General features: G+C 64.8%; 62 protein-coding genes (1 of these 62 cut by a window edge). 29 read left to right on the top strand and 33 right to left on the bottom strand.

Going from position 1 to position 54,163, the window contains the following annotated elements:
* Positions 1 to 1,308: the 5' end (the start) of a formate dehydrogenase subunit alpha gene (fdhF, locus tag ACN0S5_RS03995; RefSeq protein WP_417206182.1), read on the bottom strand. Its footprint begins 1,476 nt before the window's first position; the window shows 1,308 of its 2,784 coding nt (coding positions 1-1,308); it begins with the start codon at positions 1,306 to 1,308; its stop codon lies beyond the left edge, outside the window.
* A 353-nt stretch (positions 1,309 to 1,661) separates the two neighbouring features.
* Here fdhF and ACN0S5_RS03990 point away from each other — a divergent pair, with 353 nt between their 5' ends.
* From ACN0S5_RS03990 to ACN0S5_RS03980, 3 genes are all read left to right on the top strand, one after another.
* On the top strand, positions 1,662 to 2,141 hold the full coding sequence (locus tag ACN0S5_RS03990) for a VOC family protein (RefSeq protein WP_417206180.1): 480 nt from the start codon (positions 1,662 to 1,664) through the stop codon (positions 2,139 to 2,141).
* A 61-nt stretch (positions 2,142 to 2,202) separates the two neighbouring features.
* Positions 2,203 to 3,063 carry a branched-chain amino acid aminotransferase gene (locus tag ACN0S5_RS03985; RefSeq protein ID WP_417206178.1) on the top strand — a complete coding sequence of 287 codons (861 nt, stop codon included), beginning with the start codon at positions 2,203 to 2,205 and terminating at the stop codon, positions 3,061 to 3,063.
* 53 nt (positions 3,064 to 3,116) lie between these two features.
* Positions 3,117 to 3,572 carry a universal stress protein gene (locus ACN0S5_RS03980; RefSeq protein ID WP_417206176.1) on the top strand — a complete coding sequence of 152 codons (456 nt, stop codon included), beginning with the start codon at positions 3,117 to 3,119 and terminating at the stop codon, positions 3,570 to 3,572.
* 146 nt (positions 3,573 to 3,718) lie between these two features.
* On the opposite strand, the gene ACN0S5_RS03975 is transcribed toward ACN0S5_RS03980, so the two are convergent.
* A complete protein-coding gene (locus tag ACN0S5_RS03975) occupies positions 3,719 to 4,033 on the bottom strand; it encodes a hypothetical protein (RefSeq protein WP_417206174.1) in 315 nt (104 codons plus the stop codon).
* Positions 4,034 to 4,200: 167 nt separating this feature from the next.
* Between ACN0S5_RS03975 and ACN0S5_RS03970 the strand changes: the two genes are divergently transcribed.
* From ACN0S5_RS03970 to ACN0S5_RS03915, 12 genes are all read left to right on the top strand, one after another.
* Positions 4,201 to 4,764 (top strand): NifU family protein, encoded by a 564-nt coding sequence (locus tag ACN0S5_RS03970; protein WP_417206172.1) that lies wholly within the window; start codon positions 4,201 to 4,203, stop codon positions 4,762 to 4,764.
* Positions 4,765 to 4,767: 3 nt separating this feature from the next.
* On the top strand, positions 4,768 to 5,229 hold the full coding sequence (locus tag ACN0S5_RS03965; protein ID WP_417206170.1) for a GFA family protein: 462 nt from the start codon (positions 4,768 to 4,770) through the stop codon (positions 5,227 to 5,229).
* The gene (tsaB, locus tag ACN0S5_RS03960; protein ID WP_417206168.1) at positions 5,220 to 5,873 is read left to right on the top strand and encodes a tRNA (adenosine(37)-N6)-threonylcarbamoyltransferase complex dimerization subunit type 1 TsaB; all 654 of its coding nucleotides are present in this window, start codon (positions 5,220 to 5,222) and stop codon (positions 5,871 to 5,873) included. The genes ACN0S5_RS03965 and tsaB overlap by 10 nt, the downstream gene beginning before the upstream one ends.
* Positions 5,863 to 6,276: a GNAT family N-acetyltransferase gene (locus tag ACN0S5_RS03955; protein ID WP_417206166.1), complete on the top strand. Its 414-nt coding sequence runs from the start codon at positions 5,863 to 5,865 to the stop codon at positions 6,274 to 6,276. The genes tsaB and ACN0S5_RS03955 overlap by 11 nt, the downstream gene beginning before the upstream one ends.
* Positions 6,277 to 6,401: 125 nt before the next feature.
* Positions 6,402 to 7,406 (top strand): BMP family lipoprotein, encoded by a 1,005-nt coding sequence (locus ACN0S5_RS03950; protein WP_417206164.1) that lies wholly within the window; start codon positions 6,402 to 6,404, stop codon positions 7,404 to 7,406.
* A 106-nt stretch (positions 7,407 to 7,512) separates the two neighbouring features.
* Positions 7,513 to 9,123, top strand: coding sequence for an ABC transporter ATP-binding protein (locus tag ACN0S5_RS03945; protein WP_417206162.1), 1,611 nt, complete (start codon positions 7,513 to 7,515; stop codon positions 9,121 to 9,123).
* The gene (locus tag ACN0S5_RS03940; RefSeq protein WP_417206160.1) at positions 9,116 to 9,970 is read left to right on the top strand and encodes a type VI secretion system-associated protein TagO; all 855 of its coding nucleotides are present in this window, start codon (positions 9,116 to 9,118) and stop codon (positions 9,968 to 9,970) included. The genes ACN0S5_RS03945 and ACN0S5_RS03940 overlap by 8 nt, the downstream gene beginning before the upstream one ends.
* Before the next feature lie 39 nt (positions 9,971 to 10,009).
* Entirely contained in the window at positions 10,010 to 11,104 is a 1,095-nt protein-coding gene (locus ACN0S5_RS03935; RefSeq protein ID WP_417206158.1) for an ABC transporter permease, read from the top strand.
* Positions 11,104 to 12,069, top strand: coding sequence for an ABC transporter permease (locus ACN0S5_RS03930; protein ID WP_417206156.1), 966 nt, complete (start codon positions 11,104 to 11,106; stop codon positions 12,067 to 12,069). The genes ACN0S5_RS03935 and ACN0S5_RS03930 overlap by 1 nt, the downstream gene beginning before the upstream one ends.
* Positions 12,070 to 12,168: 99 nt before the next feature.
* Positions 12,169 to 13,083, top strand: coding sequence for a sulfite exporter TauE/SafE family protein (locus tag ACN0S5_RS03925; protein ID WP_417206154.1), 915 nt, complete (start codon positions 12,169 to 12,171; stop codon positions 13,081 to 13,083).
* Entirely contained in the window at positions 13,080 to 13,835 is a 756-nt protein-coding gene (locus ACN0S5_RS03920; RefSeq protein WP_417206152.1) for a TIGR02186 family protein, read from the top strand. Before ACN0S5_RS03925 ends, ACN0S5_RS03920 begins: the two co-directional genes overlap by 4 nt.
* A complete protein-coding gene (locus ACN0S5_RS03915) occupies positions 13,832 to 14,278 on the top strand; it encodes an acyl-CoA thioesterase (RefSeq protein ID WP_417206150.1) in 447 nt (148 codons plus the stop codon). The genes ACN0S5_RS03920 and ACN0S5_RS03915 overlap by 4 nt, the downstream gene beginning before the upstream one ends.
* Positions 14,279 to 14,545: 267 nt before the next feature.
* On the opposite strand, the gene uvrC is transcribed toward ACN0S5_RS03915, so the two are convergent.
* The 5 genes from uvrC to ACN0S5_RS03890 all read right to left on the bottom strand — a co-directional run bounded on the left by uvrC (position 14,546) and on the right by ACN0S5_RS03890 (position 19,477).
* Positions 14,546 to 16,387: an excinuclease ABC subunit UvrC gene (gene uvrC / locus ACN0S5_RS03910; protein ID WP_417206148.1), complete on the bottom strand. Its 1,842-nt coding sequence runs from the start codon at positions 16,385 to 16,387 to the stop codon at positions 14,546 to 14,548.
* 349 nt (positions 16,388 to 16,736) lie between these two features.
* On the bottom strand, positions 16,737 to 17,528 hold the full coding sequence (locus ACN0S5_RS03905; RefSeq protein WP_417206146.1) for an SDR family oxidoreductase: 792 nt from the start codon (positions 17,526 to 17,528) through the stop codon (positions 16,737 to 16,739).
* 11 nt (positions 17,529 to 17,539) lie between these two features.
* On the bottom strand, positions 17,540 to 18,487 hold the full coding sequence (locus ACN0S5_RS03900) for a calcium/sodium antiporter (RefSeq protein ID WP_417206145.1): 948 nt from the start codon (positions 18,485 to 18,487) through the stop codon (positions 17,540 to 17,542).
* Between the two features lies 1 nt (position 18,488).
* Positions 18,489 to 18,683, bottom strand: coding sequence for a hypothetical protein (locus tag ACN0S5_RS03895; protein ID WP_417206143.1), 195 nt, complete (start codon positions 18,681 to 18,683; stop codon positions 18,489 to 18,491).
* Complete coding sequence (locus tag ACN0S5_RS03890; RefSeq protein WP_417206141.1) at positions 18,680 to 19,477, bottom strand: S49 family peptidase; 798 nt, start codon at positions 19,475 to 19,477, stop codon at positions 18,680 to 18,682. The genes ACN0S5_RS03895 and ACN0S5_RS03890 overlap by 4 nt, the downstream gene beginning before the upstream one ends.
* A gap of 157 nt (positions 19,478 to 19,634) precedes the next feature.
* Between ACN0S5_RS03890 and ACN0S5_RS03885 the strand changes: the two genes are divergently transcribed.
* The gene (locus tag ACN0S5_RS03885) at positions 19,635 to 21,134 is read left to right on the top strand and encodes a peptidoglycan-binding protein (protein ID WP_417206139.1); all 1,500 of its coding nucleotides are present in this window, start codon (positions 19,635 to 19,637) and stop codon (positions 21,132 to 21,134) included.
* Positions 21,135 to 21,271: 137 nt separating this feature from the next.
* Here the strand turns inward: ACN0S5_RS03885 and ACN0S5_RS03880 are convergent, their stop codons facing one another.
* The 3 genes from ACN0S5_RS03880 to parA all read right to left on the bottom strand — a co-directional run bounded on the left by ACN0S5_RS03880 (position 21,272) and on the right by parA (position 25,060).
* Complete coding sequence (locus ACN0S5_RS03880) at positions 21,272 to 23,473, bottom strand: primosomal protein N' (RefSeq protein ID WP_417206137.1); 2,202 nt, start codon at positions 23,471 to 23,473, stop codon at positions 21,272 to 21,274.
* 80 nt (positions 23,474 to 23,553) lie between these two features.
* Entirely contained in the window at positions 23,554 to 24,396 is an 843-nt protein-coding gene (locus ACN0S5_RS03875) for a DUF6206 family protein (RefSeq protein ID WP_417206135.1), read from the bottom strand.
* 22 nt (positions 24,397 to 24,418) lie between these two features.
* On the bottom strand, positions 24,419 to 25,060 hold the full coding sequence (parA, locus tag ACN0S5_RS03870) for a ParA family partition ATPase (protein ID WP_417206133.1): 642 nt from the start codon (positions 25,058 to 25,060) through the stop codon (positions 24,419 to 24,421).
* 147 nt (positions 25,061 to 25,207) lie between these two features.
* Between parA and ACN0S5_RS03865 the strand changes: the two genes are divergently transcribed.
* The gene (locus ACN0S5_RS03865; RefSeq protein ID WP_417206132.1) at positions 25,208 to 25,906 is read left to right on the top strand and encodes a hypothetical protein; all 699 of its coding nucleotides are present in this window, start codon (positions 25,208 to 25,210) and stop codon (positions 25,904 to 25,906) included.
* An 85-nt stretch (positions 25,907 to 25,991) separates the two neighbouring features.
* On the opposite strand, the gene ACN0S5_RS03860 is transcribed toward ACN0S5_RS03865, so the two are convergent.
* Together ACN0S5_RS03860 and ACN0S5_RS03855 are read right to left on the bottom strand one after the other, a co-directional pair.
* Positions 25,992 to 26,408 (bottom strand): DUF4864 domain-containing protein, encoded by a 417-nt coding sequence (locus tag ACN0S5_RS03860; RefSeq protein ID WP_417206130.1) that lies wholly within the window; start codon positions 26,406 to 26,408, stop codon positions 25,992 to 25,994.
* A gap of 74 nt (positions 26,409 to 26,482) precedes the next feature.
* The gene (locus ACN0S5_RS03855; RefSeq protein ID WP_417206128.1) at positions 26,483 to 28,060 is read right to left on the bottom strand and encodes a lysine--tRNA ligase; all 1,578 of its coding nucleotides are present in this window, start codon (positions 28,058 to 28,060) and stop codon (positions 26,483 to 26,485) included.
* 101 nt (positions 28,061 to 28,161) lie between these two features.
* Here ACN0S5_RS03855 and ACN0S5_RS03850 point away from each other — a divergent pair, with 101 nt between their 5' ends.
* A complete protein-coding gene (locus ACN0S5_RS03850) occupies positions 28,162 to 28,584 on the top strand; it encodes a tellurite resistance TerB family protein (protein ID WP_417206126.1) in 423 nt (140 codons plus the stop codon).
* A gap of 181 nt (positions 28,585 to 28,765) precedes the next feature.
* Positions 28,766 to 29,194 carry a L,D-transpeptidase gene (locus tag ACN0S5_RS03845; protein ID WP_417206124.1) on the top strand — a complete coding sequence of 143 codons (429 nt, stop codon included), beginning with the start codon at positions 28,766 to 28,768 and terminating at the stop codon, positions 29,192 to 29,194.
* Between the two features lie 99 nt (positions 29,195 to 29,293).
* Here the strand turns inward: ACN0S5_RS03845 and dacB are convergent, their stop codons facing one another.
* Both dacB and ACN0S5_RS03835 read right to left on the bottom strand, forming a co-directional pair.
* The gene (gene dacB, locus ACN0S5_RS03840) at positions 29,294 to 30,805 is read right to left on the bottom strand and encodes a D-alanyl-D-alanine carboxypeptidase/D-alanyl-D-alanine-endopeptidase (protein WP_417206122.1); all 1,512 of its coding nucleotides are present in this window, start codon (positions 30,803 to 30,805) and stop codon (positions 29,294 to 29,296) included.
* A 58-nt stretch (positions 30,806 to 30,863) separates the two neighbouring features.
* Positions 30,864 to 31,457 carry a nicotinate-nucleotide adenylyltransferase gene (locus ACN0S5_RS03835; RefSeq protein WP_417206661.1) on the bottom strand — a complete coding sequence of 198 codons (594 nt, stop codon included), beginning with the start codon at positions 31,455 to 31,457 and terminating at the stop codon, positions 30,864 to 30,866.
* A 209-nt stretch (positions 31,458 to 31,666) separates the two neighbouring features.
* On the opposite strand from ACN0S5_RS03835, the gene ettA reads away from it, so the two are divergent.
* A complete protein-coding gene (gene ettA / locus ACN0S5_RS03830; RefSeq protein WP_417206120.1) occupies positions 31,667 to 33,322 on the top strand; it encodes an energy-dependent translational throttle protein EttA in 1,656 nt (551 codons plus the stop codon).
* A gap of 266 nt (positions 33,323 to 33,588) precedes the next feature.
* Here ettA and ACN0S5_RS03825 read toward each other — a convergent pair whose 3' ends face one another.
* From ACN0S5_RS03825 to ACN0S5_RS03815, 3 genes are all read right to left on the bottom strand, one after another.
* Positions 33,589 to 33,978 carry an REP-associated tyrosine transposase gene (locus tag ACN0S5_RS03825; protein ID WP_417206118.1) on the bottom strand — a complete coding sequence of 130 codons (390 nt, stop codon included), beginning with the start codon at positions 33,976 to 33,978 and terminating at the stop codon, positions 33,589 to 33,591.
* Positions 33,979 to 34,060: 82 nt separating this feature from the next.
* Positions 34,061 to 34,534, bottom strand: coding sequence for a DUF2938 family protein (locus ACN0S5_RS03820; protein WP_417206117.1), 474 nt, complete (start codon positions 34,532 to 34,534; stop codon positions 34,061 to 34,063).
* 253 nt (positions 34,535 to 34,787) lie between these two features.
* On the bottom strand, positions 34,788 to 35,447 hold the full coding sequence (locus tag ACN0S5_RS03815) for a hypothetical protein (RefSeq protein ID WP_417206115.1): 660 nt from the start codon (positions 35,445 to 35,447) through the stop codon (positions 34,788 to 34,790).
* Between the two features lie 407 nt (positions 35,448 to 35,854).
* Here ACN0S5_RS03815 and ACN0S5_RS03810 point away from each other — a divergent pair, with 407 nt between their 5' ends.
* The 3 genes from ACN0S5_RS03810 (at position 35,855) to ACN0S5_RS03800 (ending at position 37,385) form a co-directional block, all read left to right on the top strand.
* Positions 35,855 to 36,247, top strand: coding sequence for a DUF1036 domain-containing protein (locus tag ACN0S5_RS03810; protein ID WP_417206114.1), 393 nt, complete (start codon positions 35,855 to 35,857; stop codon positions 36,245 to 36,247).
* 193 nt (positions 36,248 to 36,440) lie between these two features.
* The gene (locus tag ACN0S5_RS03805; protein WP_417206112.1) at positions 36,441 to 36,917 is read left to right on the top strand and encodes a hypothetical protein; all 477 of its coding nucleotides are present in this window, start codon (positions 36,441 to 36,443) and stop codon (positions 36,915 to 36,917) included.
* A 261-nt stretch (positions 36,918 to 37,178) separates the two neighbouring features.
* Entirely contained in the window at positions 37,179 to 37,385 is a 207-nt protein-coding gene (locus ACN0S5_RS03800; RefSeq protein ID WP_417206111.1) for a cold-shock protein, read from the top strand.
* 2 nt (positions 37,386 to 37,387) lie between these two features.
* On the opposite strand, the gene ACN0S5_RS03795 is transcribed toward ACN0S5_RS03800, so the two are convergent.
* The 3 genes from ACN0S5_RS03795 to ACN0S5_RS03785 all read right to left on the bottom strand — a co-directional run bounded on the left by ACN0S5_RS03795 (position 37,388) and on the right by ACN0S5_RS03785 (position 39,155).
* Complete coding sequence (locus ACN0S5_RS03795) at positions 37,388 to 37,792, bottom strand: acyl-CoA thioesterase (RefSeq protein WP_417206109.1); 405 nt, start codon at positions 37,790 to 37,792, stop codon at positions 37,388 to 37,390.
* A 107-nt stretch (positions 37,793 to 37,899) separates the two neighbouring features.
* Positions 37,900 to 38,355, bottom strand: coding sequence for a hypothetical protein (locus ACN0S5_RS03790; RefSeq protein ID WP_417206107.1), 456 nt, complete (start codon positions 38,353 to 38,355; stop codon positions 37,900 to 37,902).
* A 44-nt stretch (positions 38,356 to 38,399) separates the two neighbouring features.
* Entirely contained in the window at positions 38,400 to 39,155 is a 756-nt protein-coding gene (locus ACN0S5_RS03785) for a hypothetical protein (protein ID WP_417206105.1), read from the bottom strand.
* 179 nt (positions 39,156 to 39,334) lie between these two features.
* On the opposite strand from ACN0S5_RS03785, the gene ACN0S5_RS03780 reads away from it, so the two are divergent.
* Positions 39,335 to 39,769: an RbsD/FucU family protein gene (locus ACN0S5_RS03780; RefSeq protein WP_417206103.1), complete on the top strand. Its 435-nt coding sequence runs from the start codon at positions 39,335 to 39,337 to the stop codon at positions 39,767 to 39,769.
* Positions 39,770 to 39,997: 228 nt separating this feature from the next.
* Here the strand turns inward: ACN0S5_RS03780 and ACN0S5_RS03775 are convergent, their stop codons facing one another.
* The 13 genes from ACN0S5_RS03775 to ACN0S5_RS03715 form a co-directional block, all read right to left on the bottom strand.
* Entirely contained in the window at positions 39,998 to 41,089 is a 1,092-nt protein-coding gene (locus tag ACN0S5_RS03775) for an NAD(P)/FAD-dependent oxidoreductase (RefSeq protein WP_417206101.1), read from the bottom strand.
* 2 nt (positions 41,090 to 41,091) lie between these two features.
* Positions 41,092 to 41,703, bottom strand: a complete 612-nt coding sequence (gene ureG, locus ACN0S5_RS03770; protein WP_089277363.1) for an urease accessory protein UreG — start codon at positions 41,701 to 41,703, stop codon at positions 41,092 to 41,094.
* On the bottom strand, positions 41,700 to 42,335 hold the full coding sequence (locus ACN0S5_RS03765) for an urease accessory protein UreF (protein WP_417206659.1): 636 nt from the start codon (positions 42,333 to 42,335) through the stop codon (positions 41,700 to 41,702). Before ACN0S5_RS03765 ends, ureG begins: the two co-directional genes overlap by 4 nt.
* Positions 42,331 to 42,801 carry an urease accessory protein UreE gene (ureE, locus tag ACN0S5_RS03760; protein WP_417206099.1) on the bottom strand — a complete coding sequence of 157 codons (471 nt, stop codon included), beginning with the start codon at positions 42,799 to 42,801 and terminating at the stop codon, positions 42,331 to 42,333. Before ureE ends, ACN0S5_RS03765 begins: the two co-directional genes overlap by 5 nt.
* Positions 42,798 to 43,385 (bottom strand): hypothetical protein, encoded by a 588-nt coding sequence (locus ACN0S5_RS03755; protein ID WP_417206097.1) that lies wholly within the window; start codon positions 43,383 to 43,385, stop codon positions 42,798 to 42,800. Before ACN0S5_RS03755 ends, ureE begins: the two co-directional genes overlap by 4 nt.
* 94 nt (positions 43,386 to 43,479) lie before the next feature.
* On the bottom strand, positions 43,480 to 45,189 hold the full coding sequence (ureC, locus tag ACN0S5_RS03750) for an urease subunit alpha (RefSeq protein ID WP_417206095.1): 1,710 nt from the start codon (positions 45,187 to 45,189) through the stop codon (positions 43,480 to 43,482).
* A 48-nt stretch (positions 45,190 to 45,237) separates the two neighbouring features.
* A complete protein-coding gene (locus tag ACN0S5_RS03745) occupies positions 45,238 to 45,633 on the bottom strand; it encodes a carboxymuconolactone decarboxylase family protein (RefSeq protein WP_417206093.1) in 396 nt (131 codons plus the stop codon).
* The gene (locus ACN0S5_RS03740; RefSeq protein ID WP_417206091.1) at positions 45,633 to 45,884 is read right to left on the bottom strand and encodes an antifreeze protein; all 252 of its coding nucleotides are present in this window, start codon (positions 45,882 to 45,884) and stop codon (positions 45,633 to 45,635) included. Before ACN0S5_RS03740 ends, ACN0S5_RS03745 begins: the two co-directional genes overlap by 1 nt.
* A 59-nt stretch (positions 45,885 to 45,943) precedes the next feature.
* Positions 45,944 to 46,762 carry a cyclase family protein gene (locus ACN0S5_RS03735; RefSeq protein WP_417206089.1) on the bottom strand — a complete coding sequence of 273 codons (819 nt, stop codon included), beginning with the start codon at positions 46,760 to 46,762 and terminating at the stop codon, positions 45,944 to 45,946.
* Between the two features lie 51 nt (positions 46,763 to 46,813).
* Positions 46,814 to 47,122, bottom strand: coding sequence for an urease subunit beta (locus tag ACN0S5_RS03730; RefSeq protein ID WP_417206087.1), 309 nt, complete (start codon positions 47,120 to 47,122; stop codon positions 46,814 to 46,816).
* Complete coding sequence (locus ACN0S5_RS03725) at positions 47,119 to 47,283, bottom strand: peptidase M23 (RefSeq protein ID WP_417206085.1); 165 nt, start codon at positions 47,281 to 47,283, stop codon at positions 47,119 to 47,121. The genes ACN0S5_RS03730 and ACN0S5_RS03725 overlap by 4 nt, the downstream gene beginning before the upstream one ends.
* A 44-nt stretch (positions 47,284 to 47,327) precedes the next feature.
* Positions 47,328 to 47,630 (bottom strand): urease subunit gamma, encoded by a 303-nt coding sequence (locus tag ACN0S5_RS03720; RefSeq protein ID WP_323766627.1) that lies wholly within the window; start codon positions 47,628 to 47,630, stop codon positions 47,328 to 47,330.
* Between the two features lie 4 nt (positions 47,631 to 47,634).
* Positions 47,635 to 48,477, bottom strand: a complete 843-nt coding sequence (locus ACN0S5_RS03715) for an urease accessory protein UreD (RefSeq protein WP_417206083.1) — start codon at positions 48,475 to 48,477, stop codon at positions 47,635 to 47,637.
* Positions 48,478 to 48,858: 381 nt separating this feature from the next.
* Between ACN0S5_RS03715 and urtA the strand changes: the two genes are divergently transcribed.
* The 5 genes from urtA to ACN0S5_RS03690 all read left to right on the top strand — a co-directional run.
* On the top strand, positions 48,859 to 50,139 hold the full coding sequence (urtA, locus tag ACN0S5_RS03710; protein WP_417206081.1) for an urea ABC transporter substrate-binding protein: 1,281 nt from the start codon (positions 48,859 to 48,861) through the stop codon (positions 50,137 to 50,139).
* Between the two features lie 107 nt (positions 50,140 to 50,246).
* A complete protein-coding gene (urtB, locus tag ACN0S5_RS03705; protein ID WP_417206079.1) occupies positions 50,247 to 52,190 on the top strand; it encodes an urea ABC transporter permease subunit UrtB in 1,944 nt (647 codons plus the stop codon).
* 4 nt (positions 52,191 to 52,194) lie between these two features.
* Complete coding sequence (locus tag ACN0S5_RS03700) at positions 52,195 to 52,419, top strand: hypothetical protein (RefSeq protein ID WP_417206077.1); 225 nt, start codon at positions 52,195 to 52,197, stop codon at positions 52,417 to 52,419.
* Positions 52,416 to 53,582, top strand: coding sequence for an urea ABC transporter permease subunit UrtC (urtC, locus tag ACN0S5_RS03695; RefSeq protein ID WP_417206075.1), 1,167 nt, complete (start codon positions 52,416 to 52,418; stop codon positions 53,580 to 53,582). The genes ACN0S5_RS03700 and urtC overlap by 4 nt, the downstream gene beginning before the upstream one ends.
* A partial coding sequence (locus ACN0S5_RS03690) for an ABC transporter ATP-binding protein (protein WP_417206074.1) occupies positions 53,579 to 54,163 on the top strand: 585 nt, incomplete at its 3' end. The genes urtC and ACN0S5_RS03690, both read left to right, overlap by 4 nt.

Genomic DNA, 54,163 nt, shown 5'->3' with positions numbered 1-54,163 from the left:
GTCCATGATGATCAACTCGCCGCCGCGCTTGGCGAACTGTTTGAAATAAGTCGCCGCGACGGGGTGGTTTTCGGTCGGGTTGGCACCGATCACAATCGCCAGATCGGCGTTCTCGATCTCGTTGAAGCTGGCCGTGACCGCACCGGAGCCGACGTTTTCCATCAGCGCCGCCACGGACGAGGCATGACACAGCCGCGTGCAGTGGTCGACGTTATTGTGGCCAAAGCCCTGCCGGATGAACTTCTGGAACAGATAGGCCTCTTCGTTGGTGCATTTGGCCGACCCGAACCCCGCGACAGAGGTGCCGCCGTAATAGCTGCGCAGGTCCGCCAGACCGTGCGCCGCCTTTTCCATCGCCTCTTCCCATGTCGCCTCGCGGAAATGCGTCCAAGGGTTGTTGGGGTCGACGTTCAGCCCCTTTTCCGGCGCGTCATCGCGGCGGATCAGCGGTTTGGTCAGCCGGTGTGGGTGGTGGATGTAGTCAAAGCCAAAGCGCCCCTTGACGCACAGCCGCCCCTCGTTCGCCGGGCCATTGATGCCCTCGACGTATTTGACCTTGCCGTCCTTGACCTTGACCGAGACCTGACAGCCGACGCCGCAGAACGGGCAGACCGATTTCACCTCTTCGTCGAAATCCCTGCTGTCGCCGACCTGCGCCTCGTTGAGCACGCTCGACGGCATCAGCGCGCCGGTCGGGCAGGCCTGCACGCATTCGCCACAGGCCACGCAGGACGACGCGCCCATCGGGTCTTCAAGGTCGAACACCGGGTAGGCGTCGTGACCGCGCCCGGCCATGCCGATCACGTCGTTCACCTGCACCTCACGGCAGGCCCGCACGCACAGACCGCACTGGATGCAGGCATCCAGATTGACCTTCATCGCGATGTGGCTGTCGTCCAGCAGCGGGATGCGCTCTGCCTCCAGCGTCGGGAACCGCGACTCTGAAACGCCGTTCTCTTCGGCCATGTCCCACAGGTGCGAGGACTTGTCATGCGCCGCGTCCCGCTCTGGCTGATCGGCCAGCAGCAGTTCCATCACCATCTTGCGGGCGGTTTTGGCGCGCGCCGTGGCGGTCTGGACCACCATCCCCTCGGCCGGTTCGCGGATACAGGAGGCCGCCAGCACGCGCTCGCCCTCGATCTCGACCATGCAGGCGCGGCAGTTGCCGTCGGGGCGATACCCCGGCTGCGGCTTGTGGCACAAATGCGGAATCTTGAGACCGCGGCCGTTGGCCACCTCCCAGATTGTCATGCCTTGTTCCGCTTCGACCTCCTGGCCGTCTAGCGTGAATCGGATCGTTTCGGACATGCGCTTCTCCCGTCTTCTGCGCCTGTTTAAAGCATGGGGCGTGTCGGTTTCGCTGGTCAATCCCGACAGGATCGCATGTTTTTGCGGCCAAGCGGTTTCCGATGCGACACGGGTTGCTCTAAAACAGGCCGGTCTGTCCTATGCTGTTGCCGCCATCGTGAGGCCCGCCCCGCCGGAATGGCAACATCGACAAAAGGCGCGACCAGCGGCGCGCGCCGCGTTTGCGGCCGCGACACCCCCTGTCCGACGCCGCAGCCGGCGGGATCTGCGCGTCTTTGCACCAATGCCCTTCGGGACTTGGGACTTATCAGAGGGCGGCAGATGCGCCATCTAGGTGACCAAAGGAGAGTACCATGCCCGCACATCCCGAAACCCGTATCGGTCACGTTCACCTGAAAGTCACCGACCTCGACCGCTCCATTGCCTTTTACCGCGATGTGATCGGGCTGGAGGTCACGCAAACCTATGGGGCGCAGGCGGCCTTTCTGTCCGCTGGCGGCTATCACCACCACATCGGCCTGAACACATGGCACAGCAAAGACGGCCCGCGCCCCAATCCGCGCGCGCCGGGCCTGTATCACACCGCCTTTGTCTACCCGGACCGTGCGGCCCTTGCGCAGGCGCTGAAGACCGCCCTCGACGCCGGGATCGAGATCGAGGGCGCCGCCGATCATGGCGTGTCAGAGGCGATCTATTTCTCGGACCCCGACGGCAACGGCATCGAGATCTACCGCGACCGCGCGCCCGAGGACTGGCCCCGCGATGCCAGCGGCACCCTCGACATGGTCAACGCGCCGCTGGACCTGAACGCGCTTTTGGCGGAGGTCGGGTAACGGCACTGGACCTTCGCCGCCGCCGCGCCTAGCCTGCCGCCGTTCACCAGAGAGGCATGGCATGGCGACCGGAACCAATATCCGCACCTATTTCAACGGCACATGGCAAGAAGGCGACGCGATGATCATGCGCGCCGGGGATCACGGCGCATGGCTGGGGTCCTCGGTGTTTGACGGCGCGCGCTATGTGCAAGGCGTCACCCCCGATCTGGACGCCCATTGCGCCCGCGTGAACCGCTCGGCAGAGGCGCTGATGCTGCGCCCCACCGTTCAGACCGATGAGATGGTGCAGATCGTTCAGGAGGGGCTGAAGGCCTACGCCGCCGATGCCGCCGTCTATATCCGCCCGATGTACTGGGGCATTCATGGTGACATCACCGCCATCGTGCCGCAACCGGACGAGACCGGCTTTGCCCTGTGTCTTGAGGAAATCCCGATGGCCCCGGACACCGCCAGCGCCACGCTGGGCCATACGCGGTTCCGCCGTCCGGTGCTGGAAAGCTCGGTCGTCAATGCCAAGGCCGGGTGCCTGTATCCCAACAACGCCCGGATGCTGGCCGATGTGCGGTCGCGCGGGTTTGCCAATGCGCTGGTCGCCGATGCGCTTGGCAATGTCGCCGAAACCGCCACCGCCAACATCTTTATGGTGCGCGACGGCGTGGTCTTTACCCCCATCCCAAACGGCACCTTCCTGTCGGGCATCACCCGCGCGCGCCACATCGCCAACCTGCGCGCCGATGGCGTCGAGGTGCAGGAGACGGTGCTGAGCTTTGCGGATTTCAACGCCGCCGATGAGGTCTTTATGTCCGGCAACATGAACAAGGTCACACCGGTGACCGGGTTCGAGGACAAATCCTATCAGGTTGGCCCCGTCACCCGCCGGGTCCGCGAAATGTACTGGGACTGGGCGCACAGCGGCTGACCGCTGGACAGCCTCAGCCCGCTCTGCCACGATCCCCGCTCAGGAGAGTCCTCATGCGCAAGTTTCTTGTCGTCCTCGACGACAGCCGAGAGTGCCTGAACGCCATGCGATTTGCCGCCATGCGCGCGGCCAAATCAGGCGGCGGTGTCGCGATCCTGTCCGTCATTCCGCCGGATGAGTTCAATCACTGGATCGGCGTCGGCGACATCATGCGCGAAGAGGCCCGCGAACGCATTCACGCGCATTTTGAGGTCTTCGCCAAATGGATGCGCGACAAGCAGGGTGTCGACCCGGAACTGGTGATCCGCGAAGGCGATCCGGCGACAGAGATCCTCGCACAGGTTCAGGACGACTCGGAAATCGGCCTGCTGGTGCTGGGTGCGGCGGTTGACAAGAAAGGCCCCGGCCCGCTGGTCAGCCATATGACCCGCAACGCCGGGTCGCTGCCGGTCCCTGTCACGATCGTGCCGGGCGACCTGTCCAAAGAACGGCTTGAGGCGATCACCTGACCGCCTTCACGGCGCGTCGGGCACAAGCCGCTGCCACCCCTTGCCGCGACGGACCATCGTTGCGCGATTGATCCAGACCACCAGCACCGCCGGCAGAACAAAAAACACTGTGTCCCATGGCTGGCCATCGGGCCAGAGCGGGTTGTTCAGCTGAAAGTGGAACAGCACCGGCCACAGCAGCCTACCGCCACGCGCCACAGCCTTAGCCGCTCAAGGAACCGCAACAGGCCGGACAGGCCCGTACGGGCGACGACCAGAACGCCCGCAGCCACGGCCGGCGCATAGACGGTCATCTTGAACAGCGGGTTTCGCGCGCTGACCGGGCCAAAGATGCCCGCGACGGTCTCGGGGAACAGGATCAGCAGCAGCATCGCACCCCAGGCCAACCCGAAGGCCAGCACAAGGAATGGCAGCAGGTCCGCTGCGGCCACGTCGGGGCTGTCTGTGTGTGATCGGTGCATGGCCTTGTCCCGAAAGGCTGGTTCGCACCGGTCTGGCCAAAACGCCCGCCGCTGTCCTTGCGCAAGGTCAAACCGGGGCATCGGGCCGCAGTTTAGAACCATTCCAATCCTTGACGCCTGCCGCCCCGAGGCGCATATAGGGAGCAACCAGAAAAGGGTGATCCAAGATGTTCATTCAGACAGAATCCACGCCCAACCCCGCCACCCTGAAGTTCCTGCCCGGTCAGACCGTGCTGGACATGGGCACCGCGGACTTCCCCGCCCCCGAGGCCGCCAGCGCCTCGCCGCTGGCGCAGCGCCTGTTTGCGGTGGACGGCGTCACCGGCGTCTTCTTCGGCAATGACTTTGTCACCGTGACCAAAGGCGACGCCTCGGATTGGGACCACCTGAAACCCGCGATCCTTGGCGCGATCATGGAACACTTCCAGTCCGGCCAGCCGGTCATGATGGACGGTGCCGCGCAGGCGGGCGGCCATGCCGCGCATGACGGCGAGGATTCAGAGGTCGTCGGCCAGATCAAGGAACTGCTGGACAGCCGCGTGCGCCCCGCCGTGGCACAGGACGGCGGCGACATCACCTTTCACGGCTTTGACCGTGGCGTGGTCTACCTGCACATGCAGGGGGCCTGCGCGGGCTGCCCCTCATCGACGCTGACGCTGAAAATGGGGATCGAGAACCTGCTGCGCCACTACATCCCCGAAGTGACAGAGGTCCGCCCCGTCGCGGTCTGAACGGTGCCAGACCCCAACTCGGCCCCCAACTCGAACCGGATCACAGGGCGCTGCTATTGCGGCGCCCTTTCGCTGATGGCGGATGCCGCGCCCCTGACCGTCGCCTATTGCCATTGCAGCGATTGCCGCCGCTGGACCGGCGCACCGCTGCCCGCCTTTGCGGCCTTTGCAGAGGATGCGCTGCGGGCAGAGCCCCCGCTAAGCCGCCCGTTCGAACCCGTGCCGGGCGTACAGCGCTGGACCTGCGCCGCCTGCGGATCGCCTGTGGCGGCGCGGTTCGACTATCTCCCCGGTCAGGTCTATGTCCCGCTCGGCGTGCTGGATCAGGCCGCGGCCCTGCCCCCGCAACTGCATTGCCACACAGAGTCGCAGATGCCCTGGCTGCATCTGGAGGACGGCCTGCGCCGCAGCCGCGCCTCGGGCCGCGATACCCTGAACGCAGAGGCGACACACCCATGCCCGTGATCCTTGGCTTCGACACCTCCGCCGCCCATGTCGGCGCGGCGCTGATTGACGGCACCAGCGTGATCGCCGCCGCCCATGAGGACATGGCGCGCGGTCAGGCCGAACGCCTGATCCCGCTGCTGACAGAGGTGCTGACCGAGGCGGGCCTTGGCTGGGGCGATCTGGACGCCATCGGCGTGGGCGTCGGCCCCGGCAATTTCACCGGCGTCCGCCTGTCCGTGGCCGCCGCCCGCGGGCTGGCCCTGTCGCTGGGCATCCCGGCGGTGGGGGTGTCCCTGCTGGAGGCCGCCGCGCTGGATATCCCCGGCCCGGTGCTGTCCTGCCTCAGCGCCCCGCGCGATCAGGCCTATGTGCAATCGCAGGGCATGACCCCCGGCGTGCCCGCGCAACTGATTGCCCTATCGGCGATCCCGGCCAACTGGGCGCACCCCGGCCTGACCTGCACCGGCTCCGCCGCAGACGCGGTCGCCGCGCACCTGTCCGCCACCCACGCCCCGCCCCGCCATGCGCCCGCCGCCGCGGTGGCCCGCATCGCGGCAACGCGCTGGCAGGACGCGCCGCCGCGCCCCGCCCCGCTGTACCTCAAGCCTGCCGATGCCGCCCCGTCACGCGACGCGCCGCCGGTGATTCTGGATGACGCCTGAGACCCTCGCCGCGCTCACCCGGCGGGCCTATCGCCACCTGACCCCGTGGAGCGCGGAACAGTTCGAACAAACTCTTTCTGGCCGGTTCAGCCTGCTGGCAAGCACCGAGCACGCCTTTGTGCTGGGCCAGATCATCGCCGATGAGGCCGAAATCCTCGCGCTCGCCGCCGATCCCGACCGGCAGCGCACCGGAGAGGCCACGCGCGCCCTGACCGACTTTCACGCGCAGGCCACAGCGCGCGGTGCAACGCGCGTCTTCCTTGAGGTCGCCGCCGCCAATGCCCCCGCCCGCGCCTTCTACACCCGCCAAGGCTATGCCGAGGTCGGCCTGCGCCGGGGCTATTATCCCCGCCCCGACGGCACCCGTGATGATGCGGTGATCATGTCCCGCGCGCTGCCCTGACGTAACGGCCTCCCCCTTGGCACTCCTGTAGAAATCGGTTGACCCCCCCTGCCCCCTGCGGCTTTCATTGCCGCATCATAAACAGACCGGGCGGAAAACCTGCCCGTCACACCAGGGAGCCCTTCATGACCTTCTTTGCCAAGACCCTCGGCACCGTCGCCGCTCTGGCCCTCAGCGCCGGTGCGGCGCTGGCCGACGCTGCGCTGATCTATGACCTCGGCGGCAAGTTCGACAAATCCTTCAACGAGGCCGGGTTCAACGGAGCCGAACGGTACAAAGCCGAAACCGGCGGCAACTACCGCGACATCGAATTGCAGGCCGAAGCCCAGCGTGAGCAGGCCCTGCGCCGCTTTGCCGAGGCCGGGTTCAACCCGATCGTGACCACCGGCTTTTCCATGTCCTCGCCGATCGCCGCCGTGGCCCCCGACTATCCGGACACCAAGTTCGTGACCATCGACGGCTATGTCGATCCCGCCGCGCACCCGAACGTCCTGTCGATCCTGTTTGCAGAACATGAGGGCAGCTACCTTGTCGGCATGATGGCCGCGATGGCGTCCGAGTCGGACACCGTCGGCTTTGTCGGCGGCATGGACATCCCGCTGATCCGCAAATTCGCCTGCGGCTATGCGCAGGGCGTGCTGGCGGTGAAACCCGACGCCAAGGTAATCGCAAACATGACCGGCACCACACCCGCCGCGTGGAACGACCCGGTCAAGGGCTCGGAACTGGCCAAGGCGCAGATTTCGCAGGGCGCGGACGTGATCTATGCCGCCGCTGGCGGCACCGGTCTGGGCGTGCTGCAAACCGCTGCCGATGAGGGCATCCTGTCCATCGGCGTGGACAGCAACCAGAACTACCTGCACCCCGGATCGGTCCTGACCTCGATGCTCAAGCGTGTCGATGTCGCCGTGTTCGACGCCATGTCGGCGGGTGCCGATCTGGAAACCGGCGTGATCGCGCTGGGTCTGGCCAACAACGGCGTGGGCTATGCGCTGGACGACAACAACGCCGAACTGGTCAGCCCCGAGATGAAGGCCGCCGTGGATGCCGCGCGTGAGCAGATCATCGCCGGCGACATCTCGGTCCACGACTATTCGGCCGACGACAGCTGCCCGGTTCTGAACTTCTGATCCCGCGACAGCCCGGACGCGCCCCATTCCGCGCCCGGATCGCCGTTTCCAAGGGGGCCGCCACCCGTGCGGCCCCTCCGCCTTCGCCCGCGAAAGCCAATCCGACATGACCGATACCCCCGCCATCGAACTCAAGGGCATATCCAAGTCCTTTGGCCCCGTGCAGGCCAACAAGGATATCTCGATTCGCGTGATGCCCGGCACGATTCACGGCATCATCGGTGAGAACGGCGCGGGCAAATCCACCCTGATGTCGATCCTCTACGGCTTTTACAAAGCCGACTCCGGTGAGATCTTCATCAACGGCAAAAAGACCCAGATCCCCGACAGTCAGGCCGCCATCAAGGCCGGCATCGGCATGGTCTTCCAGCATTTCAAACTGGTTCAGAATTTCTCTGTTCTTGAAAACGTCATCCTTGGCGTCGAGGACGGTGCCCTGTTGCAACCCTCGCTGGCCAAGGCGCGCGGCGTGCTCAAACATCTGGCCGAGGAATATGAGCTTCAGGTCGATCCCGATGCGCTGATCGAGGATCTCTCCGTCGGCCACCAGCAGCGGGTCGAGATCCTCAAGGCGCTCTACCGCGAGGCGGAAATCCTCATTCTGGATGAACCGACCGGCGTGCTGACCCCCGCCGAGGCCGACCACCTGTTCCGCATCCTCGAAGGGCTGAAACGTGAGGGCAAGACGATCATCCTGATCACGCACAAGCTGCGCGAGATCATGGAGATCACCGACACCGTCTCCGTCATGCGGCGGGGAGAGATGACCGCAACGGTCAAGACGTCAGAGACCAACCCGGAACAGCTGGCAGAGCTGATGGTGGGCCGCAAGGTGCTGCTGCGCGTCGACAAGACCCCGGCCAAACCCGGCAAACCCGTGCTGGAGATCGAGAACCTGCGCCACGTCGACGAGGCCGGTGTCGAGCGCCTGAAAGGGATCTCGCTCACCGTGCGCGCGGGGGAAATCCTTGGGCTTGCGGGTGTCTCCGGCAATGGCCAGACACATCTGCTGCATGTGCTGGGCGGCTATGCCGACGCCACCGGCATCGTGCGCGTGAACGGTCAGGACATCGACCTGACCGGCGATTACTCCGACGGCAAAAGCCGCCGCGCGCGCGGCATCGCCCATGTCCCCGAGGACCGCCACCACGAGGCGCTGATCCTGCCGTTCTCCGCTTGGGAAAACCTGGTCTTTGGCTATCACAATGACGCGGCCTATCAATCCGGTCTGCTGATGAACAACGCCGCGATCAAGGAAGAGGCGGCGCAAAAGATGATGCGGTTCGACGTCCGCCCGCCGAATGCAAATCTCGCCGCGCGCAACTTTTCGGGAGGCAACCAGCAGAAAATCGTCCTCGCCCGCGAGATCGAGCGCAATCCAGAGGTTTTGCTGATCGGCCAGCCCACCCGAGGCGTCGACATCGGTGCGATCGAGTTTATCCACCAGCAGATCGTCGCCCTGCGCGACAAGGGCAAGGCCATCCTGCTGGTCTCGGTCGAACTGGATGAAATCCTGTCCCTGTCAGACCGGATCGCGGTGATGTTCGACGGTCAGATCATGGGCGAACGGCTGCCGTCCGAGACCAACCAGACCGAACTGGGCCTGCTGATGGCGGGTGTGACAGAGATGCCCGACAAGGACAAACCGCTGATCGAGGTGGTGAACGCCCAACTCGAAGCGAAGAAAAAGCGCGAGGAGGCGGCAAAGAATGGCTGACCTGCTGCGCGCCTGTCTCTTGCCTGCGGTTCTGGCCGCGGCCCCCGCCTTCGCGTCCGATGGCGTGTACCTGGCCTGCTCATTCGAAACCCTCCCCGATGTGATCACCCACTACCCCTCCGACCCCTTGCAGGACGCGACTCTCAGGTTCGGCGGGCGGGCCCCGGTCACCCTTCATGTCGGGCAGGGTCGGCACCGCTTTGAAACCGCTTCAGTCCAAGGCTACGGCCTGACCTTCGCCCCCCAGACCGGCATTCTACAGGTCAGTCAGGATGGTCAGGTGATCTCTGAAGAGCAGGGGACCTGCCTGACCGTAAACGGCCCCGTTAACACCGATCCCCTGCGGCTTGCCGCGCCCACGCCCACGCCCGCGCCCGCGCCCGAACCGGTGCAGGCCGATCCCGGCAAATGGCAAGTCTCCACGTCGGTGTCAAACTTCGACGACACCGCCACGGTCGTGCTGTCCCTGCCTGCCGAAAACGCGCTGTACGACCGGTTCGGTCAGACAAAGTCCGCCGCCCTGTTCCTGCGCTGCAAGGAAAACACCACGGTCCTCTACGTCAACGCGGGCGGCTTCTTTCTGTCGGACATTCAGGGGCGGGACCGCGTCGACATGCGCGTGGATACGCAAAAGCCCTTTGTGAAATCCATGAAGGTCTCGACGGACAACACGGCGCTTGGCCTGTGGAACGGTGGCGCCTCTATCCCGGTGATCAAGCAGTTGCTGGGCGGTGAGACATTGTTCCTGCGGCTGACGCCCCACAGCGAAAGCCCGCTGGAGATGGAATTCGACATACGCGGCCTTGACGAGGCCCTGCGCCCGTTGAGGGACGCATGTCATTGGTAAGGAAGAACAGAATGCCCAGAACCAACGCGGGGATCCAATATGGATAAGATGCCAGCCTGGGCCGACGCGGTCCTTGTCCCCCTGATCTCGGTCCTGCTGGCCGCCGTCATTTCGGCGCTGGTGATCCTTGCCATCGGCGAAAACCCGGTCACGGCCTTTCAGTTGATGGTCGACGGCGCGCTGATGAAATCCTCGGGCTGGGGCTATACCCTCTATTACGCCACCAATTTCACCTTCACCGGACTGGCCGTCGCGGTCGCCTTTCAGGCCAAGATGTTCAACATCGGCGGCGAAGGGCAGGCCCTGATCGGGGGATTGGGCGTGGCGCTGGCCTGTCTCTATGTGCCGTGGCCGCACTGGACCATTGCGCTGATCGGGGCCACCGCCTCTTCGGCGATCTTCGGTGCCGCCTGGGCGCTGATCCCCGGCTACCTGCAAGCCAAGCGCGGCAGCCATATCGTGATCACCACGATCATGTTCAACTTCATCGCCTCGGCGGTGCTGAACTACGTGCTGGTCAACGTGCTGAAACCCAAAGGCGCGATGGAACCGGCCTCGGGCACCTTCCCGGAACAGACCTTTCTGCCGACCTTTCAGGACATGTTCTCGACCTCGGAAACGGTCCTGTTCCGAGGCTCACCGGCAAACGTCACCTTTTTCGTCGCCGTACTTGCCTGCCTGCTGGTCTGGCTGCTGATCTGGCGCACCCGTTTGGGCTATGAAATCCGCGCCTTCGGCAACTCGGAGACAGCCGCCAAATACGCCGGTATCTCACCCGTGCGCATCACCGTCATCACCATGCTGATCTCGGGCGGTCTGGCGGGCATGATGGCGCTGAACACCACCATGGGAGAGGCAGAGCGGCTGGTGCTGAACGCCTCCGAAGGGGCGGGATTCCTTGGCATCGCCGTGGCGCTGATGGGCCGCTCACACCCGGTCGGGGTCTTTCTGGCCGCGCTGCTGTTCGGCTTTCTCTATCAGGGCGGGGCAGAACTTGCCTTCTGGACCTCGATCCCGCGGGAACTGGTGACGGTCATTCAGGCGCTGGTGATCCTGTTCACAGGTGCGCTCGACAATATGATCCGTATGCCGCTGGAAAAAATCTTTCTCTCCTTCCGCAAGGGAGACGCCTGATGGATTTCAATACGGTCATTCAGGTGCTCGACAGCACCGTGCGCCTGTCCACCCCGCTGCTGCTGGCCTGCCTTGCCGGGCTGTTTTCGGAACGCTCCGGCATTGTCGACATCGGGCTAGAGGGCAAGATGCTGATCGCCGGTTTCTTTTCCGCCGCCGTCGCCTTTATGACCGGGTCGGTCTGGCTGGGCCTGCTGGCGGGCATCGCCTCGTCGATGGCGCTGTCGGCGGTACACGGGCTGGCCTCGATCACCTTTCGCGGCAACCAGATCATCTCGGGCGTGGCGCTGAACTTTCTGGCCTCCGGGCTGACCGTGCTGATCGCCCAGACGTGGTTTTCCCAAGGCGGCCGCACGCCCTCGCTGGTGGGGGCCGCGCGGTTCAATGAACTGACCCTGCCCTTTGCCGACAGCCTGCGCCCGGTGCCGGTGATCGGCCCGATCTACGCCGACCTGATCTCGGGGCATTCGATCCTTGTCTATGTCGCCTTCCTGATGGTGCCGCTGACATGGTGGATCATGTTCCGCACCCGGTTCGGCCTGCGCCTGCGCGCGGTGGGTGAGGCCCCCGAGGCGGTGGACACCGCCGGTGTCTCTGTCACCGGTCTGCGCTTTGCCTCCATCGCCATCGCCGGCGTGCTCTGCGGTCTGGCCGGGGCCTACCTTGCCACCGGCCTGCAAGCGGGCTTTGTCCGGGAAATGACGGCGGGGCGGGGCTATATCGCGCTGGCGGCGCTGATCTTCGCCAAATGGCGGCCGTGGTACGCGCTGGGGGCCTGCCTGCTCTTTGGCTTCTTGCAGGCGGTGGCGCTGCGCTTTCAGAACATCGACCTTGGCGCATTTGTCGTCCCGGTGCAGGTCATGGACGCGCTGCCCTACATCCTGACCGTGGTCATTCTCGCCGGATTCGTGGGCAAGGCGATCCCGCCACGCGCCGGGGGCGAACCCTATGTGAAAGAGCGCTGAGACACCCGGCAACCCGCCGCGCGCCCGCAGGCTCAAACAGGTCGAGAATGCCGCATTGCAGCACTTGCAAAGCCACCGTGCATGGGGCTAGCTTGGCCCATGCAGGTCTACCTCCCGATCGCCGAAGTCTCTGTCAACGTCTTTCTCCTTCTGGGGCTTGGCGGGCTTGTCGGCGTGCTGTCGGGAATGTTCGGTGTCGGTGGCGGGTTTCTGTTGACGCCGCTGCTGTTCTTTATCGGCGTTCCCCCTGCCGTGGCCGTCGCCACCGGCGCAAACCAGATTGTCGCCGCATCGGTGTCCGGCCTGATGGCGCATCTCAAACGCAAGACGGTGGACCTTCGAATGGGCACGGTCCTGCTGATCGGCGGCCTTGTCGGCGCGGCGATCGGCGTCGTGCTGTTCAACTATCTCAAATCGCTGGGTCAGGTCGATCTGCTGATCAACCTGTGTTACGTCGTCTTCCTCGGCATCATCGGCGCGCTGATGTTTGTCGAAAGCCTGAACGCCCTGCGCAAATCCCGCCGCGGCGCACCGCCACCGCGCAAGAAACACATCTGGGTGCACGCGCTGCCGTTCAAAATGCGCTTTCGCACCTCCGGTCTGTATATCTCCGTGATCCCGCCGCTGCTGGTCGGCCTTGCCGTCGGCGTGCTGGCGGCGGTCATGGGTGTGGGCGGCGGCTTTATCATGGTGCCCGCGATGATCTACCTGCTGAACATGCCGACCAAGGTGGTCATCGGCACCTCGCTGTTTCAGATCATCTTCGTCACCGCCTTCACCACCCTGCTGCACGCCACCACCAACCACACCGTCGACGTGATGCTGGCGGTGCTGCTGCTGGTGGGCGGCGTCGTGGGCGCACAGGTCGGCACCACCATCGGCATGCGCCTGCGGGCCGAACAATTGCGCATCCTGCTGGCCGGCCTCGTGCTGCTGGTCTGCGGCAAGCTGGCGCTGGACCTGCTGCTGACCCCGTCGGAACTCTATGTCATCGCCGAAAGTGCGGGATCATGATGCGCTGGCTGCTCCTGCTCCTTGTCGCCGCCCTGCCCCTCCGGGCAGAAGAGGTGGTGCTTGGCCTGAGCAAGGACATCGTCCAGATCTCCACCGATTTCGACGGCTCCGACATCCTGATCTTCGGCGCGGTCAAGCGCGAAGCGCCCATCTCCGGCGAACCGCTACAGGTGATCGTCGCCGTGGCCGGCCCGCACAAACCGCTCACCGTCTGGCGTCAGGCCCGCCGCTTCGGCATCTGGGTCAACGCCCACGCGGTCGAGGTCGACGCCGCGCCCAGCTTCTACGCCGTCGCCACCTCCGCCCCGTGGAACGCGGTGATCTCCGACACCGAGGACCTGCGCCACAGAATATCGATCCCGCGCGCGATCCGCTCTGTCGGGGCTCCGATGGACGTCCCTGACGCGCAAAGCTTTACCGAGGCGGTGATCCGCATCCGCACCCGCGAAGGCACCTATCAACTGCTCGAAAACACCGTGACCCTGCGGGAGGAAACCCTCTTCAACACCGCCGTCTCGATGCCCGCCAACCTGACCGAAGGCACCTACCCCACCCGCATCTTCCTCACCCGCGGCGGCGAGGTGATCACCTCCTATGAGACCGAAATCGAGGTGCGCAAGGTCGGCCTCGAACGCTGGCTGTTCGGCCTCTCCCGGCAACAGCCCCTGATCTACGGCCTGATGTCCCTGTTCATCGCCATCGCCGCGGGCTGGGGCGCATCCGCCGCCTTCCGCATCCTGAGGTCGCAATGAGCCCCGCCGCCCAAACCCGCCCCGCCCCCGGCACCCGCGCCGACTACCGCGCCTTCCGCACCCTGCCGACGCGCTGGATGGACAACGACGAATACGGCCACATGAACAACGCCACCTACCTGTCGCTTTTCGACACCGCGATCAGCCTGTGGCAGATGGAAAACGGCATCCCGATCCGGGGGCCGGACGCGATGCGCCTTCTGGTGGTCGAAACCGGCTGCCGCTACCACGCAGAGGCCGAATTCCCCGACACGATCCACGCGGGCCTGCGCCTTGGCCACATCGGCACCTCCTCCATGCGCACAGAGATCGGCCTCTTCCGCAACGATGAGGACAGGGCCTGCACAGAGGGCTTCTTCACCCAGGTCCTCACCGGGGCCCAGGGCCGCCCCGCGCCGCTGCCCCTGCCGCTCCGCGAGACGCTGCAAGCCCTCCTGCCCTGAGCCCGCCAAAGGTCAGCACCCCATCAGGCCATTGCGCCCCACTCCTGATTTCTTCTGTCCGGCAAATATCCCGGGGTGAATGCCGCAGGCAGAGGGGCAGCGCCCCTCACCGCTTGCGGGCTCTGCCCGCAAGCTAAACCTGTCGCGCCACAGGCGCGCCAATTGGACTATGCCAAAGGCGCGCCAATTAGATTACGCCAAAGGCGCGCCAATCGGACTACGTCACAGGCGCGCCACGCGACCTAAGCCTCAGCCGCGCCCACCACATCACCCCTTCTCGTGGAAATACGCATAAACCCGTTCCGCCAGCGCCGCGCTGACCCCCTCCACCGCTTTCAGATCGGCAAGGTTGGCGCGGCTCACCGCCTTGGCCGATCCGAAATGCGCCATCAATGCCCGCCTGCGCGCGGCCCCCACGCCGGGCACCTCGTCCAGCGGATTGGCCATCTGCGACTTGGCGCGCTTGGCCCGGTGGGTGCCGATCGCAAAGCGGTGCGCCTCATCCCGCAACCTTTGCACGAAATACAGCACCGGATCGTTGTGCCGCAGCGCAAAGGGCCGCTGTCCAACGCGGTGGAACTCTTCCTTGCCCGCGTCGCGGTCGATGCCCTTGGCCACCCCCACAAACGGCAGGTCATCGACCCCGTGTTCGGCCATGATTTCCGCCACCGCCGACACCTGCCCCGCGCCACCGTCGATCAGCATCAGATCCGGCCACAGCCCCTTGTCGCGGTCGGGGTCGTCCTTTTGCAGCCGCGTCAGGCGGCGGTGCAGAACCTCCTTCATCATGCCAAAGTCATCCCCCGGCACCAGATCCTCACCCTTGATGTTGAACTTGCGGTACTGGTTTTTCATGAACCCGTCCGGCCCGGCCACGATCATCCCGCCGACGGCATTGGTGCCCTGAATATGGCTGTTGTCGTAGACCTCGACCCGCGCGGGAGGGGCATCGAGGGCAAACGCCTCCGCCAGCCCCTTCAACAGCTTGGCCTGCGCCGCACTTTCCGACATCTTGCGGCCAAGGCTTTCCTTGGCGTTGCGCAGCGCCCCGTCGATCAGCTCCGCTTTTTCGCCCCGCTGCGGCACGGTGATCTCGACCTTGCGGCCCGCCTTGTCGGACAGGGCCTCGCACATCAGGTCCGCGTCCTCGATCCCGTGGGACAGCAGCAGCAGGCGCGCCGGTTCCTTCTGGTCGTAGAACTGGCCCAGAAAGGCCTCCATCACCTCGGCATGGCTCACGTCTTCGCCCACGCGGGGATAGAAATCCTGATTGCCCCAGTTCTGGTTCGCCCGGATGAAAAACACCTGCACACAGGCCTGTCCGCCCTCCATGTGCAGCGCGATCACATCCGCCTCGGCGGTGGTCTGCGGGTTGATCCCCTGCGCCGTCTGCACCTGCGTCAGCGCGCGGATACGGTCGCGCAGGGCGGCGGCGCGCTCGAATTCCATTGCCTCGGACGCTTCGGCCATCTGGCTTTTCAACTGCGCCTGTATCTGCGTCGACCGACCGGACAGGAACCGCTGCGCGTCCTTGACGCTGGCGCCGTAGTCCTCCGGGCTGATCTTGCCCACGCAGGGCGCGCTACAGCGTTTGATCTGATGTTGCAGACAGGGCCGCGTGCGCGTCTCGAACATCGAGTCCGAACAGTTGCGCAGCAAAAACGCCTTCTGCAACTGGTTTAGCACCCGGTTGACCGCACCGGCGCTGGCGAAGGGACCGTAATAGTCGCCCTTTTCCTTTTTCGCGCCGCGATGTTTCTTGATCATCGGATAGGTGTGGTCGGTCACAAGGATGTTCGGAAACGACTTGTCGTCGCGCAAGAGCACGTTGAATTTCGGCTTCAACTGCTTGATCAGGTTCTGCTCCAGCAGCAGCGCCTCGGTCTCTGTCCGAGTGGTCAGGAACATCATCGACGCGGTGCCTGCGATCATCCGCTCGATGCGCCGCGAATGCCCCGTGGGCCGCGCATAGCTGGACACCCGCGCCTTCAGATTGCGGGCCTTGCCGACGTACAGAACGCGGCTCTGGTCATCCAGCATCCGGTAAACGCCGGGCGAACTGTCCAGCGTTTTCAGATAGCCCTGAATGATGTCGTGCCCGCTTGCCACGGTGGAATTCCTCCCTTGCCAAACCCCGGTGCGCGCTGGCGCGTCCCCGGCTTTCCATGCGCGATCTATGCGCGATTCCTTGTCTGTGCTGCAATGCGGCTGAGCCCGGTTCAAGTGTTATTGCATCCACCGAAACTGTGGATAAGTCTGCGGGCAAAATCCCGGCATGTCGAAATTTCCCTTGTTTCGAGGCCACTTCGCGGCGATGCACAAAATTTAAGCAATAAATTAAGGCATTGATATCGCGTGATAAAAAACCGACAGCCTTACAAGCTATTGAGACTCTTCACCTTTTCGTAACGCTTTTGTTAAGACTTTATGACCAGTGCAAAACTTACCCGACGGCAGGTCATTCCACGTCCGTCACATCCGGTGTTTGCCAGCCCAGATGCTGCCCGCCGTCGATGCAGAACAACTGCCCGGTCACGGTCTTCGCCTTCAGGAAGAACGTCAGCGCGTCGGTGATATCCTCAGGGTTGACACCCCGCCGCAGCACCGTGGCCGCGCGCTGGCGGGCAAAGGACTCGGCGTCCTGCCGCCCGCCTTGCAGGGTCGGCCCCGGACCGATCGCGTTCACCCGAACGTTGGGGGCCAGTGCCTGCGCGGCGGTCTGCGTCAGCGTCCAGAGCGCGGATTTCGCCAGCGTGTAGCTCATGAACTCGGGCGTCAGCTTGCGCACCCTTTGGTCAATCATGTTGACCACCAGCCCCTGCGCCACCGGCTCTGCCTGCGCGTCCGCGACCGGTTCGGGCACCTGCGCCGCGAACTGTTGCGTCAGCACAAAGGGCGCGCGCAGGTTGCTCTCAAAGTGCCGGTCCCAACTGTCGCGCGTGGCGCTGGTGATGTCGTCGTGTTCAAAGATAGAAGCATTGTTGACCAGCACCGTCAGCGGCCCGCCCAGCGCCTGCGCCGCGCGCCCCACCAGCGCCTGCGCCTGATCCTCGACCAGCAGATCCGCCTGCAAGGCCACCGCCTGCCCGCCCCGCGCCGTGATGCCCGAGACGACCTCCTGTGCCGCCTCGCGCGAGCCTGCGTAATGCACCGCCACCGCGTAGCCCTGCGCCGCCAGCGCCTCTGCCATGGCGCGGCCCAGCCGCCGCCCCGCCCCGGTCACAAGGGCACGTCCCGCCACTCCGCTCATGCGATCCTCCGTCACGTCAGTACGATGACGACATAGCTCACATACAGCGCTGACAACAGGATGCCCCATCGCCGGCCAAGGTCACGGCCAAAGAACACAAACGGCACCAGCAACAGCGAGGCCACCAGCATGACCCAGAGGTCAAACTGCAAGAACCCCGGACCGACCTCGATCGGCGCGATCAGCGAGGCGACCCCGATGATGGCCAGCAGGTTGAACAGGTTCGACCCGATCACGTTGCCGATGGCCACATCCGCCTGTTTGCGGATCGCCGCCATGACCGTCGTCGCCAGTTCCGGCAGCGAGGTGCCCAGCGCCACCAGCGTCAGGCCGATCACCGCGTCGGGCACCCCGAACATGCGGGCGATTTCCTCGGCGCTGTCGACCAGCAGGTCGGCGCCCAGCGGCAGGCCGATCAGACCCAGCGCCAGAAACAACCCGATCTTCCACCACGGCATGTCCGGGTCCGCGCCTTCGGGCGCTTCCAGGTCTTCGTCAACCTCGCCGCGGGCGCGATGGCGCAGCGCCCCGCGCACCTGACTGGCCAGAATGACGGCCAGCAAGGCCAGCAGGCCAATGCCCGCCGTCATGTCGAACACCCCCCGAAAGGCCAGCGCGACAAAGACCAGCGTCGCGCCGATCATCTGGAGATAGCTGGAGCGGGTGTCGCACTGGCTGGTGTGCATGACCGTAATCAGCCCCGGCACCCCCAGCACCAACAGCACGTTGGCGGTGTTTGACCCCACCACGTTGCCCAGCGCGATGCCCGGCGCGTTGTCCAGCGCCGCCTGAATGGAAATCAGCAGTTCCGGTGCCGAAGTGCCGAAGGCAACAATGGTCAGGCTGACGATCAGCGCCGGGATTCCCATCCGCAAAGAGACGTTCACCGCCCCTTTGACCAGCGCATCCCCGGCCAGCAACAGGATCACAAGGCCAAGCGCCGCATAGCCGTAAACCATCTCAGGTCTTCCCCTTTCGGCAGTCGCAGGGCCCCTTGCCGATCCTGTACCGGCCACAGTGCGGACATTTCTTGGACCCCAGCCGCGCGCGGTCGCGCAACTTGCCCAACTGGTGCGCCCCCGGCACGCGCAATTTGCCAAAGAACCCCAGCACGGCGATGAACGCCAGAAACAGGGCGACGATCTTGACGATCAAGACAGACCAAACCGCGCGTATTCCGCGCGTTCCTCGATCTCGCCCAGCGTGCCCTGCACCGCCTGCGCGCCCAGACGCGGGATCAGCGGCTTGCGCTGCTCAAAGCGTTTGAACCGCACCTTGTCGCCAAAGCGGGCCTTCATCACCGGAACCAGATGGCCGATGCCATCCGCCAGCCCCTCATCCACCGCCGCCTGCCCGATCCAGACCTCACCGGTGAACAGATCGGGGTTATCGGTCAGCTTGTCGCCGCGCCGGTCCTTGATCTGGGCAATGAACGTGCCGTGCAACTGGTCCAGCAGCCGGTTCAGGCGGGCGACGTCCTCCGGGTTTTCCGGTTTGAACGGGTCCAGCATGCTCTTGGATTTGCCCGCCGTATGCACCCGGCGTTCAATTCCCTGCCGTTCCATGAACAGATGCGCGCCAAAGCCCGCCGAAATCACCCCGATGGAGCCAAGGATCGAACTGGGATCGGCAATAATTTCATCCGCCGCACTTGCGATCCAGTAGCCGCCAGAGGCCGCCACATCCTCGACAAAGGCGATGACCGGCACCTCGTGCTCATCCGCCAGCCGCCGGATGCGCGCGCCGATCAAAGAGCTTTGCACCGGCGATCCGCCCGGAGAGTTGATTTCCAGCGCCACGGCGTCCGGTTTGGATTTAAAGGCCTTTTCCAGCATCGTCGCGATCGAACGGTCGCTGATGCTCGACCGGCCCGGCACGCCGATGGCACCTTGCAGGCGCACAACCGACACCCGTGGCACGGATTTCAGAAAGGGGATCCATCGTCTCATGGCTGGCGATGTAGAGACGGCCATGGGGACAAACAAGGCGACCCCTGAAAAGACGCGGTGTTGTGGCGCATTGGTCGCGCGATTCAGCAGGCATACCGCCACGACCACGGGAAATAACCTTGCGGCAACAGGCAACGTCGGGGACACTGGGGCCGCCATGCCCGGTCACACCATCTGCCTGTTCAAACGCCTTCTGCGCGGCCTTCTGGCGCTGACGCTGGCCGTTGTGCTGGCTCTCACGCTCTCCCCCGCCATGGCCGCAAGCATCACAGCGGGCGGCGACGCCATCATGCAATGCGACGCCACGCTGGAGGGCGAGATCGTCGCGGGCGACGCGGACAAGCTGCGGGCTTTCGCCAAAACAAACGGCTGGGAACGCGCTTTCGCCGGCAGTGGAGACACCGAAAACATAAAGACGCTCTGCCTGAACAGCCGGGGTGGAAACTTTCTCGAAGGCATCGAAATCGGTTTTGTCCTTGGTGGTATCGGTATGCGGACAGCGGTGGGTCCGGACCGGACCTGTGAAAGCGCCTGTGCGCTGGCCTTCATGTACGGCACCTTCCGGGCTTTTGAGGACATCATAAAGCCCGAACGCCGCCTGCATCCGCGTGGCAAACTTGGGTTCCACGCCCCCGGACTGGTCGTGCCGCAAGGGGACTACACCGAAACCGCCGTGAATGATGCCTATCGGGTCGCCATCCAAAGCATTGAGAAACTTGCGCAAATGCGTGGCATGGGCGGCTCCATGTTTCCTCAGGACCTGTTCCTGACCATTCTGGGAACGCCGCCCGAAGACATGCGCTATGTCCGGACCGTTCAGGATGCCGCCGCATGGAACATCGAGGTTTTCCCGGTTGCTGAGCCTCAGACGAACAGACAAACCGCGATCAGAAATGCCTGCGTCAACGCACAGTCGATGACAGCAGGTACCGGATCCAACCTCACCCTCTCCGCCGACACGAAACTTGTCGAAAGCGTAGAAAGGGACGGGCGCATCATCAAGGTGACAACTGTCCCGACCTTTTACATCGAAGGGGCATTCGAATGCCGCCTGTCCCTCGACCCCAACAGCGCGCAGCGCAGCCATCTTGGAAAGGCCGAATACCTTGGCGCTGACGACCTGACTGCCGCCGCCCTCTATCGTTCCCATCTCTTTCCTTCGGACACCCCCATAAAAGACCTTCCGACCCAGCCCCGCCTCAGCGACGCCCAGCTTTTCGAGGCGCTCGCCGGAACCAGACCGATGCCCGGTTCGGTGACGACCACCGCTGAAGACCCGCCCGCCGCACGCACATCCATCGGCCCGACGCCGCTCATACCGGCCACCGAGGCGGATGAGGCCCGCCTCGCCCTCGACCGCGCGGCGCGGCGGGAAATCCAGCGCCGACTGACGCTGCTCGACTTCGACACCGGCGGCATCGACGGCGATCTGGGGGCAAATTCCCGCGCGGCGCTGCGGCAATGGCAACAGGCCAGCGGTCTGCCCGTCTCAGGCTTTCTGAACGCCGCCCAGCACGCCCGCCTGATCGCGGACAGCCGCGAGGTTTACGACAGGTGGCAAGCGGCGGAACGGGCCAAACCCAAAAAACGCCGGGTCAAGGTGTGCCAACGCGGCCCTCTGGGGGTGCTGATCAATTGCCGCATGGAATGGCGGTAAACGCCTGTGGCGGCGGCGCGTTTCCCGCGCGCATGTCTGCGCGGAAAAGGTAAATCGAAGGTAAAACCGTCTCTGCAAGCCTTTGAAGACGCGACGTCACCCACCCTGTCCACGCGTGGACAGGTCTGGCGCCCGCCTCAGAAAAAGCTCTGCGGATCAATGTCGATGGCCATGCGCAGATCGCCCGTCAGCTTGACCTGTCCGGCCCAGTCCGCCAGCGCCCCTTGCAGGGCCACCCCCTTGGGGGCCTTCACCAGCAGCCGCACCCGATGCCGCCCCCTCACCCGCGCGATGGGCGCGGGCGCAGGCCCCCAGACCACCGCATCGACCCGCCGCAGGGCGGCATCGTTGCGGGCCAGATAATTGCCCAGATCAAAGACGCGGGCCACATCCCCGCCGGACAGGATGATCCCCGCCAGCCGCCCATAGGGCGGCATCCCCGCCAGCCGCCGCTCATCGGCCTCGGCCTTCCAGAACGCCTCTTCATCGCCCGCCAGAATGGCCCGGATCACCGGATGCTCAGGCTGAAAGGTCTGCAACAGCGCCTGCCCCGGCTTTTCCGCCCGCCCGGCACGCCCCGCCACCTGCCGCATCAGTTGAAAGGTCCGCTCCGCCGCGCGCAGGTCGGACCCTTGCAGGCCAAGGTCCGCGTCGATCACGCCCACCAGCGTCAGATGCGGAAAGTTATGCCCCTTCGCCACCAGCTGCGTGCCGATGATGATATCCGCCCCACCCGCGGCAATCGTCTCGATCTGCGCCTTCAACTCGCGCGCCGTCCCGAACAGGTCCGACGAAAGCACCGCAATCCTAGCGTCCGGAAACTTCGCCGTTGCCTCTTCGGCCAGCCGTTCCACCCCCGGCCCCACGGCGGCCAGCTTGCCCTCAACCTGACAGGACGGGCAGACCTCCGGCACCGGTTTGCTTTCACCACACTGATGACAGATCAGCCGTTTGAGAAAGCGATGCTCCACCATGCGCGCGTCACAATGATCACAGGCGATCTGTTCGCCACAGGCCCGGCAGAGCGTCACCGGCGCATACCCGCGCCGGTTCAGGAACAGCAACGCCTGCTCCCCCTTTTCCATCCGCGCCCGGACCGCTGCCTGCAAGGTCGGCGAAATCCACGTCCCCGAGGGCAGATCCTCACCCCGCATGTCCAAGGCGCGCATCTGAGGCATCACCGCAGGGCCAAAACGGGAGGTCAGCACCAGCCGCTTGTACTTGCCCGCATCCGCATTGGCCCAGCTTTCCAGCGCGGGCGTGGCCGAAGCCAGCACCACCTGCGCCCCAAGGATCGAGGCCCGCAGCACCGCCATGTCGCGGGCATTGTACAGCACGCCATCCTCTTGCTTGTAAGAGGTGTCGTGTTCCTCATCGACGACAATCACGCCAAGGTTCTGGAACGGCAGGAACAGGGCAGACCGCGCCCCCACCACCACCTGCGCCTTGCCCTCGCCGACCATGCGCCAGACGCGCCGCCGTTCGGTCATGGTGACGCCGGAATGCCATTCGGCAGGGCGCGCGCCAAAGCGCGCCTCGACCCGCGTCAGGAATTCCGCCGACAGGGCAATCTCCGGCAGCAGGACCAGCGCCTGCCGCCCCTGCCGCAGCGCCTCTGCCACGGCCTCCAGGTAAACCTCGGTCTTGCCTGACCCGGTCACACCTTTCAGCAGCACCGTCTCATAACGTCCGGCCCGCTGCCCCGCGCGCAGCACCTCTGCCGCCGCGGCCTGATCCTCTGTCAGTTCCTTGCCGCCATAGTCGGCGTCCAGCCGGGCAAAGGCGGTGTCGCGCGGCGTGTCCTCCTCAAGGATCGCGCCGCTCTTGACCAGCCCCTTGACCACCGACGAGGTCACCCCCGCCGCCTCTGCCAGTTCCTTCAGCGTCAGTGACAGCCCGCCCATCTCACGCGCCGCGTCCAGCACGCGGGTCCGCGCGTCGGTCATGCGTGGCGGCTCTCCCTCGCCCAGCCGGTACACCTTGCGCATCGACGGCGGATCGCCCAGCCCCGGCGCGCGCGTCGCCAGCCGCAGCATCGCCGTCAACGGCGTCAGCGTGTAGGCGGCGGATTTCTCGATGAACAACCGCATCTCTTCGCGCATCGGGGCCACATCCAGCACCCGGTTGACGGCGCGGATCTTCGAGGCGTCGAAGTCCCCGCGCCCCGGCCCCCAGACAACGCCCAGCACCTTGCGCGGTCCCAGCGGCACCTCGACATAGGCCCCTTGCCAGCACCCGCCCTCTGGCGCGCGATAATCCAGCACCCGGTCCAGCGGCTGCGTGGTCAGCACGCCCACCAGCGCGCCCGTGTCAAAGAAATCCGGAGTGGTGTTTGGCATGTCCAAGGCGTAATTCCCCACGCGCAAAAGGCCAAGCCGTCACGGCGACATTCTGCGCCGATGCCACCGAAACGCCTGCCTCAGACGTTCGGCTCACCCTGAAGGCCCAGCAGCTTGCGAAACCCGGTCCAGTAGCCCGGCAGCTTGGGCGGTGCGTTCAGCCCGGCCAGCGCCTCATCGGCCCAAGGTGTCATCTCACGGCCAACGAAATCCCGGCCCCAACCCAGATAGGCCGCCGCATGATCAGGCCGCAACCGGCAGGCCGACCCGACCAGCCCCACCAGCGTCTCTGCCGGCGAATACCATTCGTCCTGAATGCCCGTCACCCGCCGCTGCATCAGCGGCCCGATCACGCGCATCAACCGCTTGTCCGAGAAGGTCAGCAGCATCCGGCCCATTTCTTCGCGGGAGTAGTGGATCAGCGGCGGGAAGGTGTCGAAGAACACCGCGCCGTCGTCGATGATCGCAAAGTTGCGGATCGAGGGGTGAAAGCCGATCCGCCCCTCCTGTTCCTCGGCCCAATGCCAAAAGCGCGCGATGACCTGCCCCGCCGCTTCCATCATCTCCAGCGTGGCCGCCACCGGCGCGTCCTGCATCAAAGGGCGCATCAGGCTGGCCACCGGCAGCGCCTCTTGCACGATCACCGGCACCTTGGCCCCGTCGAGGTCCAGCAGATGAAATTCTGTCTGCGGCATCGGCACGCCGCCCGCCAGCAGCGCCGCGACGTAATCGTCATGGCACTGGTGCAGCCGCTCCAGCGCCGCGACGTCGCGCAAGCCGCGATAGACCTTGATCACCTTGTCCGACAGCGGGCCGCTGTCCGGGCGGAAGGGCGCGCAGAAATAGCCAAGGCGGGAAATCGTCTGCCCCCGCGCCTCGGCATCGGCGCGGATCAGGTGGGAAAGTGCGTCAAGATCGGTCATCGGGCGTCTCCTTGGCGGTCCCTTATCCGGTCCCAAGCCGCTCCGCCACCTCCTGCAACAGCGCGGCGATCTCGGCGCGGGCGGGTGTCTTGACCCCCTCATGCGCGCCGCGCCCCTGCCCCAGCGCCTCGGCATAGCCGACGCGATTGCCAAGGCTGGCCTTGGCGACATCCGCGCCCAGCCGCGCCGCCGCCTCTGCCACCTCGGCGTTCAGCCGCGTGCCCACGCGGGTGCGGTTCATCACCAGCAGGGTCTTGCAGTTCTCCCGCGCGGCCAGATCCAGCACCCCCTCGGTCGCCCACAGGTCCACATGGCTGACCGCCACCGGCACCACCACAAGGTCCGCAGCCCGCAGGGCAGGCCGCAGGTCGCTGTCCGCCTTGGGCGGGGTGTCGATGATGACGATATCGTTGGAGGCTGACAGCTTGCGCACCTCATAAGAGATCCCCCAGGCCGAGGAGGTGGCAAATTCCAGTCCCTCGCAGGTCTCTGGCGCGTTCTCGATCCGGGTCATGAACCAACGGCCAAGACTGCCCTGCGGATCAAGGTCCACCACCGCCACGCGTTTGCCCTGACCGTGAAAGCCAAGCGCCAGATGCGCCGCCAGCGTCGTCTTGCCGCTGCCGCCCTTTTGCTGCGCGACCGTAATCACCTGTCCAGCCATGATATCCCCCGCACGCCGTTTCAAATGACCTTGCACGCCGCGACGCGGGGAATCCAGCCCTCCCCTTGAAATGCTTCACCTTCCGTTAACCAAACCGTCTTTACCATCGTGAATAAGACCTTAACGGAGGCGCCCCGCGCACCACAGATGCCCCGACCTGCCCGCCTTCTGGCCAATGTCCTCGCCGCCTGCCTTGCCGCCTGCCTTGTTGCCAGCCTGTCCGCCGGGTCGGCGCAGGCCGGTGCATGGCCGCGCAAACAAGGCGACGGCTTTGCCAGCCTGTCGATGCGGCTGGGCTGGCCACAGGACATGGGCACATGGACATCCGTTGACCCGACCGAAGACTATTCGACGCTCTATGTCGAATACGGCCTGACGGACCGGCTGACCCTTGGGCTGGACGTTGGCCATTCGGTGTCGGGCAGCGGCAAGACCGTGCTGTTCTTCCAGTGGCCGCTTCGTCAGTCGGACAGCGGGGCGCAGGTGGCGGCGCAGTTCGGATTTGGCACGATTTCAGGCCAGCGCGTGGTGCGCCCGGCGCTGTCGGTGGGCTGGGGCCTCGGGAAAGGCTGGCTTTCGATCGACAGCGTGGCCGAAACCTATGTCGACACCGGCAAAACCGATCTCAAGCTGGACATGACATGGGGGCGCAATCTGTCCAAGGACCGCAAACTGATCCTGCAAGTGCAGACCGGCCAGCCGGACGGGCGCGAGGCGTTTGTCCGGATCGCGCCGTCGCTTGTGCTGCCGCTGCGGGGGCCGGTCAAACTTGAAACAGGTCTCACATGGGGACTGGCGGGCGACACCTCCATGGGGCTCAAGTTCGGGGTCTGGACCGACTTCTAGCCTTGGCAATCCGCCTCTTGCGGCCGGGGACGGTGGGCGGGGCAATGTGCGCGCAGCGCACGAGCGCCGCACCCGTCCCGTCCTGTCAGGCGGACAGACCCGATGCCGGGACCACCTGAACGCCAGAAATCCGCCACGCGCCGTCGACCTGTTCCATGCGGTATTCGACCACGTAACGCTTGCCGGCGGCGTCCTCAATCAACACCTGCTGCCAAAGCGCGCCGTCAATCTCGCGCAGGGGACCAAATCGCAGGTCCTGCGGTCGCCAGACCATCGGATACCCCTGCCGCACCATCGCGCCGAAATTCTCGGGGGTGCGAAAGGTGCCCTTGATCCCCGGACTGGCAAAATCAAAGGCGGTCACAAAGTCATCGCTTTGAAACGCGTCTATCTGGCCCTGAATAATGCCCTGGATCTGCGGATTGGGCGTCAGCGCGTCCTGCGCCCGCACCGCCCCTGCGAGAGCCGCCGCAACGGCCAGCCCGATCATAAATTTGCGCATGTCATCCTCCTCGCGACTGTCCCAAAGGTAAGCCGCAAGGAGGATCCGTCAAAGTCACGAAGCAGCGACGCGCCTCAGCCCAGTTCGCCCGCCAGCCCCTTGTCGATCAGGGTTGCGGTCTCTTCCACACCGTAAAGTGCGATGAACCCGCCAAAGCGCGGCCCCTGGCTTTGGCCCAAAAGCACCTCGTACAGCGCCTTGAACCAGTCGCGCAGGTTTTCGAATTCATGCGCCTTGCCAACCGCAAAGACGAGGCTTTGCAGCGTTTCGTCGTCCGTCGGCCCGTCGTGGCTTCGCAGCTGCGCGGCAAGGTCTTCCATCGCGGCGCGCTCCTTGGCATCCGGCGCGCGGAAGACCTTGGCCGGCTTGACGAAATCCTCGTAATACTTGACCGCGAACCCGGCGGCGGCATCCAGATCGGGATGCGTCTGCGGCGAGGCATCGGGCGCGTAGCGGTTGATAAAGGACCACATCGCGGCCTTGTTTTCCGCATGCGCCGCGCTGGCAAGGTTCAGCAGCATCGAGAACGGCACAACCATCTTCGATTCGGGCACGTCGCCGCCGTGAATGTGCCAGACCGGGTTCGCCAGTTGCGCCTTCAGGTCCTGCGTCGGGTAGGCCCGCAACTGCTGGTGGTATTCATCCACCGCCCGCGGGATCACGTCAAAGTGCATCCGCTTCGCCGTCTTGGGCTTTTGGTACATGAAATACGACAGCGATTCCGTGGACGCATAGGTCAGCCACTCGTCGATCGACAGCCCGTTGCCCTTGGACTTCGAGATCTTTTCGCCGTTCTCATCCAGAAACAGCTCATAGGTGAAATGCTCGGGCGCGCGCACGCCCAAGGCCCGGCAAATGCCGTCATAGATCGGCGTGTTGGTCGAGTGGTCCTTGCCGTACATCTCAAAGTCGACACCCAGCGCCGCCCAGCGCGCGCCAAAGTCCGGCTTCCATTGCAGCTTCACGTTGCCGCCGGTAACCGGCAGCGTCCATTCCCGCCCGTCCTCGTCGTCAAAGGTGATCTCGCCCTTTTCCGCGTCCACGTTCTTCATCGGGACGTACAGCACGCGGCCCGTCTCGGGGTGGATCGGCAGGAAGATCGAATAGGTCTGCTGACGCTCTTCGCGCAAGCTTTTCAGCATGATCTTCATCAGCGCGTCGTAATTCTGCGCCGCTTTCAGCAGCGTCGCGTCGAACTGCCCGGTCTTGTAGTAATCGGTGGCCGAATAGAACTCGTAGTCGAACCCGAAGGTGTCGAGAAACCGCCGCAGCATGGCGTTGTTGTGATCGCCGAAACTGTCGAATTCGCCAAACGGATCGGGGACCGAGGTCAGCGGCTTTTGCAGGTGTTCGTTCAGCATGTCCTGATTGGGCACGTTGGTCGGAACCTTGCGCATCCCGTCCATGTCGTCCGAAAAACAGATCAGCCGCGTCGGAATGTCCGAAATCGCCTCAAAGGCGCGGCGGATCATCGTGGTCCGCAAAACCTCGCCAAAGGTGCCGATATGCGGCAGACCCGAGGGGCCATAACCGGTCTCGAAAAGCACGTAACCCTTTTCGGGCGGCGCTTTTTCATAGCGTTTGAGGATCCGGCGCGCTTCTTCGAACGGCCAGGCCTTGGCACTCATCGCCGCATCGCGCAGATCGGACATTTCGGGTCTCCTTGGGGAAATGTTGCGCGCGCTTCCTATTGCCCCTTGGGGTCTGCGTCAATAAATTGCGCTGCATCGCCGCAAACAAGCCGAGGCCCCAGATGACCGACGACACCCAGCCGCTCAGCCCGCAGGACTGCCTTGTGGCGCTGATGATTGCCGTCTCGGCCTCGGATGAAAACGTCCGCACCGCCGAACTGGTCAAGATCGACAGCGCCGTGAATATGCTGCCGATCTTTGCCGACTACGACGCCGACCGCGTCCGCACCATGTCCAGCCTGATTTTCGAACTCTTCGATCAGGAAGACGGGCTGGATGCGCTGTTTGGCCTGATCCGCGACAACCTGCCCGAACGCCTGTTCGAAACCGCCTATGCGCTGGCCTGTGACGTCGCCGCCGCCGACGGCACCCTGCGCGAAGCAGAGCTGCGCCTGCTCGAAGAGATTCGCTATGAGCTCAATCTGGACCGCCTGCACGCCGCCGCAATCGAACGCGGCGCCCGCGCGCGCCATCTTCAGCCCTGAAATCGCTCGAAATTGTCAAATCACCACTCAAACCGTTGCATAAATCCCATATCCGAAAGGCTTGTTTTCCCTCGAATCCGAAAGGTCAGGTATCCCGGACTGACCGGCGGTTAACCGCGTAGTAGTGTCCCTTCAGGCATTTTTTCGCCGAAGCTGCCAAGCTTGTTACCTGGAGGGACAAATGAACCGTTTTTATGCCGCCGCGCTCGGCGCGGCACTTCTCTGCCTGACCCCATTGATGTCCATGGCCGCGCCTCTTGTGGCCAAGGTCGATGTGTCGACCCAAACCATGACCGTGATCTACAACGGGCAGGTCGCCTATCGCTGGCCGGTGTCCACCGCCCGCAATGGCAAGTACACGCCGCGCGGCCAGTGGAATGCCTACTGGCTGTCCAAGCACCACCGGTCCAGCATCTACAACAACGCACCGATGCCGTTCGCCATCTTCTTCAATGGCGACTACGCGATCCACGGCACCGATCAGATCAGCCGCCTTGGTCGTCCCGCCTCGGCTGGCTGCGTGCGCCTGCACCCTGAACATGCGGCCGTGTTGTTCAAGCTGACCCAGGAGGTCGGCAAAAAGAACATGAAGGTCGTGATCGACAACTGACCGCCCCCCCCGGCAGCTTGGCTGCCCTCGAAACAGACAGGCCCCGCAGTGACTGCGGGGCCTATTTCATTGCCGTCGTGCAGGTTGGCCCAAGCCGCCTCAGACCGGATCGCTTTCGTACAGCACGCCCCAGCGCCCGATCAGACCCTGTTGCAGGATCTTGGCGCGGCTGTTCCAGCTACGTCCGCCATCAGGCCGGTCGCGCTGTGCCTTGGTCAGCGCGTCACGGCGCGGAATATCGGCGGCAAAGATCGCAAAGACCAGTTCGGTGCCATCCGGCAGGTCGATGAACCCGGCCAGCCCGCTGACAAAATTCAGTGTCCCGGTCTTGGCCCGCACCTTCACCGGATGATCCTCCACCACCTTGTAGGTTTCGTCCCGCATCGGGATGTCCTTGAGCAGCGGCTTGATCCCCATGGTCAACCGCAGCGCCCGCAGGCATCCCATCATCTCGCGCGCGCTGATCCGGCTCTGGTCGCCAAGGCCAGAGTGATCGACCAGCGCCAGACCGTCGACGCCCAGCCTGGCCCGCGCCCACGCGTTCATTTCTGCCGCCGAGGCCGCCAGCGAGGCGGGGACAACACCCGTGCGCTTGACCGTGGCGGCCAGCCCAACGGCCTCTGCCGTCAGGTTGGTCGACCATTTCAGCATGTCGCGCACGATGACCCGCAGCGGCGCACTGTCGTGGCTGGCCAGAACCGCGCCCGCGGGCAATGCGGCAACGGTCTTGGCGGGGCCGACCCGCACGCCGTTGGCGGCAAGCAGCGTCTGGAACACCTCACCGGCGTAGACCTCGGGTTTCTTGACCGGCAGCCAGCGCGCGCCGCCGTCGCCCAAGGCGCCCCGCGCCACGGTCCAGTTGTCGCGCCCGCCCGCGTCCTCATAGGTATAGACGGGCAGGTTGCGGTCGATCAGCGCCATCCGCGCCATGCGCACGTCCGGCCGGTGCGCGCTGGACCGCGCCTGCATCGTGACCGCATAGTCGGCCCCGGTGCGCCGCCATTCAAAATGCACCCGGTTGTAGTTCAGGTTCAGACCGGACACCGACGGGTTATAGCCCACGTGATCCGGCTGGCTGGCGTCGATGCCCGGCAAAGAGGCCAGCGCCCCGCCCCAGACCTTCAGCCCGCCGGTGACGCCGGTCACGCCCGCCGCGCTCACCGCTTTGGCCAGATCGGCCAGCGCGTCGGTGTCCAGCGTCGGATCACCGCCGCCCGCCAGCACCAGATCGCCCTGCACCACGCCCGCTGTCACCGGACCCGTGGCGATCACGCGGGTGACGAAATGGTGCCCCGGCCCCAGCACATCCAGCGCATAGCCCGCCGTCAACGCCTTGGCGACGCTGGCCGGCGGCAGGTCGACGTCGGGTGAGTGTGTTTCCAGCACCTCGCCGGTCTGCAACCGCGCGACGGCAAAGCTGACATCGCCGTCCAAGGCGGCGCGCTCTATCAGCGCCTCGGCGGGGGGTTGGACGCGCTTGCGGAAATCTTCCGCCCGCGCCACCGGGCGCAAGGAGGTGTCCGGCGCGCGCGCCCAGCCGGGCAATGCCCCGCCAAGCGCCAGTCCGGCAGCCCCGCCCATGAAGACACGTCTGGAAAAGCCTTTGCTCATGGGCGTGATCTAAGCGAATCCCGGACCGCCCGGCAACCGGCAACTGGGCTGCGGCGGTTCACGTTTTGCTGCCTGTTGCCCAGTGGCCCGCCGCACGGATCGCGCTGGAGCTGACGGCCTTCATCGGGATGTTCACAAAACACCACGCGGGCGCGGCGGCAGCCCCCAGAGTGCGCGAGGCTTTGGCAGGCAGGCGCGCGCTCCGATAGATTCGCGCCGTGGGCGAACTGCGCGCGGCGATCCGCAGGCCGGGACGCGCCAGCACCCCCACCGGAACGGTTTGCAGGATATCCTGCCAGTTCTCCCAACGGTGAAACTGCGCAAGGTTGTCGGCCCCCATCAGCCATGTGAACCGCACATCGCGGAACTGGCCTTGCAGCGCCGCCAGCGTCTGCGCCGTATAGCGCGTGCCGGACCGCGCCTCGAAATTGCTGATCAGGATGCGCGGATGATCGACCAGCGCGCGCGCCGCCGCCATCCGGTCGGCCAAGGGCGCGGGCGGGTTCGGCTTTAGCGGATTGCCGGGACTGACCAGCCAGACCACAAGATCCAGATCGAACCGCTTGAGCGCCTCACGCGACAGGTGCAGATGCCCGGCATGCGGCGGATCGAACGATCCGCCCAGCAGCCCGACCCGCGCGCCCCGTGGCATGGCCCGACCGCCAAGGCCCCGCGCCCCCGCCTGTACCGCCCTCATCCCATCCGTTCGCTGCGGCACGCCGCATCCTCCTGCGTCCCTGTGCACCGCGCCACCCGATACGCCCTCGCAGGCCCCGGCGCAAGAAACCCGCCCCCGATTGCACCCATCCCGCCAAAGCGATACTCCGTCTCAAACAACGCACAAGCGCGCAGGAGCGGATCATGGCCTCGTACCAGTATGTCTATCACATGGATGGCGTCTCCAAGACCTATCCGGGCGGCAAGAAATGCTTTGAAAACATCCGGCTGAACTTTCTCCCCGGTGTCAAGATCGGTGTCGTCGGCGTCAACGGCTCGGGTAAATCCACCCTGATGAAGATCATGGCCGGTCTCGACAAGGATTTCACCGGTGAGGCATGGGCCGCCGAGGGCGCCAAGGTCGGCTATCTCCCGCAGGAGCCGAAACTGGACGACACCCTGAACGTCCGCGACAACGTCATGCTGGGTGTGGCCGCGAAAAAGGCCATCCTCGACAAGTACAACGAACTGGCGATGAACTATTCGGACGAGACCGCCGAAGAGATGGCCAAACTGCAAGACGAGATCGACAGTCAGGATCTCTGGGATCTCGACAGCCAGATCGACGTCGCGATGGAGGCCCTGCGCTGCCCCCCCGATGACGCCGATGTCAGCACCCTGTCGGGCGGGGAGGCCCGCCGCGTCGCGCTGTGCAAGCTGCTGCTCGAAGCGCCCGACATGCTGCTGCTGGACGAGCCGACCAACCACCTTGACGCCGAAACCATCGCATGGCTGCAAAACCACCTGATGGAATACAAGGGCACCATCCTGATCGTCACCCACGACCGCTATTTCCTCGACGACATCACCAGCTGGATTCTCGAACTGGATCGCGGCCGCGGCATTCCGTATGAGGGCAACTACTCGGCCTGGCTGGAGCAAAAGGCCAAACGCCTCGCGCAGGAAGCGCGTGAGGACAAGGCCAAGCAAAAGACGCTGGAACGCGAACTGGACTGGATGCGGCAGGGGGCCAAGGCGCGCCAGTCGAAATCCAAGGCCCGGATCAGCGCCTACAACGATCTGGCCAACCAGTCAGAGCGGGAAAAGCTGGCCCGCGCGCAGATCATCATCCCCAACGGCCAGCGCCTTGGCTCGCGCGTGATCGAGGTCGAAAACCTGACCAAGGCCATGGGCGATAAGCTGTTGATCGAGGACCTGTCCTTTTCGCTGCCGCCCGGCGGCATCGTCGGTGTGATCGGTCCCAACGGCGCGGGTAAATCCACGCTGTTCAAGATGATCACCGGTCAGGACAAACCCGATGCGGGCAGCATCGAACTGGGCGACACCGTGCAACTGGCCTACGTCGACCAGTCGCGCGACGACCTGTCGGCCAGTGAAACCGTGTGGGAGGCGATCTCTGGCGGCGCCGAACAGATCAAGTTGGGCGATGCGGAAATGAACTCCCGCGCCTATTGCTCGGCCTTCAACTTCAAGGGCGGCGACCAGCAGAAAAAGGTCGGCCTGCTTTCGGGCGGGGAACGCAACCGGGTACATATGGCGCGGCTGCTGAAAGAGGGCGGCAACGTCATCCTCCTCGACGAACCGACCAACGATCTGGACGTGGAAACCCTGCGCGCCTTGGAAGACGCCCTCGTCGATTTCGCCGGTTGCGCCGTGGTCATCTCCCACGACCGCTTCTTCCTCGACCGGATCTGCACGCATATTCTGGCGTTCGAGGGTGAGGCGCATGTGGAATGGTTCGAAGGCAACTTCGAGGAATACGAAGAGGACAAGAAGCGCCGTCTGGGGGCGGATGCGCTGGAGCCGACGCGGGTGAAGTTCAAGAAGTTTGTGCGGTAGGTGACAAAATCGTAGGGTGGGTTTTCAACCCACCCCTCACGCCACCTCTCCAAACGCACCATCCCCAACCGCCCCGATAAACGCCGGATCAACGTGCCCCAAGCGCACGTCGCGGTGAAACGACGAATACGGCCAATCCGCCGCGCGCGCGACTAACCCGTGTTTCACCGGGTTCCCCCAACAATACCGCACATGCGCCGCGTAATCCGCCTCATCGCGGATGTGATGCTCCCAAAACCGCCGCTGCCAAATCCCGGCATCCTGTTTCACCACCTTGCTGGGCGAGCGCCGCGCCCGAAGCCGTTCGGCATCGGTGGGTTGCAAACCCACCCTACCTGTGGGGCGTAGCGTAGGGTGGGTTTGCAACCCACCGCCCCGCCCTCCTTCAACCGCACCCGCTTCGAAAACCGCGCCTTGATCGCGCCCCATCGGTCCGAGTAATTCGCGTCGCCTGCTGGCAAGGTCCAGACCGCGTGCATGTGATCCGGCAAGACCACCCACGCGTCGATCCCGAACGGCCGCCGCGCCCGCGTCACCTGCACCGCCTCGCGCAGAATCTCGATCTCATCCAGCAACAAGCGGCTCCCCCTGTCTGCAAGGCAGACAGTGAAGTAGACGGTTCCTCCGCGAACCTTCGGGCGGCGATAGTTTGGCATGGTACAAAGTCTGGACAACCGCGGTTAACACGGGGTTAGCGGCGGGCTGAACCCCGCCCTACGAAACCCCCGGCGTCATCCCTCAGCCCAGCAACGCCACGCCCCACATGCCCAGCGCAAAGACCGTGTGCGCGATCAATCCCTTGATCCGCCCGACCCAGGGTTGCGGCGTCTGCGACAGGGCCCAGCCCAGCCCCATGCCCGGTTGCAGCAGGAACCAGCCGCCGGCGATCGTCACGATCCCCCAGAGCCACGCCTGCCAGAACACCGGATCGCCAAACCACGTGCGCCCGACGATCAGCGCAAAGACCACGCCGTAAACCACGCCGACAAAATAGTGGAACGCCCAGCCCAGCGCGACCTCCCCCCGCACCGGGGCCGCTGCGCCGATATCGTCGTGAAACACCCGGCCCCGGAACAGCCAGCCCACCCAGCGGCCCACATTGCCCCAGTTCGGCAGTCCCTGCCCCGCCAGCCGGTTCAGCAGCAGCGCCCAGAGGTCCATCGCCACGGTCCCACCGATGCCGATCAGCACCCCAGCCCAGATCACTCCCATCGTGCCACTCCTGTTCGCGCCGTCCCCGGCGGATCACGCCAAATCTGAATCAAAGGTAAATTCGCCTCTGTAACCCATTGATATTGCGTAGGCACAAGACTGTCCACGCGTGGACACCACGCCGCACGCCTGCCCTGACCTGTCCCAAGCTGTCAATTTCCCCGCAAGGTGTTCCGCCCCGCGCCGCAGATCCCGCCGATCATCCCCGACAGCGGGATGCGCCCCGTCCCGCCCCCGGCGGTGCCCTCGGCTTTCATCGGCAGATCACCAGAAACGAGGCCAGTTCCTGCTCCACATCCACCGAATAAGGGTTCAACGCACAGCTTTCGTTCAGCTTGACCGTCGTCGCCTGATAAACCTCGACCGTTTCGCTGGTGGCCTCGAACACGTCGGACTTGGTGATCCTGACGTAGTTTCGCCCGTTAAAGTTCGCCACGTCATGCAAGGCGAACAACAGCGATTGCGTGCCCACGGCCCGGCTGTCGCCGATGCCCATCTGGAAGCGGTCACCGCTTTGCATGACGTCCAGCGGGTCGGCGACCAGCGTGCTGTCAATAACCTCGCGCCCGCTGTCGGCCGCCACCGCTGCGGTCGACACAGCAAGGACCGACCGCAGCGTTTCGGACACGCATTTCATATAGATTTCCTCGGCGTCGTCCGCCGGGTCATAGGTCAAGGTCTCCAGCACCATGCCCGCCTGATCCGGGTTGACGGCGGAACTGCGGCCACCGCGCAAGGCGGTAAACGCCGAGGTCAGCCGGGTATCGAACCGACTCTGCGTTTCAAGGTTGAAACCCGCAGCGCAAATGGCCCCGGCAGCGCGAATGACAGAGACATCGATGTCCTGCGCCGATGCCCCCGTGGCGAGACCGGACAAAACACACAGCACCCCCAGCGACCGACAAAACGACATGAAACCACTCCCCTCAAATCCAAGCGGAGCGTAGCAATCGACGCGTGAGTTTCCAAGCCGCAGATATACCCGAAACAGTGACGGTCGATAGCGGGCGCGGCCACAGGCCCAAGCCATGCACAAACCATGCCCAAGCCATGCCGGCCCGGCCCGGCAGATCCCCCTTGCAGGTCGGCCGCACCACACAAACCGGACAACAGGCGCCGCGCATGCTCAACGGTGATCAGGGCGCCGCCACGCCCCACGCATCCCTCCGGATAGTTGCCTGCCTGACACAGCCAATCTCCGCCCTGTCCAGAGATTGCAGCGCACCCGCACCCCCACGCTGCGGTCAGGGATACCGGTCTTGCCCGAACGCTTTCCCTCGCCTAACCTGATACGCACGTTCTATAATTCAGGATATCCACATGCATAGATTTTTTTGGCTGATGCTCTGCCTCTTCATGGCAACCGGCGCGCAGGAAGTTGCGGCGCAAAACAACAATTTCGCCGTCTACTACAAAAACGAATGTTGGCGGCGCATCCAGACCGCGATCCATGTCCGTGATCTGAGCGGCAACTGGGTCACCAAGGGCTGGTGGACGCTGGAACCCGGCCAACAGGCCTTTGTCGCCACAACCACCAACCGCATCTTCTACACCTATGCCGAAAGCATCGCGCCCATCAACGAACGGATCAACTGGGCCGGCACCGACCGGCATTATCGCATCCGTGGCTCGTCCAATACCTACGGGTTCCGCACGCGCCGGATGGACATGTCCAACTGGGGCACGTGGACAGAGCGGTTCACCTGCAACTGACGCCCTTTACTCTCCGCAGGGCCGCCCGGCCCTGCGGGAACACTTTGGCGACCATTGCCGGTTCCTCCTATGATCGGCTGACAGCGCGCTCCGGGCGGACGGCCCGCCCCCATGACCGGCAATTCTGTCGGGTCTTGTGTTACACTCCCCGAACCGCTCGACAAAAAAAGAGCGGAATTTGGAGGAGATAATCATGTTTTCGATCCGTTTTCCGGCCCTCGCGGCCATTGTGCTTTTTGTGTCCACCCCGTCTTTGGCCGAAACCGTCAACGTGTCCGGTGTCGGCCATGGCAGTTCGACCGCCACCGCGATGCCCGCCTCGGACAGCCTGATCGTGGTCCACGCCACCTCGACCTATGAACGGTTCGAGAGCGACGACCCCGACAACCCCTTTGCCTCGGCCTCTGGCCCCTGCTTTGGCGCGATCCTGATCGACAAGGGCGCCGTCTCTGGCGAGGGCCTGTGCCACTATACCGATGCCGACGACGAGATTGCCGTTATCAAATGGATCGCCAAGGGCCTGAGCGCCGAGGGCCGCACCCAAGGGGACTGGATGATGCTGGGCGGAACGGGCAAATGGGCCGCGATGACCGGCGGCGGCACCTTTGACGCGGGCGGCGAAGGGGACGCCTATACCAACAAGATCGCCGGCGAAGTGACCATGAACTGAGCATTTCATCGCGCCGGGGTCCGTCCGCGCGGGCCCCGGCCTGACGCCCCGGCCTCAGGCGGCCAAGGCCGCGATCTGCCCCCGGTCGCCGCCTGATCCCACTTGATCCAAACCCCCGAATCTGAGATTTTTTTCGCGCTATGTTATCACTATCGCCCACCTGTCTCCGCGCGGCGGGGTCAGCGCAATCGATACTGCTCTGACCTATGCCGGGCCGCAGCACTTCCGCGTGTGGCAGAACACGAACATGGAGACATCACGATGGCGACAGGCACCGTGAAATGGTTCAACACCACCAAAGGCTTTGGCTTTATCGCGCCCGAAGGCGGCGGCAAGGACGTCTTTGTCCACATTTCAGCGGTCGAGCGGTCGGGTCTGACCGGCCTCGCCGACAACCAGAAAGTCAGCTATGAGCTGCGCGAAGGCCGGGACGGCCGCGAAAGCGCATCCGATATCGAGCTGCTCTGATCCTATGCGCCGCCCGGGACTTCGGACTCGGGCGGCACCTCGCGCTTGTTGCCCTCATCGTCGATGGCCACGTAGGTGAACACCGCCTCTGTCACCTTTTCACGCTTGCCGATCCGGTTGCGCAGGGCCCATGCCTCCAGCCCGATGGCCATCGAGGTCCGCCCGACCCGGATCAGCCGGGCGTAGATGCACAGAACGTCCCCCACCTTGACCGGGCGGATAAATTTCATCGCGTCCACGGCAATCGTCGCCACGCGCCCCTGCGCGCGTTGCCCGGCCACCATGCCGCTGGCGATGTCCATCTGCGCCAGCACCCAGCCGCCAAAGATATCGCCGTTCACATTCACATCCGCCGGCATCGCCAGCGTGCGCAGCGTCAGTTCGCCTTTTGGGCCGTTGTCGTCCATGGACCTGTCCCTTTGTTGCCTTGCGCCGCCATCAGCCCTGCCGATGCGCCTTGTCCCTATCAGTGACCCAATTCCAGCCGTGTGACCAGCCACAGGTCTGCCCCGGCCTATTTCAGGGCGCGGTTCAGGACCACGCCACCCGCGGCGATCAGGCAGCCCATCAGCCCCATGAACACCGCGTGCAGCGTGCCGAACAGATCCTGCCGGTTGGCCATGGGCTGTGCGCCCACAATACGCAGGCGGATGTCGGAACCGGGCGGATAGGCCGCCACCATCTCGCGCGCGCGGTCGACGTCACCCCGCTGCGTCAGCGCCAGCAGGCCTTTGACGGTCACCCGATCGCCGCTGCCACGCGGCCATTCGACGGTAAGCACCGGGTCCGTGCGCGTGGTGCCATTGCCCACCGGCGACGTGACAACCTCTGAGGTTTCGACGGTCAGCGTCTCACGCGGGCTGAACAGCGACAGCGGCGGCGGCTCACCAAAGCGGGCGCTCAGCGACGCGAACCAGAGGAACAACAGGCCCACAGCCAGAATCCCGTACCGCAACACAATTGTCAGCATCCGCTTTCTAATCCCATGCTTGTTCGGTTGATCCCTTGTGCGCCTTATCCGGCAGGCAGGCACACGCCGTCAAACCCCCGGCCCGTCACCTTGGGGGTGCGCGACGGCCGGTGCGGCACCCGGCAGGCGACCACGGTCAGCCCGGCCGGGTTGGACGGCACCGACGACAGACCCGCCGATCCGGGATCGAACCGCGCCTGGTCTCCGGGCGCAATTGTCACCGACTGGGCGCAGGGATCGGGGTTCTGTTCTGTCGGCAGGCACAGCCCCACCGTGATCGGAAAATCGCAGGTATTCGTCACCTCGCGCGGCTGCACCTGACCCAGCATCCCGCGCGTGCAGTGGTTCACATCCGACCGGAACGACGCCCGCTGATAAGAGCCCGTCACCGCATCCAGCAGCGGCGGCACACCCAGCATGGCCACGGCCCCGGCCAGCGCCGCCGCCCACAGCGGCACGCGGCGCGGCGCGCCCTTTTGTTCGAACATCACCGCCGCAATCATCGCCACCCAGGCCCCGATGAACAGCGCCCCGCCGGTGATCTCGGGCAGCCAGGGCGTCGCGCGCCACAGCTCTTGCACCCAGACCAGCGCGGGCATCCCGATCCACGCCGCCGCGACCCCCACCAGCGCCGTGCCCCACAGCGGCAACCGCCGCGTGCCCGACCTGTTGACCACTGCGCGGACCACTACCGCCGTCACAATCCCCAGAAAGACCGCGCCTTCCATCAGTTCCGGCACCCATTCCGGCATCGCCGCTCCTTTGCCACGTTCCTTGGCCCGCAGGCCGCCGCCCAGCATTGCCGCAAAGCCTGCCCCGCCTCAAGATGGTCGATACGGCCGCCACGCAGCGGATTTGGCCAGATTCGGGCGGCCAGACGCCTCGCCGTGGCCCTGCCCCGCCCCGACGCCCCGCGTTTTGCCCTTGCGCCGCGCGTCTTTGGCGCTTTTCATGGTCGGGTATTCCAGAGGTTCCGCCCATGCTGCACAACGTGCCCCCCATCCTGTCCCCCGACATCCTGCACACGCTGAGGGCCATGGGCCACGGCGATGAGATCGTGATTTCGGACGCCAATTTCCCTGCCTATTCAATGGGCTGCAAGGTTCACAGGCTGGACGGCATTGCCGCGACAGAGGTGTTGGAGGCGGTGCTGACGCTGATGCCGCTGGACAGTTTCGTCAGCGACCCCGCGCAGACCATGCAGGTGGTTGGAGACGCCGCGGCCGTTCCGGAAATCGTAAAGGAATTTCAAGGGATTATAGATCGTGTCGCCGACCATCCGGCGCCCATCGCAACGCTGGAACGCTTTGCCTTCTACGCGCGGGCCAAGACCACCTTCGCGGTGATTCAAACCGGGGAATCAAGGCTTTATGGCAATATCATCCTGAAGAAAGGGGTCATCCCGCCGCGCTGACGGTCACATCCCCGGTAGGTATTGGAAACATGACTGTCGAAACGGCCCCGTCTCCCCCACCTTTGTAGGCATAGAAGGAGACACAAAATGACCAAGCACACCCAACCGACCCCCGCCCAGCCGACAATGCCCACCCCCGGCAACAGCAAGCCGCAGACCTACCGCTTTACCGATTGGGCGGCGTTCTGATCCGCCCGACAGTTCCTTGAAATCAAGCGGTATCCCCGGTCATGTCCGCAACCGGTCCGGGGCCAGCGCAGCGACAACATCCGCCGCCAAGGCGGGCACCTCCCCAAGGCACAGGGCCGCCGTCAGACACGCCAAGGCAGGCGAGGTCTGCACACCATAGCCCCCCTGCCCCGCCAGCCAGAAAAACCCCGGCGCATCGGGGTCCATCCCCACAACCGGCGTCTTGTCCGCCACAAAGCTGCGCATCCCGGCCCAGCTATGCGACGGACGCACCAGCGGCAGATCCACCATTTGCGAAAACCGGTCCAGCCCCTCGGCCAGCACCATATCGTCCGCGTGAATGTCCCCCGGCTCTACCGGGTCTTCATCCGCCGGTGAGATCATCAACCGCCCCGCTTCGGGTTTGGCGTACCATGTCTCGGCGATAGAGCCGAACAGCGGCCAACCGTCCGGGTCGATGCCCGCAGGCACCGCCATGATCACCGCAGAGCGCCGCTTGGGCACCAGCCCCACGGGCCGCACACCGGCCATCTGCGCCACCTGATCAGCCCAGCCGCCCGCCGCGTTGACCACGGTCCCGGCGGTGAACACTTGTCCCCCCGCCTCGACCCGCCAGCCAGCGCCCTCCCGCGTGATGGCCGTGACCCGGCTGCCGGTCTCAATCACCCCGCCGCCGTTGCGCAACTGCCGCGCATAGCCCTGCAACAGGCGGTCCACGTCGATACCTTGTGCATCCTGTTCCAGCATCGCCGCCGCGATCTGATCGGTGCGCAGAACCGGCACCAATTCGGTCGCCTGCTGCGCGGTCAGCCGCTCGATCCCGGTAGAGCCGTTCAGATAATCCTCCAGAACCGGCAGGTCCTCTTCGCGCGCCAGCATCAGCTCGCCCCGTGGCGACAAAACGCTGTCGCCAAACAGATCCCCCGCCAGCGCCGGATAGGCCGCCGCGTTCAGGGCGCGCAGCGTGGCGTTGCCGTAGTTGCGGATGAACAGCGCCGCAGAGCGTCCTGTCGCGTGATACCCCAACTGCGGCTCTGCCTCGATCACCGTTACCTTGGCGCTGCGGGCCAGTTCCGCCGCCGCGCTGATCCCGGCGATCCCGCCGCCGATCACGATAACATCCTGTGACATGGTCAAAGCCCCGCAATTTCCCTTATTTCGCGCAGGATCTTGTCCACACCTTCGCCGCCCTTCAAGGCGGAAAACACAAACGGACGGCCCGCGCGCATCCGCGTGGCATCCCGTTCCATCACCTCCAGCGAGGCCCCCACATAGGGTGCCAGATCGGTCTTGTTGATCACCAGCAGGTCCGACCGCGTGATTGCAGGGCCGCCTTTGCGCGGGATTTCCTCCCCCGCCGCCACGTCGATCACATAGACCGTCAGGTCCGCCAGTTCCGGGCTGAAGGTGGCCGACAGGTTGTCGCCACCGGACTCGATCAGCACCACCTGCACCTCGGGGTGGCGCTGGCGCATCTCGGCCACGGCGGCAAGGTTGATCGAGGCATCCTCGCGGATTGCCGTATGAGGGCAGCCGCCGGTTTCGACCCCGATCACCCGGTCGGCGGGTAGGATCTGCATCCGCATCAGGGCCTCGGCGTCCTCCTGCGTGTAGATATCGTTGGTGATCACGCCGATGGAAAACTCATCCTTCAGCCGCTCGGCCAGCCGCGCGGTCAGGGTGGTCTTGCCCGCGCCGACAGGTCCGCCGATGCCGATGCGCAGGGGGCCGTTCATTTGGGTCATGACTGGAATAGCCTTGGTTCAAGTGTTTCGTGTCGCATGGCCGCAACGTCCGACAGAAAGGCGGTGGAGGACATATCCTCCAGCGTCATCTCCCCGGCGCGGGTGGCCACATCGGTGCACAGCGGCGTCAGCCGGGACGCCACCCCCTGTGCTGCGGTCTGACCCAGCGGCATCAGCCGTTGCGCCGCCGCGACAAGGTTGCCCGCAAAGGCGTGCAGATACAGCGCCGCCACCTGTTCCGGCTCCATCCCCATCTGCCGCGCCGCCGCGCCCAGCGCAACCGGCAACAGCATCGGCGGCAGGTCCAGCCCCCAGACCTCTGCCGTGACCTTGGCAAAGGCCGCGCCCTGCCGGTCGGCCTCGCGCAGGCGTTCCTGCGCAGGCGACCACGCCCGCGCCATCGCGTCCAGTTCGGCGACCGGATGATCCCCCCGCCAGGCCTGCCAGATCCACAAGGCGTCCGTCTTGCCCGAGCCTTCGCTCAACACGTCGCGCAACCATGCCTCCAACATCGCCCCGTCAGAAATCCAGCCCTGATGCACAGCCTTTTCCAGCCCGTGCGAATAGGCAAAAGCGCCCACCGGATACGCCGGGGACAGCCATTGCGTCAGCGTCAGCAGATTGGGGTCAATGGGCATGGGCGGTGTGGCCGTGCTCATGGCTGTGGGTGCGGCCATGGCCATAGGCCCCGCCCTCTGGCGTAAAGGGCTCCGACACCTCGGTGACGCCCGCGCCCAGATGCTCCAGCATGTGCCGGATCACCGGGTCCCGCTGGATCAGCAGCCGCTCACCCGCCACCTGACAGGGCGTATGACGGTTGCCGATATGCCATGCCAGACGCGGCAGATCGCCGGTGACGGCCAGCAGGTCTTCCTCTGCGGCGACGATCTCGACCAGCCGCCCGTCGGCGCGCTCCAGCGCGTCGCCCTGATCCAGAGAGGTGGTCTGTTCCAGATCGACCACAAACCGGTCCCCCGCGACAGTGGTCAGCACCTTGCGGCGCAGGAATCGCGCGTCATAGGTCAGCCGACATTTGTCATGCGCACCGGTCCACGCCCCGGCGCGATGCAGGGTCTGGGCAACGGGAAGCTCGGTCACTCGATCACCTCGATGTTGGTATACATATAGCGGTCCGACCCGTCGGCATGGTCGCTGCCCGCGAAGTAGGAAAAGCCAAGTCCGGGCAGGTAATACAGCAGGTCCACGGACCCGGTTTCGTCCGGGTCATAGCGGATTTCGATCGGGATCATCTCATATTCGCAGGCCCCGAAATTGAGTATCCCGACCTGACCGAAATCATAGGTCTGGCGCTCTGATTGCAGGTCGCCAAGGCTGTTCCTGACAAGGTCGTAAACCACCTGTTGCCCCGGTTCCGGCAGGGCCAGATCCTCGGCCCGACCGGGAAAGGCATAGGTGGTGCGGGTGTCCTGATCGGGGCTGCCGTCCACCAAGTCCACCAGTTCAATCAGATAGATCCCCTGCGCCAACAGGCTGCGGGAGGTTGCCCCCTCCGCAGAGATATACAGCGATTCAACCACACCGGGACCGGACCGGCGGTATTCCTCGGTATCGGCGCCATCGACGGTAAAGCGGATGCCCGTGTCGAGGTCCGCCGCCACCGGGCAGTCCGCCAAGGTGGGGCCCGCGAGGACAAGGCTCATGGCCACTACGTGCAAGCGCATCTTCTTACTCCAATTCGATCTGCCGGGCGCGGGTCATGTTGCGTGAGCGCCCGGCGGAGATCAAGCATCGGCGGGTGCCGCGCCGCCCCGGTTGTCAGAACAGGAAATAGCGCTGCGCCATCGGCAGTTCGCTGGCCGGTTCGCAGGTCAGCAACTCCCCATCGGCGCGCACCTCATAGGTTTCGGGATCGACCTCGACCTTGGGGGTGGCATCGTTCAGCTTGAGATCCTTCTTGCCGATGTTGCGCGTGTTGCGCACCGCCAGCGTCTGCTTGGCCAGACCCAGTTCCGCGCCAATCCCCTTTGACTGCGCCGCCTCGGAGACAAAGATCACCGCCGAGTTTTCGACGCTGCGCCCAAAGGCCCCGAACATGGGCCGCGAATAGACCGGCTGCGGCGTCGGGATAGAGGCATTGGGGTCGCCCATCTGCGCGCAGGCAATGGTGCCGCCGATCAGAACCATCTCGGGTTTGACGCCAAAGAACGCCGGGTTCCACAGCACCAGATCGGCGCGCTTGCCCTCTTCGATGCTGCCGATCTCATGGGCGATCCCGTGGGCAATGGCCGGGTTGATGGTGTATTTCGCGATATAACGGCGGACGCGGAAATTGTCGTTGTCGCCGACTTCCTGCGCCAGCCGCCCGCGCTGCTTCTTCATCTTGTCGGCGGTCTGCCACGTGCGGATCAGCACCTCACCCACGCGGCCCATGGCCTGACTGTCCGACGCGATGATCGAAAACGCCCCCATGTCGTGTAGGATATCCTCCGCCGCGATGGTCTCACGCCGGATGCGGCTTTCGGCAAAGGCCACGTCTTCGGGGATGGATTTGTCGAGGTGGTGACACACCATCAGCATGTCCAGATGCTCTTCGAGCGTGTTCACCGTGAAAGGCCGCGTCGGGTTGGTCGACGATGGCAAGACATGCTCTTCGCCGCAAATCTTGATGATGTCGGGCGCGTGCCCGCCCCCCGCGCCCTCGGTGTGAAAGGCGTGAATGGTCCGGCCCTTCAGCGCCTTCACCGTGTTCTCGACAAAGCCGGATTCATTCAACGTGTCGGTGTGGATCATCACCTGCACGTCCATCGCATCCGCCACCGACAGGCAGCAGTCGATGGCCCCCGGCGTCGTGCCCCAATCCTCATGCAGTTTCAGCGCGCAGGCCCCGGCCAGCACCTGTTCCTCCAGCGCGGCAGGCAGAGAGGCATTGCCCTTGCCCGCAAAGGCAAGGTTCATCGGAAAGGCATCCGCCGCCTGCAACATCCGCCCGATGTGCCATGGCCCCGGCGTGCAGGTGGTGGCCAGCGTGCCATGCGCCGGGCCGGTGCCGCCGCCCAGCATGGTGGTCAGGCCGGAATGCAGCGCATCCTCGATCTGTTGCGGACAGATGAAATGAATGTGGCTGTCAAAGCCCCCCGCCGTCAGAATGCGCCCCTCACCGGCAATAACCTCGGTCCCCGGTCCAGCGATCACATCCACGCCCGGCTGCGTATCCGGGTTGCCCGCCTTGCCGATCCTGTGGATGCGTCCCCCTTTCAGGCCCACATCCGCCTTGTAGATGCCGGTATGGTCGACAATCAGCGCATTGGTAATGACGGTATCCACCGCCCCCCCGGCGCGCGTGACCTGCGATTGCCCCATGCCGTCGCGGATCACCTTGCCGCCGCCAAACTTGACCTCTTCGCCGTAGGTGGTGAAATCCTTTTCGACCTCAATGATCAGGTCGGTATCGGCCAGCCGCAGCCGGTCGCCTGTGGTGGGGCCGAACATGGCGGCATAATCGGCGCGTTTGATCGTTGCGGGCATTGTGTCCTCGTCCTTGGGGTCGCCCGGCACTTTGCGGCCGGCGCAACTTCACTCCTTGAAAGCGTCATCCACCGGCACTTGCAGCGCATTGGCCAGCGCGTTGGTCTGGTTCGCCATGCCCAGCACGGCCAGCAATTCGGCATACATCTCGGGCGTCATCCCCTTGGCGCGGGCGGCGGCTGTGTGGGAATGCGCGCAATATTCACAGCCATTGCTGGCCGAGACAGCAACATACAGCATCTCCTTCACCAGCGGATCCAGCGCCCCCGGCGCCATCACCACCTTCAACCGCTCCCACGTCGCCTTCAGCAGCGCCGGATCATGCGCCAGCGCGCGCCAGAAGTTATTGACGAACTCCGACCCCCGCACCGCGCGGATGTCATCAAAGACCGCGCGCGCCTCGGGGGTCAGGTCCGCGTCGGACAACAGCGGGACGGTCGCCATCAGAACGCCCTCTTCGGACCGCGCCGCGCCAACCGCTTGGCATTGGCGCGGGTCTGCCGGTGCAGCGGGCCGATGGCGGCGGCCAGCGGGTCGCCCCCCTCGATCGCCGCCCGCGAGGCCGCGTGAAACGCCCTTGGAAAATGCTCCAGCTTTTCGCGCACCATGCGCGTTGTCTCATCCGGCGTGACGGACCACAGCCCCGCCATCCCCAGCAATCGCATCGTTATCACCGCCTGCGCTTCGGCAGACATGCAGGCCATCCGCGACACGGAGATCCAAAGGTCCAGTGGGGTTGGCAGAGCCATCATCGTCACACCATTGCAAAAATGCGCGCCGGGCCACCTGTGCCGCGACCGGTTTTTGGCGCGCCCACGATCAGCGTCGCCCCCGCAGCGGGCACCTGACTCAATCCGGCCAGACACTCGATTCCATACCGGTTGGTCGGCAACCACGCGTAATGGGTGTCAAAGCCTGCCGATGGCCCGTGGTCCAGCGACAGCGTATCCACCGCGATGGCCACCGCCCCGGTCTGTTCCGCCAGCATCTGCGCCGCTTCCACATGAAAGCCGGGGAAATGCATCACCCCATCGCCGTCGGCATTGCGAAACCCGTCACCGCCCAGCCGCGCCGCCCAGCCCGAGTCCATCGCCACACAGGCCCCGTCCGGGATCTCGCCATGCGCGGCGATCCAGGCGGTCAGGTCGTCCGGCGTCAGCATCGTGTCCGGATCCTCCGCCGCCCGCGCCGCGATGTCGATCTTGACCAGCGGACAAACAAGGTTCTCGACCGGGATTTCATCCACCGACTGCCCGTCCGCCGAAAAATGCAGCGGCGCATCGACATGGGTGCCGGTGTGCTCGTTCACCGTCAGATTATAAAGGTTGTAGCCGTCCTTGGCGAAATCAAACGCCTTGTCATAGCTGATCCCCGGCACGCCGCCGAAGGTCGGAAAGGTCTCATCCAGCATGTGGGTCATGTCGAAAACCCCGCCGTGACCCGCCGCCATCGCCGGCGGTGTCGCCGCCACGCCCAGCACCGCGCCCGCGCCAACCGCCGCGCCCGCCCTGAAGAACGATCGCCGCGACAGCATCCGTTCCTTCACCGAAGTCATCACACAGATATCGCACATGGTCTTTCCTTTCTGGTGTCCAGAACACCAGCGTCACCCGACTCAGCCCCCTCAGTCCAGCGCGCCCATCACCTTTTGGTTGAAACCATAGATGGTACGCCCGCCCGAGATCGGGATCAGGTGCACCTCGCGCGCCTGCCCCGGCTCAAACCGCACCGCCGTCCCGGCGGCAATGTCCAACCGATGGCCCCGCGCCGCGTCACGGTCGAAGTCCAGCGCCGGATTGGCCTCGGCGAAATGATAGTGCGAGCCGACCTGCACCGGGCGATCCCCGGTATTGGCGACGCGCAGCGTGATCGCCACGCGCCCCGCGTTCAGGGTCAGCGTCCCCTCAGCCGGGAACAGCTCACCGGGGATCATCGGCGGTGCCACGCGACCAGCGCGGCCACCCCGATCAGCGCCGCCATCGGCAACAGCGACAGGCTGCTTTCCATCCCGTGCGGATGCAGGTGCCCGCCGTCATGGGCCAGAGCAGGTGCCGCCGCCAGCAGCGCGGTTGCGCATGTCAGAACTGTCTTCATTTTGGTTCCCCTTGGTTTCTTCTCTGTAAAAATACCCCAAACCTTCACCGGATCGGGTCGTGCACCGTCACCAGCTTGGTGCCGTCCGGAAACGTCGCCTCGACCTGAACCTCGTGGATCATCTCGGGCACGCCTTCCATGCATTGCGCGCGGGTGATCACCTCGGCCCCGGCCATCATCATGTCGGCGACGGATCGCCCGTCGCGCGCGCCCTCGACCACCGCATCGGTGATCAGGGCAATCGCCTCGGGGTAGTTCAGCTTTACACCGCGGGCCAGCCGCTTGCGGGCCACCTCGGCGGCCATGGCGACCAGCAGTTTATCTTTCTCGCGCGGGGTCAGTTGCATAGTGTCAGAGTCTCCACGAAATCGGCAAAGTGTCCCGGCTGAGCCGGTCAAGAATGGGCAGCAGGCTGCGCCGCAGGTGCAGGCCGTCGGTCGCCAGCAGGCGCACCACCAGCAGATCGTCGCGCATCAGCGACACGCCGCCCGTGACGGGCATCAAGGCCCGCAACGGCGCAAGATGCGCCTCGGCGTCGGGCGCGACATAGACAAGGCTGGCCATCGCCCCGGCCCCGCCGCCCAGCGCCGGACGCGCCATGCCGGTGTCAAGATCGCCGCGCAGCTCCAGCCCGTCCAGATACAGCGGCGCGCCCTCGCGCCAGACAGCGATCCGGTCGGAAAATTCGACGTCCCTCAACCGCTCGCCCATGGCCGTGCGGCCAAAAATCACCGGCTCCACCAGCAGCAGCCGCGCATCGGCGGCAAGATCCACCCGCAAGCGCCGCCGCAGCCGCGCGCCCTCGAACAGGATCAGTTCCTGCGGCAGCCAGTGCAGCACCGCGCCGGTCTGCGCCTCCAGCCGCGTCTCGACCCGCGCGACATCGGCGCTGGCGCGATAAGCGCGCTCTGCCGCCTGTGTCGTCAGGCTCAGCTGTGATCCCTCCCCCGCCGCCGCACAAAGCGACAGGCTGTCGCCGCCCGTCAGCCCGCCGGAGGTGTTGATCACGATGGCCTCGACGGCCTTGGTGCGGCGGGAAAACAGCGCCCGCAGACAGCCCGACGTCCGCAGCCTGTCAATGGCCGAACGGTCGCCGCGCTGCTTGGTCGTCAGGTCCAGCGTCCCGCGCGCACGGGGCACATTTCCCGGTAGCGGCGCAGCAACCGCCTGATTTTCGCGCATATGCAGTGTCATTGTCCCATCCGCGACCCGTCGCAGGCCAATACCGCCACTCCGCGACCCACTTTGCAAAGATCCTGGGGCAAAAGTTAACCGGTCCGCCCATGCCGACGCACAAAAATTAGCCGACAGCGCGTGTTTAAGGTCAATAATTAGGCAAAATGGATTACCCCCCGCCGCGGACCCGCCCGGCGATTGACCGCGGGGCAAGCGGAACAGATGACTCGGGGCGCCCACGCCGCGCTGCTGTGAGACCGGTGGAAAAGGGTGTGTGACGACCTGAAAGGTTTGCAGCTCGAACAGGCCGCCACACTGGATGCAACATACTGTTGCGGGGGATGACCTAGTCGCTCGGCCATGCCGGGACAAGGGAGGCTCACCCGCGGGGAGACACGAATGAACCGTTTCACGAAACTGCTGTCCGGTGCCGCCACTCTGGCCCTCATCGCCGGTGGCGCCAGCGCCCAGGATTGCCCGATCAAGGTCGGCGTGCTGCACTCGCTGTCCGGCACCATGGCAATCTCCGAGACGACGCTGAAAGACACCATGCTGATGCTGATCGACCAGCAGAACGATAAAGGCGGCCTGCTCGGCTGTGAGCTGGAGGCCGTCGTGGTCGATCCGGCCTCTGACTGGCCGCTGTTTGCCGAAAAGGCGCGCGAACTGCTGAGCGTGCATGAGGTCGACGTGATCTTTGGCAACTGGACGTCGGTCAGCCGCAAATCCGTGCTGCCGGTGATCGAGGAACTGAACGGCCTGCTGTTCTACCCGGTCCAGTACGAGGGCGAAGAGTCCTCCAAGAACGTCTTCTACACCGGTGCCGCCCCGAACCAGCAGGCGATCCCGGCGGTGGATTACTTCCTTGAGGAACTGGGCGTCGAGAAATTCGCCCTGCTTGGCACCGATTACGTCTACCCGCGCACCACCAACAACATCCTCGCCAGCTATCTGGCGTCGAAGGGCATCGCCGAGGAAGACATCTTTGTGAACTACACCCCCTTTGGCCATTCCGACTGGGGCACCATCGTGGCCGACGTCGTGGCGCTGGGTGAGGACGGCAAACAGGTCGGCGTGATCAGCACCATCAACGGCGACGCCAACATCGGCTTCTACAAGGAACTTGCCGCCGCTGGCGTGTCCGCAGATGACATCCCCGTCGTCGCCTTCTCGGTCGGCGAAGAGGAACTCTCGGGCCTCGACACCTCCAACCTCGTCGGCCACCTCGCCGCGTGGAACTACTTCCAGTCCGCCGAAGGCGCAGCCAACGAGGCATGGATCGCCGCGTGGAAGGCCCGCATGGGCGAAGACCGCGTGACCAATGACCCGATGGAAGCCCACTACATCGGCTTCAACATGTGGGTGAACGCGGCCACCGCCGCAGGCACCACCGATGTCGACGCCGTGCGCACCGCCATGTACGGGCAGGAATTCCCGAACCTGACCGGCGGCACCGCCGTCATGCTGCCGAACCACCACCTGTCCAAGCCTGTCCTGATCGGCGAGATCACCGCAGAGGGCCAGTTCGACATCATCAGCCAGACCGACCCGGTTCCCGGCGACGCATGGACCGACTTCCTGCCGGAATCGGCTGTGCTGAAGTCGGATTGGAAAGACCTCGGCTGCGGCATGTACAACACCGAGACCTCGACCTGCGTGCAGATCAAGTCGAACTACTGATCGGCTGACACCGGGGCGCGCCTTGGCGTGCCCCGCCACAGCGTGACCAACGGCAGGGCGCTGTCCGCCCTGCCTGCCTCCCCCTCCCACCAAAGACAGGCCGATCCATGCTCCGTGCCCTCCTTGCGGCTCTTCTCTTCGCGTGGCTGCCCGCGCCCGGTTTCGCCCAGGATCTGCAAGCGATCCTGCAAGCGCATCAGGCGGAAGTCGCCAAACCCTCACGCGGGACGGTTGCTCCCGTGCTAGAGGCGCTTTCCGCCTCTGGCCTGCCAGAAGTGCCGCGTTTTCTGGAACGCTGGCAGGACAAAGAGGTCTATACCCGCGAGGCCGACGGCCTGTTCTTCTACGTTGAGGCAACCGGCGACACCGTGACCCTGATCGACCTTGCCACAGGTGAGCCGGTTCAGACCGCCGTTGATCCCGACGACCTCGATCAAATCAAACCCAACGGCGGCGTGCGCAAGGCGATTGCCGAGGCGCTGGTCCAGTTCCAGCTGTCCGATCCCGATATCACCCGCCGCGCCGGGGCGGTTGACGCCATCGCCCGCGGCCTCGATCCCAGCCAGATCGCGCCGCTGGCCGCATCCATCGACAATGAGCCGGACGCCGCGCTCAAGCTGCGCAAACAACGCCTGCTGAACTATCTCGCCGCCCGCTATGGCGACACGCCAGAGGCGCGGATCGCCGCCATCCGGGCGCTGGGCTCTGACCTCAGCGTTGATGGCCGCGCCGTCCTGTCACAAATCCTGTCGACCGAAACAGAGGTCGCACAAGACATTCCCGCAGACGCCAACGTCGCCCGCGTCCTCAAGCCCGGCACCGACCTGTCCGAGGTCGACGCCTATGCCCTGATCGCCGCCAAGGCCGGTACACCGGCGCTGATCGACCCGGCCAGCGTCAGACCGACACTGGAAACCCACGTCGACAAAGGCAAGGTCGGCGGCGTCTCCGTGGCCCAACTGACCACGCCAGAGGCCCGCCTGCGCGCCTACGATGCGCTGGCTACGGCGGGCAAGGTTCCGCCGCGCGCCACGCCTGAAATCATCGCCGAGACTCTGGCAGGCTGGACGATCTACGAGGTCTACGACGAACAGGACCCGACCATCACCGACGCCGCCGAAACGACGCAGGCCGCTGTGCAGAACCGCGTGGCCGTGTCGCAGGCCGCAGATCTTGGGCTGGACGCCATCTCGCTCGCCTCGATCTATTTCCTTGCCGCCATCGGCCTTGCCATCACCTTTGGCGTGATGGGCGTGATCAACATGGCCCATGGCGAATTCATCATGATGGGGGCCTATACCGGCTACGTCGTGCAACTGTTCATTCCCGACTACACCCTGTCGCTGGTCGTCGCCCTGCCGCTGGCCTTTGCGGTGACCTTCGGGGCGGGCGTGGCGATGGAACGGCTGGTGATCCGCTGGCTGTACGATCGCCCGCTGGAAACCCTGCTGGCCACCTTCGGTGTCTCCATCGCGCTGCAACAGCTGGCCAAGAACATCTTCGGCACGCAGGCCCGTCCGCTGACCTCGCCCGGCTGGCTCGACGGCGCGTGGCAGATCAACGACGTGATCGCCATCAGCTATATCCGCATCGCCATCTTTGTCCTTGCCCTGCTGTTCCTCGGCCTGCTGCTGTTCATCCTCAAAAAGACCCGTCTGGGGCTAGAGGTCCGCGCCGTCACGCAGAACCCGCGCATGGCCGCCTCGATGGGCATCAACCCCGACCGGATCAAGATGATGACCTTTGGCCTTGGCTCCGGGATCGCGGGCATCGCCGGGGTCGCCATCGGCCTTTACGCCAAGGTCACCTCGGAAATGGGCGCGGACTATATCGTGCAAAGCTTCATGACCGTGGTTGTCGGCGGCGTCGGCAACGTCTGGGGCACCCTTGCCGGTGCTTTCATGATCGGCACCCTGCAAAAGGGCATCGAATGGTTCAACCCGTCCAACACGCTGGCGGCGCAGACCTACATGATCCTCTTTATTATCCTCTTCATCCAGTTCCGGCCAAAGGGCATCGTCGCCCTCAAGGGCCGCGCGGCAGGAGACTGAGACCATGCGCACCCTCTTTTGCAGCCATTGCAACGGCATCCTCGTGCCCTTTGCCGACGACACCGACACCCACGGTCCGGGCAGCCCACGACGGCGCCCCCCCACCCTTGCCGACAAGGCCCAAGAGGCATTGGGCAAAAAATATCGCGAGGGTGAATTGCCCGCAGCGAAAAAGGCGGCAGCCCCCCCAAGCCCGCCGCGCGCCACACCTCTGGGAGTCCCGGCATGAACCGCAGTTTCTTTGCACAGAACCCGTCGATCCTCTGGTTCCTCGCCATTCTCGGCCTGTTCACCCTTGGCGTCACCCTGATGGCAGAGGCGACCGGCACCGGCCTGATCTCCACCAGTTTCGTCAAGACACTGGGCAAGACACTGTGCCTTTGCCTGATCGCCATCGCGATGGACGTGGTCTGGGGCTATTGTGGCATCCTCAGCCTTGGCCACTTCGCGTTTTTCGGCATCGGCGGCTACGCCATCGGCATGTGGCTGATGTACGCCCGGACAGAAGTCATCGTGACCGGCAGCATGGCGAACCAAGTGATCCCGCCCAGTGCGTCAGAGGTCTCTGACGCCATCGCCAGCCAGATCTTTGGCGTGGTCGGCGCGTCGGAACTGCCAACGATCTGGTCCTTTGCCCATTCCCTGCCACTGCAACTGATGATGGTGGTCCTTGTCCCCGGCCTGCTGGCGCTGGTCTTTGGCTGGCTCGCCTTCCGCAGCCGCGTCACCGGCGTCTACCTGTCGATCCTGACCCAAGCCATGACGTTGGCCCTGTCGCTCTACCTGTTCCAGAACGACAGCGGCCTGCGCGGCAACAACGGGTTGTCCGGCCTGCAAAACATCCCCGGTTTTGAATCCACCCCACAAAGCCTCGTCTCCATGGGGTTCTTCTGGGCCTCGGCCCTGGCGCTGGCCATTGGCTATATCCTCTTTGCCTTTGTCACCTCCGGCAAGATGGGCAGCGTGATCCGCGCCATCCGCGACGATGAAACCCGCGTGCGTTTCCTTGGCTACCACGTGGAAAGCTACAAGCTGTTTGTCTTCACCCTGACGGCCATCGTCTCCGGCATCGCAGGCGCGCTCTACTACCCGCAGGCGGGCATCATCAACCCGGCGGAGATCGCCCCCATCGCCTCGATCTACCTCGCGGTCTGGGTCGCCATCGGCGGGCGCGGACGACTGTATGGCGCAGTGCTCGGCACGGTCTTTGTCACGCTGGCGTCCAGCTGGTTCACCGGCGGCGGCGCGCCGGACATCAACCTCGGTTTCTACACCGTCAAATGGACCGACTGGTGGCTGGTGCTGCTGGGCCTGTCCTTCGTCGCCGTCACCCTCTTCGCCCCGCAAGGCATCGGCGGTCTCGTCGACAAACTGGTGAGGAAAAAGGCATGAGCAAGACGCTCCTCGAACTCTCCGGCGTCTCCGTCTCCTTCGACGGCTTCAAGGCGATCAACAACCTCAGCTTCCAGATCGGTGAACCCGAACTGCGCGCCATCATCGGCCCCAACGGCGCGGGCAAGACCACCTTCATGGACATCATCACCGGCAAGACCAAACCGGATGAGGGCCATATCCTCTGGGGCGACAAGGGCATCTCTCTGCTGGGCATGTCAGAGTCCGCCATCGCCCGCGAAGGCATCGGCCGCAAGTTCCAGAAACCCACCGTGTTCGAGGCGCAGACCGTGCGCGAAAACCTCGCCATGGCGCTGAAAAACCCGCGCGGCCCCTTCGACGTGCTGTTCTACAAGAAAACCGCCAGGGGCGCCGACCGGATCGAGGAAATCGCCGCCCAGATCGGCCTGACCGAGGAACTGACCCGCCCGGCGGGTGAACTCAGCCACGGACAGAAACAATGGCTGGAAATCGGCATGTTGCTGGCGCAGGAACCGCGCCTGCTGCTGGTGGATGAACCCGCCGCCGGGATGACCCCGGCAGAGCGCGAGAAAACCACCGAAATGCTGGTCGAGGCCGCG

The organism is Antarctobacter sp., from assembly GCF_048262615.1.
Taxonomy (GTDB): domain Bacteria; phylum Pseudomonadota; class Alphaproteobacteria; order Rhodobacterales; family Rhodobacteraceae; genus Antarctobacter.
Note: the sequence above shows the minus strand (reverse complement) of the source record. Positions and strands in the feature narration are given on the sequence as shown.

Coding starts and splice junctions, on each gene's coding strand:
- ACN0S5_RS03985 (WP_417206178.1), top strand. CDS start 2,203: ATGGCGACCGGAACCAATATCCGCACCTATTTCAACGGCACATGGCAA.
- urtC (WP_417206075.1), top strand. CDS start 52,416: ATGAACCGCAGTTTCTTTGCACAGAACCCGTCGATCCTCTGGTTCCTC.
- ACN0S5_RS03800 (WP_417206111.1), top strand. CDS start 37,179: ATGGCGACAGGCACCGTGAAATGGTTCAACACCACCAAAGGCTTTGGC.
- ACN0S5_RS03955 (WP_417206166.1), top strand. CDS start 5,863: ATGACGCCTGAGACCCTCGCCGCGCTCACCCGGCGGGCCTATCGCCAC.
- parA (WP_417206133.1), bottom strand. CDS start 25,060: ATGGCTGGACAGGTGATTACGGTCGCGCAGCAAAAGGGCGGCAGCGGC.
- ureC (WP_417206095.1), bottom strand. CDS start 45,189: ATGCCCGCAACGATCAAACGCGCCGATTATGCCGCCATGTTCGGCCCC.
- ACN0S5_RS03860 (WP_417206130.1), bottom strand. CDS start 26,408: ATGCGCAAATTTATGATCGGGCTGGCCGTTGCGGCGGCTCTCGCAGGG.
- ACN0S5_RS03815 (WP_417206115.1), bottom strand. CDS start 35,447: ATGTCGTTTTGTCGGTCGCTGGGGGTGCTGTGTGTTTTGTCCGGTCTC.
- ACN0S5_RS03900 (WP_417206145.1), bottom strand. CDS start 18,487: ATGGTTTACGGCTATGCGGCGCTTGGCCTTGTGATCCTGTTGCTGGCC.
- ACN0S5_RS03820 (WP_417206117.1), bottom strand. CDS start 34,534: ATGGGAGTGATCTGGGCTGGGGTGCTGATCGGCATCGGTGGGACCGTG.
- ACN0S5_RS03875 (WP_417206135.1), bottom strand. CDS start 24,396: ATGACCGATCTTGACGCACTTTCCCACCTGATCCGCGCCGATGCCGAG.
- ACN0S5_RS03915 (WP_417206150.1), top strand. CDS start 13,832: ATGAGCCCCGCCGCCCAAACCCGCCCCGCCCCCGGCACCCGCGCCGAC.
- ACN0S5_RS03855 (WP_417206128.1), bottom strand. CDS start 28,060: ATGTCCGATCTGCGCGATGCGGCGATGAGTGCCAAGGCCTGGCCGTTC.
- ACN0S5_RS03745 (WP_417206093.1), bottom strand. CDS start 45,633: ATGGCGACCGTCCCGCTGTTGTCCGACGCGGACCTGACCCCCGAGGCG.
- ACN0S5_RS03810 (WP_417206114.1), top strand. CDS start 35,855: ATGCATAGATTTTTTTGGCTGATGCTCTGCCTCTTCATGGCAACCGGC.
- ACN0S5_RS03920 (WP_417206152.1), top strand. CDS start 13,080: ATGATGCGCTGGCTGCTCCTGCTCCTTGTCGCCGCCCTGCCCCTCCGG.
- ACN0S5_RS03775 (WP_417206101.1), bottom strand. CDS start 41,089: ATGTCACAGGATGTTATCGTGATCGGCGGCGGGATCGCCGGGATCAGC.
- ACN0S5_RS03935 (WP_417206158.1), top strand. CDS start 10,010: ATGGATAAGATGCCAGCCTGGGCCGACGCGGTCCTTGTCCCCCTGATC.
- urtB (WP_417206079.1), top strand. CDS start 50,247: ATGCTCCGTGCCCTCCTTGCGGCTCTTCTCTTCGCGTGGCTGCCCGCG.
- ACN0S5_RS03785 (WP_417206105.1), bottom strand. CDS start 39,155: ATGCTGGGCGGCGGCCTGCGGGCCAAGGAACGTGGCAAAGGAGCGGCG.
- ACN0S5_RS03700 (WP_417206077.1), top strand. CDS start 52,195: ATGCGCACCCTCTTTTGCAGCCATTGCAACGGCATCCTCGTGCCCTTT.
- ACN0S5_RS03990 (WP_417206180.1), top strand. CDS start 1,662: ATGCCCGCACATCCCGAAACCCGTATCGGTCACGTTCACCTGAAAGTC.
- ACN0S5_RS03805 (WP_417206112.1), top strand. CDS start 36,441: ATGTTTTCGATCCGTTTTCCGGCCCTCGCGGCCATTGTGCTTTTTGTG.
- ACN0S5_RS03725 (WP_417206085.1), bottom strand. CDS start 47,283: ATGAAGACAGTTCTGACATGCGCAACCGCGCTGCTGGCGGCGGCACCT.
- ACN0S5_RS03905 (WP_417206146.1), bottom strand. CDS start 17,528: ATGAGCGGAGTGGCGGGACGTGCCCTTGTGACCGGGGCGGGGCGGCGG.
- ACN0S5_RS03850 (WP_417206126.1), top strand. CDS start 28,162: ATGACCGACGACACCCAGCCGCTCAGCCCGCAGGACTGCCTTGTGGCG.
- ACN0S5_RS03975 (WP_417206174.1), bottom strand. CDS start 4,033: ATGCACCGATCACACACAGACAGCCCCGACGTGGCCGCAGCGGACCTG.
- urtA (WP_417206081.1), top strand. CDS start 48,859: ATGAACCGTTTCACGAAACTGCTGTCCGGTGCCGCCACTCTGGCCCTC.
- ACN0S5_RS03735 (WP_417206089.1), bottom strand. CDS start 46,762: ATGTGCGATATCTGTGTGATGACTTCGGTGAAGGAACGGATGCTGTCG.
- ACN0S5_RS03825 (WP_417206118.1), bottom strand. CDS start 33,978: ATGCCAAACTATCGCCGCCCGAAGGTTCGCGGAGGAACCGTCTACTTC.
- tsaB (WP_417206168.1), top strand. CDS start 5,220: ATGCCCGTGATCCTTGGCTTCGACACCTCCGCCGCCCATGTCGGCGCG.
- ACN0S5_RS03880 (WP_417206137.1), bottom strand. CDS start 23,473: ATGCCAAACACCACTCCGGATTTCTTTGACACGGGCGCGCTGGTGGGC.
- ACN0S5_RS03755 (WP_417206097.1), bottom strand. CDS start 43,385: ATGCGCTTGCACGTAGTGGCCATGAGCCTTGTCCTCGCGGGCCCCACC.
- ACN0S5_RS03795 (WP_417206109.1), bottom strand. CDS start 37,792: ATGGACGACAACGGCCCAAAAGGCGAACTGACGCTGCGCACGCTGGCG.
- ACN0S5_RS03970 (WP_417206172.1), top strand. CDS start 4,201: ATGTTCATTCAGACAGAATCCACGCCCAACCCCGCCACCCTGAAGTTC.
- ACN0S5_RS03890 (WP_417206141.1), bottom strand. CDS start 19,477: ATGAGACGATGGATCCCCTTTCTGAAATCCGTGCCACGGGTGTCGGTT.
- ettA (WP_417206120.1), top strand. CDS start 31,667: ATGGCCTCGTACCAGTATGTCTATCACATGGATGGCGTCTCCAAGACC.
- dacB (WP_417206122.1), bottom strand. CDS start 30,805: ATGAGCAAAGGCTTTTCCAGACGTGTCTTCATGGGCGGGGCTGCCGGA.
- ACN0S5_RS03790 (WP_417206107.1), bottom strand. CDS start 38,355: ATGCTGACAATTGTGTTGCGGTACGGGATTCTGGCTGTGGGCCTGTTG.
- ACN0S5_RS03930 (WP_417206156.1), top strand. CDS start 11,104: ATGGATTTCAATACGGTCATTCAGGTGCTCGACAGCACCGTGCGCCTG.
- ACN0S5_RS03950 (WP_417206164.1), top strand. CDS start 6,402: ATGACCTTCTTTGCCAAGACCCTCGGCACCGTCGCCGCTCTGGCCCTC.
- ACN0S5_RS03980 (WP_417206176.1), top strand. CDS start 3,117: ATGCGCAAGTTTCTTGTCGTCCTCGACGACAGCCGAGAGTGCCTGAAC.
- ACN0S5_RS03945 (WP_417206162.1), top strand. CDS start 7,513: ATGACCGATACCCCCGCCATCGAACTCAAGGGCATATCCAAGTCCTTT.
- ACN0S5_RS03925 (WP_417206154.1), top strand. CDS start 12,169: ATGCAGGTCTACCTCCCGATCGCCGAAGTCTCTGTCAACGTCTTTCTC.
- ACN0S5_RS03715 (WP_417206083.1), bottom strand. CDS start 48,477: ATGACACTGCATATGCGCGAAAATCAGGCGGTTGCTGCGCCGCTACCG.
- ACN0S5_RS03845 (WP_417206124.1), top strand. CDS start 28,766: ATGAACCGTTTTTATGCCGCCGCGCTCGGCGCGGCACTTCTCTGCCTG.
- ACN0S5_RS03720 (WP_323766627.1), bottom strand. CDS start 47,630: ATGCAACTGACCCCGCGCGAGAAAGATAAACTGCTGGTCGCCATGGCC.
- ureG (WP_089277363.1), bottom strand. CDS start 41,703: ATGACCCAAATGAACGGCCCCCTGCGCATCGGCATCGGCGGACCTGTC.
- ACN0S5_RS03865 (WP_417206132.1), top strand. CDS start 25,208: ATGCCCCGACCTGCCCGCCTTCTGGCCAATGTCCTCGCCGCCTGCCTT.
- ACN0S5_RS03740 (WP_417206091.1), bottom strand. CDS start 45,884: ATGTCTGCCGAAGCGCAGGCGGTGATAACGATGCGATTGCTGGGGATG.
- ACN0S5_RS03835 (WP_417206661.1), bottom strand. CDS start 31,457: ATGCCACGGGGCGCGCGGGTCGGGCTGCTGGGCGGATCGTTCGATCCG.
- ACN0S5_RS03780 (WP_417206103.1), top strand. CDS start 39,335: ATGCTGCACAACGTGCCCCCCATCCTGTCCCCCGACATCCTGCACACG.
- ACN0S5_RS03885 (WP_417206139.1), top strand. CDS start 19,635: ATGCCCGGTCACACCATCTGCCTGTTCAAACGCCTTCTGCGCGGCCTT.
- ACN0S5_RS03940 (WP_417206160.1), top strand. CDS start 9,116: ATGGCTGACCTGCTGCGCGCCTGTCTCTTGCCTGCGGTTCTGGCCGCG.
- ACN0S5_RS03730 (WP_417206087.1), bottom strand. CDS start 47,122: ATGATCCCCGGTGAGCTGTTCCCGGCTGAGGGGACGCTGACCCTGAAC.